This window comes from Amycolatopsis echigonensis, from assembly GCF_014174495.1.
Taxonomy (GTDB): domain Bacteria; phylum Actinomycetota; class Actinomycetes; order Mycobacteriales; family Pseudonocardiaceae; genus Amycolatopsis; species Amycolatopsis echigonensis.
Genome location: NZ_JACJHR010000008.1, coordinates 1 through 55,042, shown reverse-complemented (window position 1 = coordinate 55,042; position 55,042 = coordinate 1). Strand labels below are relative to the sequence as shown.

63 protein-coding genes (1 of these 63 cut by a window edge) are annotated in these 55,042 nt (G+C 69.0%); 38 read left to right on the top strand and 25 right to left on the bottom strand.

What is annotated here, in order from left to right; genetic code table 11:
- From purD to H5411_RS07815, 9 genes are all read left to right on the top strand, one after another.
- Positions 1–730, top strand: the 3' portion of a protein-coding gene (gene purD, locus H5411_RS07855; protein WP_101436928.1) for a phosphoribosylamine--glycine ligase. Its footprint begins 530 nt before the window's first position; the window shows 730 of its 1,260 coding nt (coding positions 531–1,260); the start codon falls outside the window, past its left edge; its stop codon occupies positions 728–730.
- Between the two features lie 99 nt (positions 731–829).
- A complete protein-coding gene (locus H5411_RS07850; protein WP_037354127.1) occupies positions 830–1,219 on the top strand; it encodes a PE domain-containing protein in 390 nt (129 codons plus the stop codon).
- Positions 1,200–1,802: a DUF3558 domain-containing protein gene (locus H5411_RS07845; protein ID WP_183123399.1), complete on the top strand. Its 603-nt coding sequence runs from the start codon at positions 1,200–1,202 to the stop codon at positions 1,800–1,802. Before H5411_RS07850 ends, H5411_RS07845 begins: the two co-directional genes overlap by 20 nt.
- A 9-nt stretch (positions 1,803–1,811) precedes the next feature.
- Positions 1,812–3,446, top strand: a complete 1,635-nt coding sequence (locus tag H5411_RS07840) for a hypothetical protein (protein ID WP_183123398.1) — start codon at positions 1,812–1,814, stop codon at positions 3,444–3,446.
- Positions 3,443–4,201, top strand: a complete 759-nt coding sequence (locus H5411_RS07835) for an ESX secretion-associated protein EspG (protein ID WP_183123397.1) — start codon at positions 3,443–3,445, stop codon at positions 4,199–4,201. Before H5411_RS07840 ends, H5411_RS07835 begins: the two co-directional genes overlap by 4 nt.
- Positions 4,202–4,390: 189 nt before the next feature.
- On the top strand, positions 4,391–4,702 hold the full coding sequence (locus H5411_RS07830) for a hypothetical protein (RefSeq protein WP_101436932.1): 312 nt from the start codon (positions 4,391–4,393) through the stop codon (positions 4,700–4,702).
- A 22-nt stretch (positions 4,703–4,724) separates the two neighbouring features.
- Positions 4,725–5,873 (top strand): transglycosylase SLT domain-containing protein, encoded by a 1,149-nt coding sequence (locus H5411_RS07825; protein WP_183123396.1) that lies wholly within the window; start codon positions 4,725–4,727, stop codon positions 5,871–5,873.
- A gap of 46 nt (positions 5,874–5,919) precedes the next feature.
- On the top strand, positions 5,920–7,086 hold the full coding sequence (locus H5411_RS07820; protein ID WP_183123395.1) for a pyridoxal phosphate-dependent aminotransferase: 1,167 nt from the start codon (positions 5,920–5,922) through the stop codon (positions 7,084–7,086).
- Between the two features lie 124 nt (positions 7,087–7,210).
- Positions 7,211–7,396 (top strand): hypothetical protein, encoded by a 186-nt coding sequence (locus tag H5411_RS07815; RefSeq protein ID WP_101436935.1) that lies wholly within the window; start codon positions 7,211–7,213, stop codon positions 7,394–7,396.
- A 68-nt stretch (positions 7,397–7,464) separates the two neighbouring features.
- Here H5411_RS07815 and H5411_RS07810 read toward each other — a convergent pair whose 3' ends face one another.
- Positions 7,465–8,046, bottom strand: coding sequence for an HAD family hydrolase (locus H5411_RS07810; RefSeq protein WP_101436936.1), 582 nt, complete (start codon positions 8,044–8,046; stop codon positions 7,465–7,467).
- A 16-nt stretch (positions 8,047–8,062) separates the two neighbouring features.
- Complete coding sequence (locus H5411_RS07805) at positions 8,063–9,079, bottom strand: threonine aldolase family protein (protein ID WP_183123394.1); 1,017 nt, start codon at positions 9,077–9,079, stop codon at positions 8,063–8,065.
- 141 nt (positions 9,080–9,220) lie between these two features.
- Between H5411_RS07805 and H5411_RS07800 the strand changes: the two genes are divergently transcribed.
- Genes H5411_RS07800 through H5411_RS07790 form a run of 3 tightly spaced genes read left to right on the top strand, consistent with a single transcriptional unit; the run spans position 9,221 to position 11,061 of the window.
- Entirely contained in the window at positions 9,221–9,730 is a 510-nt protein-coding gene (locus H5411_RS07800; RefSeq protein ID WP_183123393.1) for a SigE family RNA polymerase sigma factor, read from the top strand.
- Positions 9,723–10,412: a hypothetical protein gene (locus tag H5411_RS07795; RefSeq protein WP_101436939.1), complete on the top strand. Its 690-nt coding sequence runs from the start codon at positions 9,723–9,725 to the stop codon at positions 10,410–10,412. Before H5411_RS07800 ends, H5411_RS07795 begins: the two co-directional genes overlap by 8 nt.
- Before the next feature lie 37 nt (positions 10,413–10,449).
- On the top strand, positions 10,450–11,061 hold the full coding sequence (locus H5411_RS07790; RefSeq protein WP_101436940.1) for a TetR/AcrR family transcriptional regulator: 612 nt from the start codon (positions 10,450–10,452) through the stop codon (positions 11,059–11,061).
- Positions 11,062–11,067: 6 nt separating this feature from the next.
- Here the strand turns inward: H5411_RS07790 and H5411_RS07785 are convergent, their stop codons facing one another.
- Together H5411_RS07785 and H5411_RS07780 are read right to left on the bottom strand one after the other, a co-directional pair.
- Entirely contained in the window at positions 11,068–11,481 is a 414-nt protein-coding gene (locus H5411_RS07785) for a RidA family protein (protein WP_101436941.1), read from the bottom strand.
- Positions 11,482–11,493: 12 nt separating this feature from the next.
- Complete coding sequence (locus H5411_RS07780; protein WP_167441958.1) at positions 11,494–12,150, bottom strand: HD domain-containing protein; 657 nt, start codon at positions 12,148–12,150, stop codon at positions 11,494–11,496.
- Positions 12,151–12,222: 72 nt separating this feature from the next.
- Here H5411_RS07780 and H5411_RS07775 point away from each other — a divergent pair, with 72 nt between their 5' ends.
- The gene (locus tag H5411_RS07775; RefSeq protein ID WP_101436943.1) at positions 12,223–13,155 is read left to right on the top strand and encodes a GlxA family transcriptional regulator; all 933 of its coding nucleotides are present in this window, start codon (positions 12,223–12,225) and stop codon (positions 13,153–13,155) included.
- Here H5411_RS07775 and H5411_RS07770 read toward each other — a convergent pair.
- Genes H5411_RS07770 through H5411_RS07760 form a run of 3 tightly spaced genes read right to left on the bottom strand, consistent with a single transcriptional unit; the run spans position 13,145 to position 15,431 of the window.
- Complete coding sequence (locus H5411_RS07770; protein WP_101440951.1) at positions 13,145–13,837, bottom strand: FadR/GntR family transcriptional regulator; 693 nt, start codon at positions 13,835–13,837, stop codon at positions 13,145–13,147. The genes H5411_RS07775 and H5411_RS07770 overlap by 11 nt on opposite strands.
- Positions 13,834–14,820: a lactonase family protein gene (locus H5411_RS07765; RefSeq protein ID WP_101436944.1), complete on the bottom strand. Its 987-nt coding sequence runs from the start codon at positions 14,818–14,820 to the stop codon at positions 13,834–13,836. The genes H5411_RS07770 and H5411_RS07765 overlap by 4 nt, the downstream gene beginning before the upstream one ends.
- On the bottom strand, positions 14,817–15,431 hold the full coding sequence (locus H5411_RS07760; RefSeq protein WP_101436945.1) for a bifunctional 4-hydroxy-2-oxoglutarate aldolase/2-dehydro-3-deoxy-phosphogluconate aldolase: 615 nt from the start codon (positions 15,429–15,431) through the stop codon (positions 14,817–14,819). Before H5411_RS07760 ends, H5411_RS07765 begins: the two co-directional genes overlap by 4 nt.
- Positions 15,432–15,511: 80 nt before the next feature.
- On the opposite strand from H5411_RS07760, the gene H5411_RS07755 reads away from it, so the two are divergent.
- From H5411_RS07755 to H5411_RS07725, 7 genes are all read left to right on the top strand, one after another.
- Positions 15,512–16,192, top strand: coding sequence for an SDR family NAD(P)-dependent oxidoreductase (locus H5411_RS07755; protein WP_101436946.1), 681 nt, complete (start codon positions 15,512–15,514; stop codon positions 16,190–16,192).
- 17 nt (positions 16,193–16,209) lie between these two features.
- Complete coding sequence (gene dgoD / locus H5411_RS07750; protein WP_101436947.1) at positions 16,210–17,358, top strand: galactonate dehydratase; 1,149 nt, start codon at positions 16,210–16,212, stop codon at positions 17,356–17,358.
- A 34-nt stretch (positions 17,359–17,392) separates the two neighbouring features.
- Complete coding sequence (gene purB / locus H5411_RS07745) at positions 17,393–18,820, top strand: adenylosuccinate lyase (RefSeq protein WP_101436948.1); 1,428 nt, start codon at positions 17,393–17,395, stop codon at positions 18,818–18,820.
- Positions 18,821–18,965: 145 nt separating this feature from the next.
- Complete coding sequence (locus H5411_RS07740) at positions 18,966–19,769, top strand: substrate-binding periplasmic protein (protein WP_101436949.1); 804 nt, start codon at positions 18,966–18,968, stop codon at positions 19,767–19,769.
- 20 nt (positions 19,770–19,789) lie between these two features.
- On the top strand, positions 19,790–20,551 hold the full coding sequence (locus H5411_RS07735) for an ABC transporter substrate-binding protein (protein ID WP_101436950.1): 762 nt from the start codon (positions 19,790–19,792) through the stop codon (positions 20,549–20,551).
- Between the two features lie 4 nt (positions 20,552–20,555).
- Positions 20,556–21,299 carry an amino acid ABC transporter permease gene (locus H5411_RS07730; RefSeq protein WP_101436951.1) on the top strand — a complete coding sequence of 248 codons (744 nt, stop codon included), beginning with the start codon at positions 20,556–20,558 and terminating at the stop codon, positions 21,297–21,299.
- Entirely contained in the window at positions 21,296–22,036 is a 741-nt protein-coding gene (locus tag H5411_RS07725) for an amino acid ABC transporter ATP-binding protein (protein ID WP_101436952.1), read from the top strand. Before H5411_RS07730 ends, H5411_RS07725 begins: the two co-directional genes overlap by 4 nt.
- Here the strand turns inward: H5411_RS07725 and H5411_RS07720 are convergent.
- On the bottom strand, positions 21,996–22,517 hold the full coding sequence (locus H5411_RS07720; protein ID WP_183123392.1) for an NUDIX domain-containing protein: 522 nt from the start codon (positions 22,515–22,517) through the stop codon (positions 21,996–21,998). The genes H5411_RS07725 and H5411_RS07720 overlap by 41 nt on opposite strands.
- A gap of 83 nt (positions 22,518–22,600) precedes the next feature.
- On the opposite strand from H5411_RS07720, the gene H5411_RS07715 reads away from it, so the two are divergent.
- Positions 22,601–23,488 (top strand): MOSC domain-containing protein, encoded by an 888-nt coding sequence (locus H5411_RS07715; RefSeq protein ID WP_167441959.1) that lies wholly within the window; start codon positions 22,601–22,603, stop codon positions 23,486–23,488.
- On the opposite strand, the gene H5411_RS07710 is transcribed toward H5411_RS07715, so the two are convergent.
- Positions 23,371–24,165 (bottom strand): SAM hydrolase/SAM-dependent halogenase family protein, encoded by a 795-nt coding sequence (locus H5411_RS07710; RefSeq protein WP_220816643.1) that lies wholly within the window; start codon positions 24,163–24,165, stop codon positions 23,371–23,373. The two genes, H5411_RS07715 and H5411_RS07710, sit on opposite strands and share 118 nt — an antisense overlap.
- A gap of 47 nt (positions 24,166–24,212) precedes the next feature.
- Here H5411_RS07710 and H5411_RS07705 point away from each other — a divergent pair, with 47 nt between their 5' ends.
- From H5411_RS07705 to H5411_RS07690, 4 genes are all read left to right on the top strand, one after another.
- On the top strand, positions 24,213–25,094 hold the full coding sequence (locus H5411_RS07705; RefSeq protein ID WP_101436954.1) for a phosphoribosylaminoimidazolesuccinocarboxamide synthase: 882 nt from the start codon (positions 24,213–24,215) through the stop codon (positions 25,092–25,094).
- A 70-nt stretch (positions 25,095–25,164) separates the two neighbouring features.
- Positions 25,165–25,986 (top strand): helix-turn-helix domain-containing protein, encoded by an 822-nt coding sequence (locus tag H5411_RS07700; protein WP_101436955.1) that lies wholly within the window; start codon positions 25,165–25,167, stop codon positions 25,984–25,986.
- A gap of 30 nt (positions 25,987–26,016) precedes the next feature.
- Entirely contained in the window at positions 26,017–26,853 is an 837-nt protein-coding gene (locus H5411_RS07695) for a patatin-like phospholipase family protein (RefSeq protein ID WP_101436956.1), read from the top strand.
- Between the two features lie 1,235 nt (positions 26,854–28,088).
- A complete protein-coding gene (locus H5411_RS07690; protein WP_376772107.1) occupies positions 28,089–28,565 on the top strand; it encodes an NADPH-dependent FMN reductase in 477 nt (158 codons plus the stop codon).
- Here H5411_RS07690 and H5411_RS47450 read toward each other — a convergent pair.
- On the bottom strand, positions 28,555–28,767 hold the full coding sequence (locus H5411_RS47450) for a hypothetical protein (protein ID WP_246368847.1): 213 nt from the start codon (positions 28,765–28,767) through the stop codon (positions 28,555–28,557). The two genes, H5411_RS07690 and H5411_RS47450, sit on opposite strands and share 11 nt — an antisense overlap.
- A complete protein-coding gene (locus H5411_RS48390) occupies positions 28,764–28,886 on the bottom strand; it encodes a hypothetical protein (RefSeq protein ID WP_281377174.1) in 123 nt (40 codons plus the stop codon). Before H5411_RS48390 ends, H5411_RS47450 begins: the two co-directional genes overlap by 4 nt.
- 164 nt (positions 28,887–29,050) lie before the next feature.
- Between H5411_RS48390 and H5411_RS07680 the strand changes: the two genes are divergently transcribed.
- Both H5411_RS07680 and H5411_RS07675 read left to right on the top strand, forming a co-directional pair.
- Complete coding sequence (locus H5411_RS07680; RefSeq protein WP_183123389.1) at positions 29,051–29,911, top strand: class I SAM-dependent methyltransferase; 861 nt, start codon at positions 29,051–29,053, stop codon at positions 29,909–29,911.
- Between the two features lie 100 nt (positions 29,912–30,011).
- On the top strand, positions 30,012–30,710 hold the full coding sequence (locus H5411_RS07675) for a DUF2334 domain-containing protein (RefSeq protein WP_183123388.1): 699 nt from the start codon (positions 30,012–30,014) through the stop codon (positions 30,708–30,710).
- Here H5411_RS07675 and H5411_RS07670 read toward each other — a convergent pair.
- Positions 30,707–31,342, bottom strand: a complete 636-nt coding sequence (locus tag H5411_RS07670; RefSeq protein WP_183123387.1) for an MBL fold metallo-hydrolase — start codon at positions 31,340–31,342, stop codon at positions 30,707–30,709. The genes H5411_RS07675 and H5411_RS07670 overlap by 4 nt on opposite strands.
- Positions 31,343–31,541: 199 nt before the next feature.
- Between H5411_RS07670 and H5411_RS07665 the strand changes: the two genes are divergently transcribed.
- Together H5411_RS07665 and H5411_RS07660 are read left to right on the top strand one after the other, a co-directional pair.
- Complete coding sequence (locus H5411_RS07665; protein WP_101436959.1) at positions 31,542–33,038, top strand: aldehyde dehydrogenase family protein; 1,497 nt, start codon at positions 31,542–31,544, stop codon at positions 33,036–33,038.
- 9 nt (positions 33,039–33,047) lie between these two features.
- On the top strand, positions 33,048–34,211 hold the full coding sequence (locus H5411_RS07660; RefSeq protein WP_183123386.1) for a lactate 2-monooxygenase: 1,164 nt from the start codon (positions 33,048–33,050) through the stop codon (positions 34,209–34,211).
- A gap of 4 nt (positions 34,212–34,215) precedes the next feature.
- Here H5411_RS07660 and H5411_RS48385 read toward each other — a convergent pair whose 3' ends face one another.
- A complete protein-coding gene (locus H5411_RS48385; protein WP_281377173.1) occupies positions 34,216–34,350 on the bottom strand; it encodes a hypothetical protein in 135 nt (44 codons plus the stop codon).
- Between the two features lie 287 nt (positions 34,351–34,637).
- Between H5411_RS48385 and H5411_RS07655 the strand changes: the two genes are divergently transcribed.
- On the top strand, positions 34,638–35,753 hold the full coding sequence (locus H5411_RS07655) for a glycosyltransferase 87 family protein (RefSeq protein ID WP_312877877.1): 1,116 nt from the start codon (positions 34,638–34,640) through the stop codon (positions 35,751–35,753).
- On the opposite strand, the gene H5411_RS07650 is transcribed toward H5411_RS07655, so the two are convergent.
- The 3 genes from H5411_RS07650 to H5411_RS07640 all read right to left on the bottom strand — a co-directional run bounded on the left by H5411_RS07650 (position 35,750) and on the right by H5411_RS07640 (position 38,368).
- Positions 35,750–36,562, bottom strand: a complete 813-nt coding sequence (locus tag H5411_RS07650) for a class I SAM-dependent methyltransferase (protein WP_183123384.1) — start codon at positions 36,560–36,562, stop codon at positions 35,750–35,752. The genes H5411_RS07655 and H5411_RS07650 overlap by 4 nt on opposite strands.
- Positions 36,559–38,139 carry a GMC family oxidoreductase gene (locus H5411_RS07645; RefSeq protein ID WP_183123383.1) on the bottom strand — a complete coding sequence of 527 codons (1,581 nt, stop codon included), beginning with the start codon at positions 38,137–38,139 and terminating at the stop codon, positions 36,559–36,561. The genes H5411_RS07650 and H5411_RS07645 overlap by 4 nt, the downstream gene beginning before the upstream one ends.
- A gap of 82 nt (positions 38,140–38,221) precedes the next feature.
- Complete coding sequence (locus H5411_RS07640; protein ID WP_183123382.1) at positions 38,222–38,368, bottom strand: hypothetical protein; 147 nt, start codon at positions 38,366–38,368, stop codon at positions 38,222–38,224.
- A 93-nt stretch (positions 38,369–38,461) separates the two neighbouring features.
- Here H5411_RS07640 and purS point away from each other — a divergent pair, with 93 nt between their 5' ends.
- Positions 38,462–38,701, top strand: a complete 240-nt coding sequence (gene purS / locus H5411_RS07635) for a phosphoribosylformylglycinamidine synthase subunit PurS (RefSeq protein ID WP_037808692.1) — start codon at positions 38,462–38,464, stop codon at positions 38,699–38,701.
- Positions 38,698–39,375 (top strand): phosphoribosylformylglycinamidine synthase subunit PurQ, encoded by a 678-nt coding sequence (gene purQ, locus H5411_RS07630; RefSeq protein ID WP_101436964.1) that lies wholly within the window; start codon positions 38,698–38,700, stop codon positions 39,373–39,375. Before purS ends, purQ begins: the two co-directional genes overlap by 4 nt.
- Before the next feature lie 84 nt (positions 39,376–39,459).
- On the opposite strand, the gene H5411_RS07625 is transcribed toward purQ, so the two are convergent.
- From H5411_RS07625 to H5411_RS07615, 3 genes are all read right to left on the bottom strand, one after another.
- Positions 39,460–40,809, bottom strand: a complete 1,350-nt coding sequence (locus H5411_RS07625; protein ID WP_183123381.1) for an outer membrane protein assembly factor BamB family protein — start codon at positions 40,807–40,809, stop codon at positions 39,460–39,462.
- 107 nt (positions 40,810–40,916) lie between these two features.
- On the bottom strand, positions 40,917–42,659 hold the full coding sequence (locus tag H5411_RS07620) for an ABC transporter ATP-binding protein (RefSeq protein ID WP_183123380.1): 1,743 nt from the start codon (positions 42,657–42,659) through the stop codon (positions 40,917–40,919).
- Positions 42,656–44,290 carry an ABC transporter ATP-binding protein gene (locus H5411_RS07615; RefSeq protein ID WP_183123379.1) on the bottom strand — a complete coding sequence of 545 codons (1,635 nt, stop codon included), beginning with the start codon at positions 44,288–44,290 and terminating at the stop codon, positions 42,656–42,658. The genes H5411_RS07620 and H5411_RS07615 overlap by 4 nt, the downstream gene beginning before the upstream one ends.
- 145 nt (positions 44,291–44,435) lie before the next feature.
- Between H5411_RS07615 and purL the strand changes: the two genes are divergently transcribed.
- On the top strand, positions 44,436–46,727 hold the full coding sequence (purL, locus tag H5411_RS07610) for a phosphoribosylformylglycinamidine synthase subunit PurL (protein ID WP_183123378.1): 2,292 nt from the start codon (positions 44,436–44,438) through the stop codon (positions 46,725–46,727).
- A 36-nt stretch (positions 46,728–46,763) separates the two neighbouring features.
- On the opposite strand, the gene H5411_RS07605 is transcribed toward purL, so the two are convergent.
- The 4 genes from H5411_RS07605 to H5411_RS07590 all read right to left on the bottom strand — a co-directional run bounded on the left by H5411_RS07605 (position 46,764) and on the right by H5411_RS07590 (position 50,295).
- Positions 46,764–47,426: a nitroreductase gene (locus tag H5411_RS07605; RefSeq protein WP_183123377.1), complete on the bottom strand. Its 663-nt coding sequence runs from the start codon at positions 47,424–47,426 to the stop codon at positions 46,764–46,766.
- A 16-nt stretch (positions 47,427–47,442) separates the two neighbouring features.
- Complete coding sequence (locus tag H5411_RS07600; protein WP_183123376.1) at positions 47,443–48,378, bottom strand: pentapeptide repeat-containing protein; 936 nt, start codon at positions 48,376–48,378, stop codon at positions 47,443–47,445.
- A gap of 4 nt (positions 48,379–48,382) precedes the next feature.
- Positions 48,383–49,219 (bottom strand): hypothetical protein, encoded by an 837-nt coding sequence (locus H5411_RS07595; protein WP_183123375.1) that lies wholly within the window; start codon positions 49,217–49,219, stop codon positions 48,383–48,385.
- Between the two features lie 185 nt (positions 49,220–49,404).
- Positions 49,405–50,295: a lysozyme gene (locus H5411_RS07590; protein WP_183123374.1), complete on the bottom strand. Its 891-nt coding sequence runs from the start codon at positions 50,293–50,295 to the stop codon at positions 49,405–49,407.
- Here H5411_RS07590 and H5411_RS48380 point away from each other — a divergent pair.
- Positions 50,288–50,422, top strand: coding sequence for a hypothetical protein (locus tag H5411_RS48380; protein WP_255409789.1), 135 nt, complete (start codon positions 50,288–50,290; stop codon positions 50,420–50,422). The genes H5411_RS07590 and H5411_RS48380 overlap by 8 nt on opposite strands.
- Positions 50,423–50,468: 46 nt before the next feature.
- On the opposite strand, the gene H5411_RS07585 is transcribed toward H5411_RS48380, so the two are convergent.
- Complete coding sequence (locus H5411_RS07585; protein WP_220816651.1) at positions 50,469–51,260, bottom strand: lysozyme; 792 nt, start codon at positions 51,258–51,260, stop codon at positions 50,469–50,471.
- A 116-nt stretch (positions 51,261–51,376) separates the two neighbouring features.
- The gene (locus H5411_RS07580; RefSeq protein WP_183123372.1) at positions 51,377–52,030 is read right to left on the bottom strand and encodes a type VII secretion system-associated protein; all 654 of its coding nucleotides are present in this window, start codon (positions 52,028–52,030) and stop codon (positions 51,377–51,379) included.
- A gap of 59 nt (positions 52,031–52,089) precedes the next feature.
- Here H5411_RS07580 and H5411_RS07575 point away from each other — a divergent pair, with 59 nt between their 5' ends.
- The 4 genes from H5411_RS07575 (at position 52,090) to H5411_RS07560 (ending at position 54,610) form a co-directional block, all read left to right on the top strand.
- Positions 52,090–52,470: a sterol carrier family protein gene (locus H5411_RS07575; protein WP_183123371.1), complete on the top strand. Its 381-nt coding sequence runs from the start codon at positions 52,090–52,092 to the stop codon at positions 52,468–52,470.
- Between the two features lie 168 nt (positions 52,471–52,638).
- Positions 52,639–53,517, top strand: a complete 879-nt coding sequence (locus H5411_RS07570) for a helix-turn-helix domain-containing protein (RefSeq protein ID WP_037354011.1) — start codon at positions 52,639–52,641, stop codon at positions 53,515–53,517.
- 477 nt (positions 53,518–53,994) lie between these two features.
- Complete coding sequence (locus tag H5411_RS07565; protein WP_020664000.1) at positions 53,995–54,234, top strand: DUF397 domain-containing protein; 240 nt, start codon at positions 53,995–53,997, stop codon at positions 54,232–54,234.
- Positions 54,221–54,610: a hypothetical protein gene (locus H5411_RS07560; protein ID WP_183123370.1), complete on the top strand. Its 390-nt coding sequence runs from the start codon at positions 54,221–54,223 to the stop codon at positions 54,608–54,610. The genes H5411_RS07565 and H5411_RS07560 overlap by 14 nt, the downstream gene beginning before the upstream one ends.
- Positions 54,611–55,042: the final 432 nt, after the last annotated feature.

The following is a 55,042-nucleotide window of genomic DNA, read 5'->3' as shown; positions in this document are numbered from 1 at the left end:
CTTGGAGTCCTTTTTGGACGGTCCGGAGGCGTCGCTGTTCTGCTTCGTCGACGGCCGCACCGTGGTGCCGATGCTGCCCGCGCAGGACTTCAAGCGCGTCGGAGACGGCGACACCGGCCCGAACACCGGCGGCATGGGTGCCTACGCGCCGCTGCCGTGGGCGCCCGCCGACCTGGTGGACGACGTCGTCGCGCGAGTCGTGCAGCCGGTGGTGGACGAACTCGCCGACCGGGGCTGCCCGTTCTCCGGCCTGCTGTACGCCGGCCTCGCGCTCACCTCGGAAGGCCCGCAGGTGATCGAGTTCAACTGCCGCTTCGGCGACCCCGAGACGCAGGTTGTGCTGGCGCTGCTGCGTACGCCGCTGCTGTCCGTGCTGAACGCGACGGCCACTGGGAAGCTCGCTGAGCTGCCGCCGCTGGAGTGGTCGGGCGGGGCTGCGGTCACCGTCGTGATCGCCGCGGACGGGTACCCGGGCAAGCCGCGCACTGGTGACGTCATCACCGGCGGAGAGATCGAAGGCGTGCTTCACGCGGGTACGCGGCGTCGCGACGACGGTGCGGTGATCTCGGCCGGCGGACGCGTGCTGTCGGTTGTCGGCACTGGTAAGACGCTTAAGGCGGCGCGTAAGCACGCGTACGAGACTGTTGAGCGCGTACACCTCGCTGGCTCGCACCATCGCACCGACATCGCACTGCGCGCGGCCAACGGGGAAGTAACCGCACCCGCCTGAGCGGCTTCTCCACGAAGTTCGCCACGGGTTCACGCGCCGGTTGGTAGCCTCGAAACGGGTCCGTACGGTCACCGTCCGTATCACGGGAGGGGTTAGCGCATGCCGGGAAGCACACCGCTCACCGACCTGGCTTCGTCGGTACCGGCAGCGCCGGGCGTGGCGGACATCGTCGTTGAGCCGGCGAAGCTGCTCGAGGTCGCGCGGGTGGTCGACGAGCAGGTCAGTGCGCTCGAAGACAAGCTCCTCACGCGGCTGGGCGAGCTGCGCGTCGACACTCCTTCGTCGGACACGGTGAGCGTGAACGCCATGGCCGCGTGGAACACCGTTGTCGCGGAAGGCGATCAGTCGTACGCCGCGCAGGTGCGCGCGTACGTCGCCAATCTGCACAAGCTTGTCGGACAGTTGCGCGAAGCAGCGAAGACGTACGAGGCCAGCGACGCGGACAAGGCCGCGGCGTTCGGGGACCGCGGTGCGCACGGCATCCACTAAGCCAGTTCTCGCCGTCGTCGCGGTGCTCGGCGTCGCGGGCTGCTCGTCGGGCGAGCAAGGCACCGCGTACCCCGTAGAGCCCGCGATGAGCTCCCTGGCGCAGCAGACGAAAGCGGCCGCATTGCCGCCGCGGCCGTCGGACTTGCCGGTCGCCGGGACCGATCCGTGCGATCTGCTCGGGCAGGCGCAGCTCGACCTGCTGAAGGTCACGAGCGTGCCGCGCAAGGCCGCCGAGGCGAAGGACGGGCCCACCTGCGTGTTCGACTCGGACAAGACCGAGCCGTTCCACGCGCTGCACCTGCGGATCGTCAGCGCGGACGTGCAGGAGTGGCTCACCGGATCGCGGCGCAAGAACAGCATGACCACCGCGCCGACCAGCGTCGAGGGCTATCCGGCGATCACGAACTACCGCGCGGCGGGCACGCCTGCCGACTGCGAGGTGCTCGTCGGCGTCGCCGCGGGACAGACCATCGCGGCACAGGAGTTCGCGGTCACCGCGGGCGCGTTCAGCCAGCCGCAGTTGTGCGACATCGCCACCCAGGCCGCCGGCCTGGCCGTGCAGGGCCTGAAGAACCGGACCTAGGGAGGGCGCGTGGAGATCTCCGAACTCGCGGGCAGGATCCGCGACCACCGTTTCGACGGGTGGACCGACACCGCCATCGCCGACGAGATCGAGAAGTTCGGCACCGGCGACGGAATCGCCAGCATCGCCACCGCGGTCGAGGCGTTGCGGGAAATCGCGACCGCGCTCGCGAGCACCGACCACACGTTGCGCGATCAGCTGGCGAAGCTGGGTGTCGAATGGCAGAGCCAGGCGGGCGGACAGGCCGGGCAGGTGCTGTCCGACCAGGCGGGCTTCTCGCAGGACGCGATGCAGAAGGTCGCGCACACCGCGGAAATGCTTTTCGCGCAAGGGGAAGCGTTCAACCGCACCAAGTACAAGCTGCCCGATCCGGCCGCGGTGCGCAAAGGCGCGGAGAGCCTCACTCTCGTCGATTCGGTGGCGAGCTTCCTCGGATTCGAGACTGATCACGCGGCTCAGGTGCAGGCCGCGGACAACGCGCGCGGCCAAGCGGTCGAGGCGTTGAACGCCTATGCCCAGCAGAGCGGGGAAAACCTGCTGTCCACCGAACCGCTGAGCCAGCCGCAGTCGCTGACGATGGTCCAGCCCGGCAGCGGGCCGAGCCCGGTCGACCGCGCGGCCGCGGCGGTCGACGTGACACCGGACGGCCAGGTGCGGCCGGCCGCGGCGTCGGTGAAGTCGGAGTACGTTCCCCCGCCGCCGCCTCCTGCTCCGGTTGCGGATCCGCCGACGCCTGCTTACGGCACGCCCTCGCCAGCACCGGCGGCTCGGCCAGCTGCGCCGGTGGTCGCGGCCAGTTACGTGCCGCCGTCTTCGCCTCCTCCGCCGTCGGGTTGGGAGAAGGCACCGGGGAGCACGCCTCGGGTCAGCGAGCCGGGATTGCCTGGTGCGCCTCGGTCGGTCGGTTCCACCGGCGGGCCGGGAAGTTCTGGTGTGCCAAGCACTTCGGGTGGTTCGCGGGTTCCTGGCGGAATGCGGCCCGGGGAGTCCGGGTCGTTTCTGCCGACTGGTCCGCGTGGGACTGGCAGCGGATCCGAAAGCGGTCCGGCTAACCGCGGAACCGTGGGCAGTTCGGAAAGTTTCGGTGGGACCAGCGGATCCGGGCGTTCCGCGGTCGGCGGTGGCTCGGCGGGAAATCCCGGCGGTGCCGCGGGCGGCAGCGGTGGCGGTCACGAAAACCAAGCGCTGCAACGAGGTCGACTGGTCGGCAGTGTCCCGCAGACGCCGCCGGCCCCCGCCGCCGAAACCCCCGGCAATGCCCCGGTCCTGCGCGGAGGAGGAGCGTCGCCCGGAGAAATCGGGGCAGGCGCTGCCGCTTTGGGCGCGGGAGTGGCCGGTGGCGCGCTTTCCGGAGACCGCGAACGGCAAGGCCGCGCACCGGAAGGTCAGCAGAAAGGTCTGGTCCGGCCGTTGCCGGTCGACGAGCTTCCCGAGGAAGAAGCCGTCGCACTGCGGAAAGCCGAGCAGATCGCGCCGAAATCGGGCGGCGGTGACGCCAAATTCCTCTCCGAAGCCGCTCCGCAGGAAAGCGACGACGAGCACGTGCGCCGATTCGGCGTTGACGACAAGGATCTGTTCGCCGACGGCCGGATGGTGACGCGCGACGTCCTCGGCGACGGCACGGGAGACGTGCGCCGGCCGTGAACCTGGTACTGACCGCCCTCGAATTCGATGTGCTGTGGGAATCGCTGGACCTGGGCGGGCGTCCGGCCGCGCTCGCGGTTCCGTCGCCGGGGCGCACGCACACCGAACGGGCCGAACTGATCGAGTCCGTCTGGGATTCGCTGGCGCAGCGACGGCTGGCGCGCGGCCGCCGTCCTTCTGGGACGGTGCTCGACCAGCTGCATTTGCTGGCGCGCCCGAGGGAAGCGGTGGACGTCTGGGTGTGGGCGGACCGCGAGATCCACGGCCGGGCGGTGAGCCGGGGCAGCCAAGCCGTGCTCGCCGTGGTCGACCGGGACGAGGTGTGGCTGATTCCCGCCGACGCCAGCGCGCTCGCCGACGCCGTGGTGTCGGTCGCCGGATCGCTCGACCCGGGCGTCGGCCAGTCGGTCTCGGTACCGCACAGCACGCTCGTCGCCGCCGACGCGGCTGCTGCTGGTGATCCGAAAGCGCTGGTCACGGCCTTGGAGGACCGGGGCGTGGCGTTGTGGGAAGCGCAGGAGCTGGCGGGCATGCTGATGGGTCAGGCCGCCCGCGGCCAGTTCTGCGCGGAACGCGTGCTGCGGGACGGAACGGTGCGCCGGTCACCGCACGTGGCGGCGTTTTACGACACCGATTCCGGGCGGTATCTGTTCCAACTCACCGACGATTCGGACGGCCACACCTGGGCGACGGTAAGCCCGGCGGACAACGCGGTGCTGGCGGAGCGGGTGCGGGAGTTGCAGGCCGCGATTTGACGCCTTGAGGCAGACCGTTTTCTCCCGTTTTGACCTTGCTCTAACCCGGTTCGGGGGTTCGCGGCCGGAAGTCGCGAAGAACTGCACACGGCACGCGTCCGAAGTCTTAGAGTAAACACGGGAACCGACCTGGGGAGCGGAACGTCCGAACTGGTCGGGAAGCGAGTGTCGCGAAGGGGATGACGAACGGTGCCTGTCTACGACCCGGATTCCATGGCCATTGCCGCCAGGAACGTGGAGAAGCTGAAGGACGAGTTCGAAAAGTCCAAGAAGCACCTCACCGGCGTTGACGACGAGCCGGAGAGCCCGTTCGGCACGATGGGCGGCTCGAAGGACGTGCACAGTGCGGTCGGCACGTTCAAACAGGGCGTGCACAGCGAGTTCGACGCGGCCGGGAAGCTGATGGAGGCGACCGGCTTCATCCTTCGCAAGGCCGCGGGGCTGATCCAGGAGACCGATCAGGTCCACAAGACCGACCTGACTGTGCACGAAGACCGCTGAGCAGGCACGAGGGGGCAAGAGCATGGCGCTGATCGACTATCCGCCGAACTGGCAGGGCGTTGTCGACAAGGCCCAGAAGGTCGACAAGATCAACCCGGACGCGATCAGCAAAGCCGGGCAGCAGTTCAGCGAGGCTGCGAAGCGAGCAGGCGACCACAGCGCCGCGCTGAACAATTCCGCGAAGTCGTTGTCAGGCGGAGTGTGGGAAGGTCCGGCGGCAGACGCCTTCGTCGACTACGTCACGCAGATCACCAAAGCGGGCGACAAGGTGCAGGGGCACCTCGACGACGTCGGCAAGGACCTGACCCAGCTGTCGAGCGACCTCGGCGGGATCAAGAGCAAGGTCACCGAGGCCTTCAACACCGCCAAGGGGAAGATCGACAACCGCATCAAGGTCGAGTCGGAGAAAGCGCAGAAGGCGCAGGCGGCCGAGGCGGCGTATGCCAACGACAAGTCGGACAAGAAGGGCCCGCCGCCCAGCCCGACGTCGCAGTCGATCATCGACGCCGCGAACAGGGACAACCAAGCGGACGCCACGAACGCCGAGCAGACCATCGACCCGCTGCTGAACCAAGCCGACGACATGGTCAAGAAGTCGCAGCAGTTGATGCAGACCCAGATCACCGGCGGCTACTCGGAGGTCCCGCTCCCCAACTCGGACGGCACCGTGCCGCAGAGCACCGGCGGCCTGCACACCGGACACGGCGGCGGTGGCGGCGGCGGGGGCGGTCACCACGGCGGCGGTGGCGGGGGCGCCAGCGGTGGCGGCGGCGGTCTCGGCCCCAGCGGCGGTCCGCCCTCCTCTCCTCCGCCCGGCAACGTCCAGCAGTGGATCCAGGAAGCGATCAAGGAGCTGCAGGCCGCGGGCGTGAACGTGACCGACGCGGACATCAAGAACATCTGGGCGATCATCCAGCACGAGTCCGGCGGCAATCCGAACGCGATCAACAACTGGGATTCGAACGCCGCGGCCGGGCATCCTTCCAAGGGCCTGATGCAGTGCATCGACTCGACGTTCAACGCGCACAAGCTGCCCGGGCACGACAACATCTACAACCCGGTCGACAACATCATCGCTGGCGTGCGGTACTCGATCGACCGGTACGGCTCGCTCGGCAACGTGCCGGGCATCCAGTCGATGGCCCACGGCGGCGCGTACCAAGGCTACTGACGCCACGCCACGCCCCGCGCGCGGGCTCGCCGGTTAGCCTGGCCGCATGGTCGACATCGGTGCTTTCGGCGAGCCCGCGTTGCGGGCAGGCGTGCCTCCTTTCCACGTGATGGACGTGCTGTCCGCGGCGCAGGCGCGGCAGCGCAGCCACGGCGACCTGATTTCGCTGGCCGCCGGGCAACCCTCCGTGCCCGCTCCGGCGGCGGTGCTCAGAGCAGCTCAGGAAGCGCTCCAACAGCACACCCTCGGCTACACCGAACAGCTCGGCATCCCTGAGCTGCGCGAAGCCGTCGCGGGGCATTACCGGCGCACCTACGACATCGACGTGACCGCGTCCGACGTCGTGATGACCACCGGCTCGTCCGGCGGGTTCCTGCTGTCGTTCCTCAGCGCGTTCGACCCCGGCGCGCGGGTCGCGATGGCCCGGCCCGGTTACCCGGCGTACCGGAATCTGCTGAGCGTCCTCGGCTGCGAGGTCGTCGAGTTCGCGACCACCGCCGAGACCAATTTCCAGCCGACCGTCGAGCAGCTCGACCAGCTCGGGCCGATCGACGGGCTCATCGTCGCGAGTCCCAGCAACCCCACCGGGACCGTGCTGCCGCCGGGCGAGCTGGCCGCGATCTCCGGCTGGTGCGCCTCGCACGGCGTGCAGCTGATCAGCGACGAGATCTACCACGGCATCTCGTACGGCGAGCAGCTCGATTGCGCCTGGCAGTACGGCCGGGAAGCGTTGGTGCTCGGGTCGTTCTCGAAGTACTTCGCGATGACCGGCTGGCGGCTCGGCTGGATGCTGGTGCCGCAACGGCTGCACCGCGCGGTCGACGTCCTCACCGGCAACTTCACCATCTGCCCGCCGGCGGTTTCGCAGTACGCGGCGGTTGCGGCGTTCACGCCGGAGTCGTACGCCGAAGCGGACGCGCACGTCGAGCATTACCGGCGCAACCGCGACCTGCTCTTCGCCGGCCTGCGCGAGATCGGCCTCGACAAGCTCGCTCCGGCCGACGGCGCGTTCTACGCCTACGCCGACGTCTCCGACCACACCACCGACAGCCTGAGCTGGTGCCAGCGGCTGCTCGCCGACACCGGCCTCGCGATCACCCCGGGAATCGACTTCGACCCGGTCGACGGCGGCCGTTACGTGCGGTTTTCCTTCGCGGGCGCGAGCGAGGACGTGACCGAGGGGCTGCGCCGGCTGGGCGGCTGGCTGGGGTGAATCCGGTCAGGGGGAACCCGGAGATACCCCTGAACGTTGGCCTGAACGAGAGAGTTTCCGTCGTACGGATGGCACGCTGGAGGGCACCGGGCCGACGTGGCGCGGAAACGGCATCGGAGGAGCCATGTTCTGGAAGATCGTCGGAGCGCTCATCGTCGCCTGGATCGCCTTCATGGTGCTCGGGTCAGTGATCGGCTTCGTGTTCAAGGCCGTGCTGTGGATCGGCATCATCGGCGGGGTGCTGTTCCTGGGCACCGCGGCCTACGGGGCGATCACCGGGAAGAAGCAGTCGAAGCGGATCACCCGCTGACCGGCGCCGAGCCATACTGAGCACACCGCGGCTCCCGCACCGAGGAAGTGCGGGAGCCGTTTCGATGCTCAGGCCAGTGCCGCGAGGGCGGCCTCGGCTCCGTCCCACAGGTGCGCGCGGATTCCGACCGCTCGGGCACCGTCGACGTTGACCTGGCGGTCGTCGAAGAACAGGCACTCGTCCGGTTTCGCGCCCAGTTTGTCCAGCAGCAGCTGGAAAATCTCGGCGTCCGGCTTCGCGACCTTCACGTCGCCGGAGAACAGCGTGTGCTTGAACAGCTTCGACCACTCCTGCTCGCGAACCCAGACACCGAAGGCCGACGGCGCGTTCGACAGCAACGCGAGCGAGGCTCCGGCTTCGGACAGCGACTGCAGCAGGTCCAGCGAGCCAGGCGCGAGCTGCCCCCAGCCCGCGACGTCGAGCGCGGTCAGCTCGGCCGACAGCGCGTCGTCCACCTTCGCGCCCACTTGGTCGCCGATCGACGTCCAGTACTCCAGATCGGTGCAGCCGCGGTCGTACGGGTCTCGCACGCTCCAGTACACCGGTTCGAACGTCTCGAGCGAGACGCCCATCGCGGCGGCCAGCTTCGGCACCGCGGCGGTGCGCAGACTGAGCACCTCGCCGTAGTCGAACACGATCCAGTTGGTCACCCGAGTCCCCCAGGGTTCAGGCGCCGGATTTGATCCGGCGCAGTGCTTCGTCGATGTCCGCGGACGACAGGTCGCGGTGCGTCACGAACCGGACCTTGCCCGCCATGGGCAGGGCTTGAATGCCGAGCGAGTCGAGCCAGTTCAGCGCGGTCGGCACGTCGGGCACCCCGGCGAGCACGATATTGGTGTCCGGGGTCGGCACGTCCCAGCCGTGTTCGGAGAGACCGTTGGCCAGCCGTTTCGCGAAGTCGTGCGCCTCGGCCAGCTCGTCGACGCGGTCCAGCGCGACCAGGCAGGCCGCGGCGAGGACCCCGCCCTGACGCACGCCGCCGCCGAGCATCTGCCGCATCCGGCGGGCCTGCTCGACGAACTCGACGCTGCCCGCGACGACCGAGCCGACCGGCGCGCCGAGGCCCTTGCTGAAACACGCCGACACGGAGTCCACGCCGACCGTCAGCGCGGCGGGCGGCACCTGGAGCGCGACGGCCGCGTGCCAGATCCGCGCGCCGTCGAGGTGCACGGTGAGCCCGGCCTGCTTCGCGACGGACAGCAGTTGCGCGTGCTCGTCCGGCGGAGTGACCGCGCCGCCGGCCGCGTTGTGCGTGTTCTCCAGGCACAGCAGCGTGGTGCGGAGCGCGAAGTACGGGCCGGGGTTGCCGATCGCCGCTTCGAGCGTTTCCGGCAGGCATCGGCCTGGGCCCGCGTCGTGTTCGAGGATGTCCGGCATGCCGCCGGCCAGCCAGGCCGCCGAGCCGAGTTCGTTGGCGAGCACGTGCGCGTTGCGGGTGGCGAGGAACCGGTCGCCGCGCCGCAGGTGGACGCTCAGCGCGATGAGATTCGCCATCGTCCCGCTCGGCGTCCACAGCGCGGCGGGCATTCCGAGCGTCTGAGCGGCCCGGCGCTCGAGTTCGGCGATGGTCGGGTCGGTGCCGATGACGTTGTCGTCGACCTCGGCCTCGGCCATGGCCGCGCGCATGATCGCGTCCGGGCGGGTGACGGTGTCGGAACGGAAGTCGATCAGCTGCCCAGTCATGGTCACAGTCCGATCACATCACACAGGTGGGCTCGGCATCAATGCGGCGGGGGGTGGAACGTTTCCGGCCGGACGTGCAACCGTGGACGCCCCCGGATCCGTCCCTTCACCGGACATGGCCAGAGCGGAGCTGCGAAGCGCGTGGACCAGCGCGACGAACAAGAGTTCGCGGAGTACTTCGCCGCGAAGCGGGACGCCGTGCGCCGGACTGCCTATCTCCTGTGCGGGGATTGGCACAAGGCCGACGATCTCGCGCAGACGGCGTTCGTCGCGTTGCACCGGAGGTGGAAGAAGATCAGAGACCGCGCGGCGACCGACGCGTACGTGCGCAAGACGCTGGTGCGCGCGGTCATCGACGAGTCCCGGCGTCCGTGGCGGCGGGAGCGGCAGACCGAGGTGCTGCCGGAGCCCGTGGACGACAGTCCCGGGCTCGCCGAACGCGTCGCGACTCGCGAGGACCTGCTCGCGGCGTTGAAGGAAGTGCCGCCCAAGCAGCGGGCGGTGCTGGTGCTGCGGTTCTTCGACGGCCTGGACGTCGGAGCCGCGGCTGCCGCGCTGGGCTGCAGCGAAGGCAATGTGAAGAGCCAGACCGCGCGCGGGCTGGCGAATCTGCGTCAGGTGCTGGAACGGGAGGTGGAGACCAATGGATGAGCGGGAGGCCGAGACGTTGTTCTCCGCCGTTCCGGGCGAGGTGCCGCCTCCGACCTTCTCGGTGGACGACGTGGTGCGCCGTTCGAAGCGGGAGACGCTGCGCAGGCGCAACCGGATCACCGTCGGCGCGGCGGCATTGGTCGTGGCCGCCGGGTTCGGCACCTGGGGAATCGTGGGTGTTTCGAGCGATAAGTCTGGTTCTGCCTCGAATTCCGCGGCCGCACCGGCGCAACCCGGCGGGCCGGCGGCACGTCCTTTCAGCAATGGGGATGACTTCCCGGATCAGCCGTCTCGGCAGGGAGCCGGCGAAACCGGGAGGACCGGCCCTCGGGCCGAAGGCACCTCCGGGTGCGGACGGGTGGACTGGGAGCTCGCCACTGCCCTCGCTGGCGAGCTCCCAGGCCACTTCACCGCCGCGCAGGCTTCCCCAGGCAGCGTCTGTACGACGTCCTCGCGCGGCGCGGGGTTCCCGCTTCCGGACGGGACGATCGGCGCGGCGGTGTTCGCTCGCGGCACCGCGGTGAACGTGCCCACGCAACCGGCCGGATCCGTCACCGTGCGTCAGCAAACCGGCAGTGGCGGAACTCTCGTGCTGGTCAGCGTGCCGGGAACTTCCGGGCATCCGGCACCGTACGCGACCGACCTGACGCGCTTCGCTGCGTCGCTGGCCCCCCGGTTCTGATCGGCGGCCTCCGGCGCGGCTGGCAGAATGTCCGGGCATGACGGCAGCAGCCACCACCCCCAAGGGCGAGCGACGACGGGCAGCGCTCGTCGAAGCCGCTGCTGAGCTGCTGGCCGAGGGCGGTTTCGACGCGGTCCGGCACCGCGCGGTCGCCGAGCGGGCCGGTCTGCCGCTGGCGTCCACGACGTACTACTTCGATTCGCTGGAAGAGCTCGTCACCGCCGCGGTGGAACACCACGGGCAGACCGAGCTGGCCAACGGGCGACGGCAGCTGGAGGACCTGACGACCCGGAACCGGGGCGTGCAGGCGACCGTGGAACTCGTGCTGGACATGCTGCTCGGCCCGCAGAGCGGCGACCCGGAAGCCGACGCCGAGGCGGTCCTGCTGCGCTACGAACGCCTGGTCGCGACCGGACGTCGGCCGTACCTGCGTCCGTTGATGCGGACGCTGTCCCAGCAGCTCAACGAACTGCTGACGGAGATCTTCGCCCGTTCCGGGACGCCCGTGGCCCCCGACGAGCTGGACCGGCTGGTCGCGCTCGTGGACGGAGCCGTGGTGAACGCGCTGATCGCGGTCGACCCGGCCCCGCGCGCCGCGGCCGGGCGGATGCTGCGGACCGCGCTCGCGGACTCCACCAGCGTCCATTGAGGACAGTTATTCCGGGTACGCCGCGGTGGCGCGGATTTCGATCAGCAGTCCCGGACTGGCGAGCCCGCTGACGCCGATCATCGTCCATGCCGGATAGGGCTCGGCGGTCACGAGGCGGTTCTTGGCTTCCAGGAAACCGGGCAGGTGCTGGTGGATGTCGACGTGGTAGCTCGTGATGTCGACCAGCGCGGAGAGATCGAGGCCTTCTACGCGAAGGATTTCCTCGATCCGGCGGAGCGCGATCTCGGTCTGCTCCTCGATGGTTTCCGCGATCTCTCCGTCCGGACGGCGGCCGATCGTCCCAGCGATAAAGAGAAGGCTGCCCGCGCGGACGGCCGCGGAGTAACCGAAGCGGGCGAAGGCGGACGCGCCAGACGGTCCGAAGACCTTGGAGTCCTCGGGGATTGTGACGGAGTACATGGGCTTCCCTTCTCAGTTGCCCCAGCGGGACGTGCGGGCGGCACGCTCCAGCCGGGTTTCGCCGTCGGCCGCGCGTTCGCGCAGGAAATCAGCGGGCGTCGAGGGTACGGGCGCGTTCTTCGGGTTTTTCGCCGCCTGCGCGACGATCGCGTCGGTGAGCGAGCGGACCATCTCCAGCCGGGGGTAAGCGGCGTGGATCGTTTCGGCCTGGTCGTCGGTGACGGCGTCGAGGTGCTCGGTGCCGATCGGTCCGCCGAAGTCGACGGCGACCCCGGCGCGGACGAGTACGCACAGCGGACCGCGGTGTTCCGCGACGCCCGAGGTGGTGTGCAGGGCGATCGCCTGCCACACCTGATCGGCGTCTGCGGTGGAAATCCCTTGGTTGACGAGGAAACCGGCTGCCCGCTCGGCGCCTTCGACCTCGAAGCGTTCCACGTGCGGGCCGTCCGGTGCCACGCCGATGTCGTGCATCACGCAGGCGGCGAACAGCAGGTCGTCGTCATAGCCGGACATCGCTCGCCGCTCGGCGACCAGCCGGGCGAACAGATAGGTGCGGACGCTGTGGTTGAACACCGACGGCGATTCCACCGGGCGGACGACGTCGAGGACGGCGTCCGCCAGCGGAGTCGCGGGCAGCGCGACCACGGGGTCCGGAAGGAGTTCGATCATGCCTTCAAGACTGGCCCGCACCGCTCTGACCTGGCGAGTGGCAAGATTGCCGTACTTCGATAGAATCTTGCCATGACGGTGCATCGGGTCGCGGTCCTCGCGCTCGACGGCGTTCTCCCGCTGGACCTGGCGATCCCGGCGCAGGTGTTCCACGTCCGGCCGCAAACGCATTACGAGATGACGCTGTGCGCGCTCGGCCCGAAGGTCGCCACCAGCGCCGGGTTCGAGCTGGCTGCCGAAGGCGGGATCGAGGAGCTGCGCGCGGCGGACACGGTGATCGTGCCGGGGTACGACCCGATCCACGAGACGCCGGAGGCGGCGGTCGAGCTGCTGGCCGAGGCGCGCGAGCGGGGGCGTCGGGTGGTGTCCATCTGCACGGGTGCGTTCGCGCTGGCCGCGGCGGGAGTGCTGGACGGCCTGCACGCCACGACGCATTGGGAATATATTGACGAATTCGAGCGGGAATACCCGTCGGTGCGGGTCGATCGGGATGTGCTTTACGTCGACGAGGGCGACGTGCTCACGTCAGCTGGCGTGTGCTGCGGCATCGACCTGTGCCTGCACATCGTCCGTCGCGATCTGGGCGCAGCGGTCGCCAATCGGATCGCGCGCGGTCTGGTTGCCGCCCCGCACCGGGAAGGCGGCCAGGCACAGTACGTACCCGCTCCACTAGCAGAAGCTGGCGACGCTTCCCTGTCGGCCACGCGAGAATGGGCGTTGCAGCGACTGGACGAATCGCTCAGCATCCGGCTGCTTGCTCGGCACGCCGAGATGTCGCAGCGGACCTTCCTGCGCCGGTTCGCCGAGGAAACCGGGACGACTCCGTTGCAGTGGCTGCTCAACGCCCGGCTCAGCAAAGCGCGGGAATTGCTGGAAACCACGGACCATTCGGTGGACCGGGTGGCGCGGGACTGCGGACTCGGCACCCCGGCCAACCTGCGGCTGCACTTCCGGCGGGCCCTCGGGACCACGCCGACGGCCTACCGGCGAGCCTTCACTTCCTGACGCGACCGGCGTCGGCGGCGGATTTCACCAGCAGATCCAGCATCGCGGTCTCCGCGGCGGACGGGTCGTGCGCGGCGATGGCGTCCAGCACTCGGCGGTGGCTCGGTGCCGGATCGTCGGTGGGGCCGGCGCTGTGGACGAGTTTGTCCCGCTCCGCCAACCCGATCGCGATGACGCGTTCGATCTGGAGCAGGAAGTTGTTGTGCGCGGCGGCCAACAGGCTGCGGTGGAACGCCAGATCCGCCTCCACGCTCGCTTCCAGATCCGGTGCGGCGACCATCGCGTCGAGCGCGGATTCCAGCGCGGCGAGGTCTTCGGCGGTCGCGCGTTCTGCGGCCATCCGCGCGGCCGCGGGTTCGACCACGGCGCGTACCTCGGCCAATTCGTCCAGCAGGCCAGCGTTTCCGCGCGCGGTGGTCTGCCAGCGCATGACGTCGGCGTCGAGAAGCTGCCAGTTCTCGCGCGGTTGCACGAACGTGCCGTGCTTCTGCCGCGCGCCGATCATTCCCTTGGCTGCCAGTACCTTCAACGCCTCCCGCAGCGCGGTGAGACTGATGTCCAGCTCCTCGCGCAGCGCGGGCAGATCCAGCACCATGCCCTCGCGCCATTCGCCGGACAGAATGCGTGCGGCGAGCGTTTCCACGGTCTGTCCGTGCAGGCCGCGAGGGCGATGGTCGGTCACCGGAGCGGGAGCACGCACGTCGGCGAGCCGGTCGGGTATTTGCGGACCTCCGCGTTTCCGAGGTCCTTCAACGGGAAAACGGAAATGACGTCGTCTTTGAAGGCTGCGGTGAAGCACAACCCGTCCGTCACGGCGAAGTTCCACGGGTAAGAGCCGCAGGGCTGGTCGGCCACTGCCCGCAGCGGCGAGCCCGCGAACGACGTGATGCATTCCGGCCCGCGGTTCGACAGGTAGATTCCCGATTCGAGCACTTCCAGGTGTGCCACCAGGGATTCGCCGCCAGCTGCCGTCGAAGGAGTCGCCGCGACGAACTCGAACTCGCCCGGCGAAGTCTCCCGCATGGTAATGAGCTCGCCGGACAATTCTCCGGCCACGTAAGCGATTCCGTTCGCGCCACGCATGAGCTGCCGCGGTCCCGTGCCCGGCGGAAGCGGCGAAACGGCCAGCGGAGTCAGTTTTCCTTGGGGAGACAGCGTGTAGCTGCGGATTTCGTCAGTGCCGAGATCGACGGCGCTCACCACCGAACTGTCCGCCGACGGCACCGCCATGTGGACGTGCGGGCCTTCCTGCCGGTCGGCGCGCGGCCCGCTCCCGGTGTGCTGCACCAGGTCCGTGCGACCGTCGATCCGGCCGTCCGAGTGCAGGGCGAACACGGCGAGACTGCCGCCGCCGTAGTTGGCGCACAACAGAAACCGGCCGTCCGGCGTCACCGCGAGGTGGCACGGGCTGGCCCCGCCCGACTCGACCACGTCGAGCGGAGTCAGGCCGTCGTCGACCGAAACGGACGTGATCTCGCCGTAGCTCGTCTCGTTGACCGCGTACACCATCGGCAGCGCGGGATGCTGCGTCAGCCAGGTCGGCGACACCATCGGCACCGTCGAATCCGCGGTCAGCTCGCCGCCGGAGCGCCGGAAAACCGCGATCCCGGTACCGTTCCCGCCGGTTTCGGCGGTACGGCAGCCGACGAGTACGACGTCGCTCACGAGCTCTCCCTCACCATTGCGGCCACTCGGGCCCGGATGTCCTCGGCGGAGCCACGGGTCAGCGCCGACCCGATCCCGCAGGCGACGGCGCCCGCTTCGAGCCAGCGTGGCACGTCCTCGGGAGCGATTCCACCCGTCGGCACGAGCGGGGCTTGCGGAAGCGCGGCGCGCACGTCCTTGATCCACTGCGGGCCGAGCGCGGACGCCGGGAAAACCTTTACGGCATCAGCACCTTCCTCCATCGCCCGCACGATTTCGGTCACCGAACCGGTGCCCGGCAGCGCGGCGACGCCGTACCGATGAGCGGTACGCAAGACCTCGGTGTGCAGCGACGGCGACACGAGAAACTGGGCCCCTGCCCGGATCGCGGCCGTCGCGGACGACTCGTCGAGCACTGTGCCGGCCCCGATCGTGGCGTCCGGATACGCGGAGCTCAACTCCTCGATCGCGACGAGCGCGCCCGCGTTGGTGAGCGGGACTTCGACCGACTTCAGCCCAGCGTCGAGCACTGCCCGCGCGGCGGCGACGGCCGAGGCGGCGTCCGCCGTCCGCACGATTCCGACGACGCCCTGCCGGACCGCTTCGCGCGTGATCTCCCACCGGTATCCCATGGCGGTCAGCCTAGCAGGGAGATTATAAATTACTAATTATTCTTGACGGCTGCTCCAGCGCCCCGGCATGCTTGCGAACCATGCGCACTGCCGTGGTGACCGGCGCGGCGTCCGGGATCGGAGCCGCGACCACCCTCCAGCTCAACGCCGACGGCTACCGGGTGATCGGAGTCGATCTGGCCCCGGTGCCCGGTGGCGTGCAGGGTGACGTGACTGAAGACGAGACGTGGCAACGCGTTCTCGACCTGGCTGGCGAAGTCGACGCAGTGGTCAGCAACGCGTACCTGCCGACTTCGGGGCCGTTGCACGAAACCGACCGCGCGCAATGGCAACGGCAGCTCGACGTGAACCTCACCGCGTCGTACCTCGCCATGCGGGCCTGCCTGTCCGCGCTGCGATCTCGGCGCGGCTCGGTGGTGCTGGTTTCCTCAGTACACGCGCGTTTCGGGCTGCCCGGCCACCCGGCGTACGCGGCCAGCAAAGGCGCGTTGGTGTCTCTGGCCCGGCAATTGGCCGTGGAGTACGCGCCGGAAGTTCGGGTGAATTCCGTGCTTCCCGGCCCGGTCGAGACCGAGGCATGGGATCGGATCAGCGCGGAGGACCGCGAACGCAGCGTCCGCGCGACGCCCGCCGGACGGCTCGGTAATCCAGCCGAAGTCGCCGCGGTGATCGCGTTCCTGCTTTCACCCGCGGCGTCGTTCGTCACGGGCGCCGAGCTGACCGTCGACGGCGGCTGGTCGGCCGCGAAGGATTCCGCTTAGTCCGTTGTGGAGGCAGGGTGCAGATCACCGGGATCGAGACGTTCCTCGTCGCGCCGCGCTGGTTGTTCCTCAAGGTCAGCACCGACGAGGGCATCACCGGCTGGGGCGAACCGGTCGTGGAAGGACGTGCCGGGACCGTTCGCGCGGCCGTGCACGAGCTGGCCGAGCTGGTCGTCGGGAAGGATCCGCTGCGCATCGAGGACCACTGGCAGGTGCTGCGGCGCGGCGGTTTCTACCGTGGCGGTCCGGTGCTTTCCAGCGCGCTCGCCGGGTTCGACCAGGCGCTGTGGGACATCGCGGGGAAGGCCCGGAACGCTCCGGTGCACGAGCTGCTCGGCGGCCCGGTGCGCGATCGCGTGCGGGTGTATTCATGGGTCGGCGGCGACCGTCCTTCGGGCATCTTCGACGCGGTATCCGCGCAGGTCGAGCTCGGTTTTACCGCGGTGAAGATGAACGTCGCCGGTCCGCTCGGGCCGATCGCGACGCCCGCGGAGGCGGCGGCTGCGCTGGCCCGCGCCCGGGAGGCTCGGGAAGCTCTCGGACCCGATCGGGACCTGGCGATCGACTTCCACGGCCGTGTCTCGCCCGCGATGGCGCGACGGCTGGTGAAGATGCTCGAAGAAGTACAGCCGATGTTCGTCGAGGAACCGGTGCTGCCGGAACTGCCCGCCGACGTGGTCAAATCGGTGGTCGAGGCCTCGACGGTCCCGATCGCGCTCGGGGAACGGCTGTTCTCGCGCTGGGAGTTCAAACCCGTGCTGGACGCGGGCGTCGCCGTGGTGCAGCCGGATCCGTCGCACGCGGGCGGCATTTCGGAGCTGCGCCGGATCGCCGCGCTGGCCGAGGTGTACGGCGCGAACCTTGCCCCGCATTGTCCGCTCGGCCCGATCTCGCTGGCCGCCGCGCTGCAGGTGGCGTTCGCGACGCCGAACTTCCTGATCCAAGAGCAAAGCCTCGGCATGCACTACCACGACGGCCGCGAGCCGGTCGCCTATCTCGCCGACGACGCGCTGTTCCGGTTCACCGACGGCTACGCCGCGCGCCCGACCGCGCCCGGGCTCGGCATCGAGGTGGACGAGGAAGCCGTCCGCCGCGCCGACGAGACCGGGCACACGTGGCGGTCGCCGGTGTGGCGGCTGCCCGACGGCGGCTTCACGGAGTGGTGACCGCCTCGCTGACCTGCGCAGGTATCGTGGCCGCGTGACGGACAAGCCCCGCATTCCGAACGTGCTCGCCGCCCGCTACGCCTCGCCTGAGCTGGTGGCGCTCTGGTCGCCCGAACGCAAGGTCGTGCTCGAGCGGCGGCTGTGGCTCGCCGTGCTGCGGGCTCAGGCCGAGCTGGGCGTCGAGGTGCCCGAAGGCGTCCTCGCCGACTACGAGCGCGTGGTCGAGCAGGTCGACCTCGACTCGATCGCCGCCCGCGAACGCGTCACCCGGCACGACGTGAAGGCCCGGATCGAGGAGTTCAACGCCCTCGCCGGGCACGAGCACGTGCACAAGGGCATGACCTCGCGCGACCTCACCGAGAACGTCGAGCAGCTGCAGCAGCTGCGGTCGCTGGAACTGGTCCGCGCCCGCGTCGCGACGGTGCTGTCCCGGCTGGCGGCGCTCGCCGTCGAGCACTCCGACCTGGTGATGGCCGGCCGCTCGCACAACGTCGCCGCGCAGGCGACGACGCTCGGCAAGCGGTTCGCGACCGCCGCCGACGAACTGCTCGTCGCGTTCTCCCGGCTGGACAACCTGATCGAGCGCTACCCGTTGCGCGGCATCAAGGGCCCGGTCGGCACCGCGCAGGACATGCTCGACCTGCTCGGCGACGAGTCCACTTTGGACCAGCTGGAGTCGCGGATCGCCGAGCACCTCGGCTTCGGCAACCGGTTCGTCAGCGTCGGCCAGGTGTACCCGCGTTCGCTCGACTTCGACGTGCTGTCCACTGTGGTCCAGCTCGCCGCCGCTCCGTCCAGCCTCGCCAAGACGATCCGGCTGATGGCCGGCCACGAGCTCGTCACCGAGGGCTTCAAACCGGGCCAGGTCGGGTCGTCGGCCATGCCGCACAAGATGAACACCCGCTCCTGCGAGCGCGTGAACGGCCTCGCGGTGGTGCTGCGCGGGTACCTGTCGATGATCGGCGAACTGGCCGGCGACCAGTGGAACGAGGGCGACGTCTCGGATTCCGTGGTGCGCCGCGTCGCGCTGCCGGACGCGTTCTTCGCGCTCGACGGCCTGCTCGAGACCTTCCTCACCGTGCTCGGCGAATTCGGCGCGTTCCCGGCGGTGGTCGAGCGTGAGCTTGATCGCTATCTTCCGTTCCTCGCCACCACCAAGGTGCTCATGGCGTCGGTGCGCCGGGGCGTCGGGCGTGAGACGGCTCACGAGGCGATCAAGGAGAACGCCGTCGGAGTCGCCCTCGCGATGCGCGAACGCGGCGCGGAGAACGACCTCCTCGACCGGCTCGCGGCCGACGAGCGGCTCCCGCTCGACCGCGCTGACCTGGACGAACTGCTCGCCGACCGGATCTCGTTCACCGGTGTGGCCCCGCGTCAGGTCGAAGAAGTCGCGGCGCGTGTCGAGGACGTGCTCAAGCGATTCCCGGACGCCGCGGCGTACGCGCCGCAGCCGATTCTGTGAGTGCGCGCACGTCGTCCACGTGCTGAGACGGCATTACTCGATCGGGCGAAGCTTTTAGTCTTCGTGCCGAACCCGGAAGCGCCAGGCCGCCACCCCGCGGCTTGGCGCTTCTTGTCTGCGCACCCCGGATATTCAGGAAGAAGTCATGAGAAAGATCCTCAGCACGCTCGCCGTCGTAGCCGCCGCCACCGCGGGTCTTACGGCGTGCGGATCCTCGGACGCTTCTGGGGAAACCCTGCGCGTCGGCACCCTGACCGACGCCCCGCCCAGCATCTACCTGGAAAACGGCCAGTTCACCGGGTACGACAACGAACTGCTGCGGGACATCGCCAAGCGCGAGGGCTTCAAGGTCGACTTCGTCGGCACCGAGTTCTCCGGGCTGCTCGCGAAGGTGGCCGGCGGCCAGCTCGACATCGGCAGCTCGACGATCTCCGCGACCGCCGCGCGCAAGAAGACCGTGGCGTTCAGCAACGGCTACGACACCAGCTACACCACCGTCGTCAGCAAGAAGGGCGCCGCGCTGCCCGCCGCGAACTCGTTCGCCGGCAAGCGGGTCGGCGTCGTGCAGGGATCGGTGCAGGACGAGTTCGCCGCCAAGCTCGCCGGGGCCCAGGTCGTGCGGTTCCCGGACTACAACGCCGGTTTCGCGCAGTTGAAGACCGGCGGTCTCGACGGCTGGGTCGTGCCGAAGGACATCGGCCAGAAGTACCTCGACCAGAACCCGGCGGTGCCGCTCGAATTCGGCTACACCGTCGCGGACAAGGACACGCCGTCGGCGTTCGCGGTCGCCAAGTCGAACACCGAGCTGCTGAAGAAGATCAACGACGGCCTGGCCAAGGCGATCGCCGACGGCACCGCGGCCCGGCTGCACGCGCAGTTCTTCAAGGAGGCTCCGATCGCGAAGGAGCTGGAGAAGGGCGGACCGGGCCTCCCGGTGGCGAACTCCTGATGCGCGGGCACACTGGTGGCATGAAGAAACTGATCGTCACCGCCCTCGCGGCGGCACTGGTCGCCGGTCTCACCGCGTGCGGTGGCGACGCCGGCGAGACCTTGCGAGTCGGCACGCTGAGCGACTCCCGGCCCAACGCGTACCAGGAGAACGGCCAATTCACCGGCTTCGACAACGAGCTGCTGAAGGATATCGCCGCGAAAGAAGGCCTGAAGCTGGAATTCGTGTCGACCGATTTCTCGGCACTGCTCGGCAGCGTCGCGAACGGCCGGTTCGACATCGGCAGCTCGGCGATCGCGCAGACCGAGGCGCGCAAGAAGACGGTCGCGTTCAGCGATCCGTACAATTACCAGTCGCTCGGCATCGAGGCGAAGTCGACTGCGGGCATCTCCGACGAGAATTCGTTGGCAGGCAAGCGGATCGGCGTGGTGCAGGGAACGGTGTCGGACACTTGGCTGGGCGCGAACGCGCCGAAGGCCCAGGCGGTCCGGTTCCCGAGCGACGCGGCGGCGCTGAGCGCACTGAGCTCTGGAGCGGTCGACGGTGCGGTGTTCGACCAGGTGTCCGCGGAGGACTACGCGGCCAAGAACCCCGCGCTGAAGGTCACGAAGGCGATCACCACGAGCATTCCGCACGGGTATGCGGTGCGCAAGGGCAACACCGAGCTGCTGGCCAAGCTGAACGACGGCATCAAGAAGGCCGTCGCGGACGGCACCTGGCAGAAGGTGCACCAGCAGTTCGAGCCGAACATTCCGGTCCCCGCTGATTTCAAGACGAAGTAGCCTGATGGATCAGTTCCTCGACACTTTCCTCAACTGGACCTACATCTGGGAAGTTTTCCCGGACCTGCTCAAAACCGGCCTGCTGAACACCCTGATCCTGTCGGTGTCGGCGGCGGTCATCGGGACCCTGCTCGGCATGGTGCTCGCGGTGATGGGCCTGTCCACCAAGCGCTGGCTGCGCTGGCCGGCGCGGGTGTACACGGACATTTTCCGCGGCCTGCCCGCGATTCTGACGATCCTGGTGATCGGGCAGGGCGTCGGCCTGCTCGCCCGCGGTCTGGTGGGGAACAACCCGTACCCGCTGGGCATCGCCGCGCTCAGCCTGATCGCCGCCGCGTACATCGGCGAGATCTTCCGGGCCGGCATCCAGAGCGTCGACAAAGGACAGCTGGAGGCGAGCCGCGCGCTCGGCATGAGCTACTCCAAGGCGATGCTGCTGGTAGTGATCCCGCAGGGCGTGCGGCGGGTGCTGCCCGCGCTGGTGAACCAGTTCATCGCGCTGGTGAAGGACTCGACCCTGGTGTACTTCCTCGGTTTCCTTACCTCGCAACGGGAACTGTTCCGGATCGGCCAGGACCTCGCGGCCAACACGGGCAACCTGTCGCCGCTGGTGGCCGCCGGGGCGGTCTACCTGGTGATCACCGTGCCGCTGACGCACCTGGTGAACTACATCGACAAGCGGCTGCAGACCGGTCGCAAGGTGACCGCGGAAAGCACCGAAATGCTCGCGGGCGGGGCGGCGATATGAGTACGGCGATTCGTTCTTCCTCGGTGGAACTGCGCGACATCCACGTTCGTTTCGGCACGTTGGAGGTCCTGCGCGGGGTGAACCTGAAGGTGCCGAGCGGCAGCACCACGTGTGTCATCGGCCCATCCGGTTCGGGCAAGTCGACCTTGCTGCGCTGCGTGAACCGCCTGCAGGAACCGGACAGCGGCGATTTGCTGCTGGACGGCGAGAGTGTCATCGCCTCGGATCCGGACGCGTTGCGCCAGCGCGTGGGAATGGTGTTCCAGCACTTCAACCTGTTCGGGCATCGGTCGGTTTTGGACAACATCGTGCTGCCGCTGCGCAGCGTGCGCGGTATGTCCAAAGAGGACGCCGCAGAGGTCGCCCGGGCCCGGCTGGCGGAAGTCGGCCTCGCGGACAAGGCCCCGTACCGCCCCGCGGCGCTGTCCGGTGGCCAGCAACAGCGAGTGGCGATCGCTCGTGCGCTGGCGATGGAACCGGAAGTGATGCTCTTCGACGAGGCGACGAGCGCGCTGGACCCGGAGCTGGTGAAAGGCGTCCTGGACCTGATGGCGGGGCTGGCTTCGCGTGGTCTCACCTTGATCGTGGTGACGCACGAGATGGGCTTCGCCCGGAGCGTTGCCGACGAGGTCGCGTTCATGGACGCTGGGCGGATCGTGGAGCAGGGGACGCCGGAGCAGGTGTTCGAGGCACCGGCTAGTCCTCGGTTGCAGCAGTTCTTGTCGCAGGTGCTGTGATCGGCTGGCCGTTCTCGCAGAGGATGAAGCTGTCACCGGTCTGGGCGGCGTCCCAGGCCACTCGGAGCCGCCGGGCCAGTGACGGTGCTACTCGCTGAGTTGCTTCGTCGATCGACAAGAGGTGCACGGCCAGGATCTCCGGGTCGGTGAGAGCGAGGCGGGTGGTTTCTGCCGCGGAGATTCGCCCGCCGTCGAAGATGAACGCGAGGCCTTCCGGAATCCGGCCGTCGTCCGGTGCGTAGTCGAAGACCAGCAGCGGGCCGAGCGGGCGGTCGATCCCGATTTCCTCGGCTTGCTCCCGGCGCGCCGTGCGCCACGGCGGCTCGCCCGCGTCGCATACCCCGCCAGGTATGTCCCAGCTGTCCTTGTAGGACGGCTCAACGAGCAGGACGCGTCCGGTTTCGTCGCGGAGCAGAGTGCCAGCCGACATCCGCTTCCGCGGCAGCGAGCGCATGTACTCGTCGAACGGCAGCAGCTCCACGAGTCCGCAGGGTACCGGCGCGGCGGCGGTTCATGCGGAATCGTGCACCCCGTCCGCTTCGGACCACCAGGTACCGTGATGCCATGGGGACGATCTCTCGGCTCACGTACTACCCGGTCAAAGGCTGCGCCGGCACGACAGTCCAGTCCGCCGACGTAACCCCGGCCGGTCTCGCGCATGACCGTGAGTTCATCGTCACCGCCCACGACGGAGATTTCCGCAGCCAGCGCCGCTTCCCGGTCATGGCCACGGTCCGGCCCCGCATCCTGGACGGCGGCACCCGCCTGGCCCTGTCCGCGCCCGGGATCGAAGACCTGACCATCGAAGTCCAGAAGGACGGTCACCGGCACCCCGCGGCCACCTTCAGCTGGACCGGCGAGGGCATCCACCAGGGTGCCGACGCCGCTGAGTGGTTCTCCACCGTGGTGGGTCAGCCATCCGTGCTGCTCGGCGTCACACCGGAGCATGAGCGCGTCACCAGCGGTGAGACCCCCGGTACCGCGTGGTTCGCCGACGGGCACGCGATCCTCGTCGTCTCCGAGTCCTCTTTGGACCACCTGAACGAACGGATCGCCGAGCGCGGCGGCGAACCGGTGCCGATGGACCGGTTCCGGCCCAACCTCGTGATCCGCGGCTGGGCGGAACCGCACGCCGAGGACTCGGTCCGGCGGATGGAAGCCGGCGGGGTCGAGTTCGCCTACGCGAAGCTGTGCGTCCGTTGCGCGGTGCCGATGGTGGATCAGGAAACCGGCAAGCGCTCCGGCCCGGAGCCGATCCGGTCGCTCGCCGCGTACCACCGCGACCCGGAGGGCGGCGTCCTCTTCGGCATGAAGGCGGCGGTGACCCGGCCCGGTCAGCTGGCAGTCGGCGACGCGGTGATGGTGCATTCCTCGGTCGGCCCGATTCGCAGCACCGAAGCCGCCGAGCCGCCGTTGACCGCGACGGCCAGCTTCCCCGCCGAATCGGTGTAGACGAGGTTCGCGCCGCGCGGCACGTCGGCGAAGGTCCGGCCGATCGCCGCGGACACCGCGACGTGCTCGCTGTGCACCGTCACCTCACCGGTCAAGCCGGTTAGTTCGAGGTCGGCGGGGGTGGCGGCGAGTTGGACGTTGCCGAAGTGGTCGACCGTCAGCACGTCCGAAACGAGCTTGCCCGGGAAAGCCGCGACCAGCGGTTCCGGCAGCCGCACCGGGTCGTCGATAGCAGGCCCGAAGGAACCGGGGTGCGCGCCGAGAGCGAGCTTCGCGGCAACCGGGGCGAAGACGTCACGGCCGTGAAAGGTCGCCGACGTCGGCGTGCGCACATCGATCACGTACGACGCGTACACGCCGCCTAGCGCCTCTGCGGCAGGCAGCAGCAGGCCGTTGTCCGGGCCGACCAAGATGCCGTGCGTCGCGACCACCACGATGCCATGGCGCTCTGTCCCGACGCCTGGGTCGACGACAGCGAGGTGTACGGCCTTAGGCAGCGACGGCACGGTCTGAGCGAGCACTGCCGCGCCTGAGCGCACCTGGTGCGGTGGGACGAGGTGAGTCACGTCGAGAACGCGTACGTCGGGCGCGATGCCGGCGATGACCCCGTGGCAGGCGGCCACGAAGCCGTCGCGCAGCCCGTAGTCGGAGGTGAACGAAATCCAGCGGTAGGCCATGACCTGCATCATCCTCGATGGAGCGGCGCTCGGGTTAGGGTGCAGCGGTGACGACGCTCGCCGATTACCCGAAGATCGCCGCCGGAAAAGTCCGGGACCTGTACGCGGTCGGGGACGACCACCTGCTGCTGGTCGCCTCGGACCGCATCTCCGCCTACGACTTCATCCTGGACACCCCTATCCCGGACAAGGGCCGCGTGCTCACGGCGATGAGCGTGTTCTGGTTCGAGCAGCTGTCGGACCTGGTCCCGAACCACCTTGTCGCGTACGACGACCCGCGCATCCCTGCCGAGGTACGCGGGCGCGCGCTGCTCGTACGCCGTCTCGACATGCTGCCGGTGGAAGCTGTCGCGCGCGGGTACCTCACGGGGTCCGGGTACTCGGACTATCAGCGTACGGGCGCAGTGTGCGGCGTAGAGCTGCCCGAGGGTCTCGTGGAGGCCTCGAAGCTGCCGTCGCCGATCTTCACGCCCGCGACGAAGGCGGCGTTCGGCGAGCACGACGAGAACGTTTCGTTCGACGCAGTGGTCGCGACTATCGGCGCGAAGCGCGCGGAGGAGCTACGCGAGGCGACGCTCGCGGTGTACCGCCGTGGCGCGGAAGTGGCGGCGAAGCGCGGGATCCTGCTGGCGGACACGAAGTTCGAGTTCGGCGTGGACGAGACGGGCGCGCTGGTGCTGGCGGACGAAGTGCTGACGCCGGATTCGTCGCGGTACTGGCCGGCGGAGGGGTACGAGCCGGGAAGGGTGCAGCCGTCGTTCGACAAGCAGTACGTGCGCAATTGGCTGACGGGGCCGGAGTCGGGCTGGGACAGGGAGTCGAACGTACAGCCGCCGCCGTTGCCGAGTGAAGTGGTGGAGGCGACGAGGGCAAGGTACGTGGAGGCGTACGAGAGGATGACGGGGTTGTCGCTGGAGGACTGGCTGTAGGGAAGAGAGAGCGAAGGCCCCAGGGGAGAGAACCCCGAAAACTGTCGGCACCCCCTGACACACTGCAACCATGACCACACCGTACGCAACACCGCGCGCGAGGGCATTGGGCCTGGAGTTACGCGCGGCGCGGGAGAGAAGAAGACTGGGTGTAAGAGAGTTGGCCCGGTTGCTGGGGATGACGCCTGGTTTCGTGACGAACTGGGAACGAGGACTGCGGCTGCCGAAGCCGGAGGACATCGGAGCGGTCCTGGCGCACTGCAGGGTGATCGGGCCGGACCGCAGGCGAATAGTGGAGATGGCGCGAGGAGCGCGAGAGCAGGACTGGATAGACAGCGGCGGAGAAGAGCCGTACCTGGAGTGGGAGCGCACGGCGGACGCGGTGTTCGGCTGGGAGCCGGAAGTCGTGCCGCCGTTGTTGCAGACGAGCGGGTACGCGCGAGCGCTGCTGTCGAGTGCTGCGGGCGTTGTCGCGGACGAGGTGGACGCGCGGGTAGCCGAGCGGCTGTCGCGGCGAGCAGTGCTCGATTCGGGCACGCGGTGTGTGCTGGTGCTGGGGGAAACGGCGCTGCACAAGAGGATCGGCGGCGCGGAGGCGATGGCGGAACAGCTGCGGCACCTGCGCGAGCGGTTGGCGGAAGGCAAGGTCGAGGTGCGGGTGGTCCCGGCGGACCGGCACCCGGATCTGGGCAGGGGATTCACGATTTTCGATTTCGCGGACCTGCCCTCGATCGTGCACGAGCGGTTGCTGCGGGAAAGCGCGAGCAGTTCGAGCCCGGCGCGAGTGGCGAAATACCGTGAGGTGGCGGAGACGTTGCTGAAGTTGTCGCTGCCGAAGCCAGAGACGGACGCCCTGCTGGAGTCGGCGCTGCGGAAATTGTCGGTGCCCTAGGGCAGAGTGGGTGCCGGGGAAAGGAGCGGCATGAGCCGAGCTTTGGTGTTGGGCGGCGGTGGCGTCGCCGGGATCGCGTGGGCGACCGGATTGCTGACCGGTCTCGCGGAAGCGGGCCAGGACGTGACCGGAGCCGACGTGCTGATCGGCACGTCGGCGGGCGCGGCGGTGGCGGCGCAGGTGGGCAGCGGATTGCCGCTGCCGCAGCTCTACGCGCGGCAGACCGATCCGTCCTTGCAAGCGGCGGAGATCGCGGCCGAGTTCGACCCGGAAAAGTTCGGCGAGGAGTTCGCCGCGGTGCTGGCCGAGGTCGGCACCGCGGCGGAAACCCGCCAGGCGATGGGAAAATATGCCCTGGCCGCGGAAACCGTACCGGAACCGCGGCGGCGCGCGGTGATCGAATCCCGCCTGCCGTCTCATGAGTGGCCCGAGCGTGCCGTGAAAATCGTTGCGGTGGACGCGGAAACCGGTGAACCGGCGGTGTTCGACCGCACGTCCGGCGTCCCGCTGGTCGACGCGGTCGAGGCAAGCTGCGCGGTGCCCGGCGTCTGGCCAGTGGTGCCGATCAACGGAAAGCAGTACGTGGACGGTGGCGTCCGTTCCTCCGCGAATGCGGACTATGCAACAGGTTTCGCCCAGGTGACAGTGGTCGTCCCGATGGGCGCGGCAGAGGTGTTCCCGACGGAGCGGTCGTTCGACCAGGTGCTGGCGGATCTGCGCTCGGCAGGCGCGAAGGTGGCGGTACTGGAGCCAGACGAGGCCTCGGTCGCGGCGATCGGCCCGAACCCCCTGGACCCAGGCACCCGCGCGGCAGCCGCGGCGGCTGGCTTGGCACAGGGTCAACGGGGAGGGGTGGTGTGGGAGTGAGGTCGGCGCGCCGCCTGGTGACTTGCCGCTGACCCTCGGCGAGCCATTCGCGGGTTCCGGCGCCACGGTTTTGAGCTGGCCGCGGATGGTTGTCGCGAGATCGTCGTCGGACAATCGTGCCTGCGCTTGGTCGAACTGCCGGTTGCCGGCCGAACGACTTGCGCGCAGTCTGCTCGCCGTCGGTTCCTGGTTGCTGCGGAACTTATGTTCGGCTGGTTGTTGGCGGGTTGTGCCTGCCTGGTAGCCGACGACGTGGTTGCTGTGTGACCTGCGCTCGGGTGGCGGGTTGAGCCTGCCTGGGCGTCGACGACGTGGTTGCTATGGAGTCTGCGCTTGGCTGGTTGCTGGAGGGTTGTGCCTGGTTGGTCGCTGATGGCGTGGTTGCCGTGGAGCCTGTGCTCGGTTGGCGGTTGGCGGGTCGTGCCAGGTCGGCCGCCCACCGCGCGGCTGCTGTGGAACCTGCGCTCGGCCGAGTATCGGCGAGCTGGGTCGGCTCCGGCGCGGCCTGGTCGCAGGCGGTCGATGTTGACGTAGGGCCTGCGCTCGGCACGCGGAGTCAGCCTCGGTGGGGCTCGTTGCCGTTGCTTCCCCAGTGGCCGCGGAACCGGCATTCGGCTGAGTGTCTGTAGGCCGCGCCAGTCCGGCGCAGGCCTGCCTCGTCGATTCCAGGGTGCTGCCGAACTTGAGTTCGGGCTGTCTGCCAAAGCAGTGCCGGTTCCGGATCGAGCGGGCTGCTGTCGGTTCCGGGCTGCTGTGCAAGTTGCGCTCGGCGGGTCGTGCCGGTTCTGGCGCGGGCTCGTCGCTGTTGGTTTCGGCTTGCTGCCGAGCCTGCATTCGCCTGGGTGTCGGCGGGCCGCGTCAGCTTCGGTGTAGGTCCGCCCCGCCGACTCCGCGCTACTGGTTTCAGGTTGCTGCCGAGCCCGCATTCGGCTGAGTGTCGACGGGCCGTGTCAGCCTTGGCGCAGGCCCGCGCCGCTGGTTCCGGGCCGTTGCGGTCTGCGCTCCGTTGATTCATCCAATCTCCACTGAGAGTTCACCGCCAAGCTCGCGTGGTCTCGAAGTGGATGGCGGTGCTGGCGTGTCGTGTGGCGATTGCGTTCGTGCGGTAGCAGTGGGTGAAACTCAGCACCTCCGGAAAAAGCCGACCCCGCAACGACTCCCGTGCTGGCACACTGGGCTTCGTGCTTCTGCTCATCAGCGGCAGTCTGCGGGCCGGCTCGGTCAATGCGGCTGTCATCGCGACCGCGGCCGGCTTTACGTCGTCCACTGTGTACGGTGGGCTCGCTGGGCTGCCGCACTTCAATCCGGACTGTGATCGGGATCCGTTGCCCGTCGAGGTCGTGGCGTTGCGGGAGGCGATCGGGGCGGCGGACGGCGTCCTGTTCTGCACCCCGGAGTACGCAGGCGGCCTGCCGGGTTCCTTCAAGAACCTGCTCGACTGGACCATCGGCGGCGGTGAGATGTACGGCAAGCCCGTCGCGTGGATCAACGCGTCTTCGGTCGCTGCGCCGACCGGGGGTGCGGACGCGCACGAGTCTCTTCGCAAAACGCTCACCTACGCGGGCACCCGCATCGTCGACGAAGCTTGTGCGCGGATTCCCATTCCCCGCCAGGCCGTCGAGAACGGGGCCCTCATCGACCCCGACCTGCGCGGGCGGGTCGCGGTCGCGGTGCGGCGACTGGTCGAGGCGGCCAAACCGGTCAATCCGTGAGCTGCTGAGCCCAATCGAGAAAACCGGTTAGCAACGGCGGTGGGCGGAAGTGCCGCGGCATCCTGCGGCAGGTCGCGAACCGGGCAACGGCGGTCGGTGCTGCCGCAAGCACCCGGAACAAGAAGCCAGTGGTCCGGAGCCGGAAGATTTCGCCGCTGCCGCGGGCGTCCACCACGGCTTCGCGACGGCCGGGCTCGATCACGGATACCGGTCGACCTTGCCGCCGATCTGCGCGGTCGCCGCACCGATGGCGTTGGCCAGCGAGTAGTGGTCCGGTCGGCGGACCTCGCCGGAACCGTCCAGCTCGTTGGGCAGCAGCACCGAAATCCCGTCGTGGTCTTCTCCGAGATGGAAGCACGTAATCCGCCGCCCTTATCGCGGCGTCACCGGACCAGCGGGCCTGGAGTTCCGTCGCCATTCGGAGAGCGCAGGCTCGCCCGAAAATAGGTGGCCCTGCGGTATTTGCCCGAATAGCCTGCGCAAGAGTGAGTTACGAGCATCCCCTCGCCTACCTCATCGGCATCGAAGGAGCCGCGTTGCTCCGCGCGTTCACCGGCGAGCACGACCGCGAGTTCGTTGAAGCGCGTCTAGCTGACATCCGTGCGTTGCTAGCCGACGATAAGCTGGCCAACGGGGTCCAGGTAACTCAGCTCGCCCCGCGAGAAGGGTACGCGCGTTGGGCCGCTGCGTATGACTCCGGCGAGAACGCGGCGTTCGCCGACGAGCCGCACCTCGCGACCATCCTCGACACCATCCCGCCCGGCCGCGCGCTCGACGCCGCCTGCGGCACTGGACGACTCACCCGCCTCCTGGTCGAACGCGGTCACCAGGTCATCGCCGTCGATGGTTCGCCCGAGATGCTCAGCCACGCCAGAGCCGATGAGACTCTCGTCGCCGACCTGCGGGAACTCCCGGTCGACGACGGTTCGCAGGACGTCGTGCTCTGCGGCCTCGCGCTGGCGCACGTGCCGGACCTGGCTCCGGTGATCGCGGAGTTCGCCCGCGTCCTCGTCCCAGGCGGGCACCTCGTCCTCTCCGACGTGCATCCCGAGCAGGTCCAGCGCGGATCGATCCCCTCCGTGCGCACGGCCGACGGCGCTCCGGCTCGGGTGCGAACGAACCACCATCGCGTTGGCGACTACGTGCGTGCATTCCTCAACTCGGGTCTCCCGCCGGTGAGCTGTCAGGAGCCGACGCCGGCACCGGTCGAACCGCGGCATGTCCCGGGAGGCGGGCCGTGGGATCTCTGGCCGTGGTCGCTTAACGGCCTGATCCCGGACGCGCTCGCCGCAGCGGCGAAGGACGTGCCGTCGATGCTCATCTGGCACTGCCGCAAAGCCGCATAACCGCCGAGCCCATCCGGCTGTGACTGTCCGCCGCGTAAGTCTCACTCGCAGTTCACGGAGCGGTCAGGCGGTCGCCACACGGCTGCGGCGCAATGGTGGCGTGGATGCTCGCCTGCTGGTCTCGCTGTCCGGGGTCACCACACGCACGCTGCACCGGTGTGCGCATCTGGCGGCCGAACTCGAACGTCGGCACGTCCCGCTGTCGATTCTGCACGTCGCGCGCACCGGGGACGGGCCTGTCACGGCCTGGGTCCGTACGCGCGCCGCAGCGGGTGATTCCGTGCTGCTCAACGGCTACGACCACCGCATCCCGCCGACGCATCGCGCCGTGCACCTGGGGCGTAAGGCGGAGTTCGCGGCGCTCCCCGCGCACGAAGCGCGGCTTCGGCTCATCGCCGCGAAGGCCGCTCTCGACGCGACTGGCGTAGCTGTCGACGGCTTCGCACCGCCGCGTTGGCTCGCGTCTCCTGGCACTGTGCAGGCGTTGCGGGAGCACGGCTTCACGCTGTGCGCCGACCAAAACGCCGTCCGGGACCTGGTGACCGGCGAGATCCGGCGCGCGCGGGTACAGGACTTCACGAGTCAGTCGCACCGTACGGAGACTGTCCGCTGCTTCGCGCTGGTACTGGCCTCCGCCCGGGCCGCGCGCCGAGGCGGGCTGGTGCGGCTCGGCATTGACGCCGCTGACCTCAGCCGCCCCGGCTTGCGGCAGGCGTTGCTGGACGCGGTGGACGTCGCCCTCGAAAACCGGGCGTTCGGGAGCACCTACGGCTCCCTGCGCCACACCGCTCCCGCCTAGACCTCCGTCGCGACGCCTCGTTCCAGCACCTTCACGTCGGTGCCCTCCGGGGCGAGGTTCTGGAACAGCCCGTAGTGCATCGCCGGGTTGGCCAGCACCGCCTCGTGGATCGGCACCGACCGGCGCGGCGCGACCGCGCGCAGGAAGTCGACCGCTTCGCCCGCCTTCAGCCACGGTGCCCCGGTGGGCAGGCCGAGCACGTCGACCTTCTGCTCGGGCACGAAGAACGAGTCGCCCGGGTGGTAGAACGCCCCGTGGTCGACGAGGTAGCCGATGTTCGGGATCACCGGGATGTCGGCGTGGATCACCGCGTGCTCGCCGCCGACGACCGACACCGACGTGCCGCCGAACTCGAACGCGTCCCCGGGCCGAGCGATCTCGAACTCCAAGTGCAGCTTCTCGATCGCCTCGGCCGAACCGGGGTCGACGATCAGCTTCGCGTCCGGATTCGCCTTGAGCAGGCCGGGCAGCCGTTCGACGTCGAGGTGGTCGAAATGCTGGTGGGTGATCAGCACCGCGGACAGTTCGCGCTCGGCCTCGAAGCCGGTGGAGAACGTGCCCGGGTCGAGCAGAATCCGCTCCGCGGCGGTCTCGAGCAGTACGCAGGAATGTCCGAAATGGACGATCCGCATCAGGTTTTCTCCTTACCAGATTGGTCGCCTCAACTTTACGCTTGAGGCCCGGCCGGACGCTGGTGTCCAGCGCGGGCTCCCGGTCGGAGGACTTTCCGCGCTCGCTCCCGGATGCCATGCTGGCGGGAAGCCCGGGCAACTGTTGGCAGAGTGTCAGCAACCTCGTAGCCTGGGGGTCCACCGAGACGGGGAGACGCCGATGACCGCGGTCCAGCCGAAGCCGACGCCCGTCGGCGAGACGTTCGATTCGCTCAGCCCGGCCACCGACGAGGTCGTCGGCACCTATCCGGTGCACACGGCCGAGGAAGTCGGCTCCGCTGTCGAGCGGGCGAGGGCGGCCGCGCGCTGGTGGGACGGGCTTGGCTTCGCCGGTCGCGCGGAGCGGCTCCAGCGCTGGAAGGGCGTGCTGACCCGGCGGCTCCCGCAGCTGTGCCAGGTCGTGCGCGACGAAACGGGCAAGCCGATCGCGGACGCCCAGCTCGAGAGCGTGCTGGCGATCGAGCACATCGCGTGGGCGGCGAAGAACGCCCGCAAGGTGCTCGGCAAGCACCGCCGCTCGTCCGGCCTCCTGATGGCCAACCAGGCCGCGACCGTCGAGTACCTCCCGCTCGGCGTCGTCGGCGTGATCGGGCCTTGGAACTACCCGGTGTTCACTCCGCTCGGTTCCATCGCGTACGCGCTGGCCGCGGGCAACGCCGTCGTCTTCAAGCCGAGCGAGTACACCCCGGGCGTCGGGAAATGGCTGGTCGACGCCTTCGCGGAGATCGTGCCCGAGCAGCCGGTGCTGCAGCTGGTCACCGGTTTCGGCGAGACCGGGGCCGCGCTGGTCGGCTCCGGCGTGGACAAGATCGCGTTCACCGGCTCCGCGGCCACCGGCAAGAAGATCATGGCCGCCGCCGCGAACACCCTGACCCCGGTCGTGATCGAGGCCGGCGGCAAAGACGCGCTGCTGGTCGACACGGACGCGGACCTGGAAGCGGCGGCCGACGCCACCGTCTGGGGCGCGTTCTCGAACTCCGGCCAGACCTGCATCGGCGTCGAGCGGGTCTACGTGCACGAACGCGTGGCCGACGAGTTCGTCGCGCGGGTCGTCGAGAAGGCGAAGAACGTGCGCGCCGGCTCCGACGAGGACGCGCAGTACGGCCCGATCACCATGCCGTCTCAGCTGTCGGTGATCCGTCGGCACATCGAGGACGCCCTGAAACGCGGCGGGAAGGCGGTGGTCGGCGGCGTGGAGAGCGTCGGCGACCGCTATGTCCAGCCGACCGTGCTGGTGGACGTCCCCGAGGACTCCGAGGCGGTGCGCGAGGAGACCTTCGGGCCGACGGTCACCATCGCCAAGGTCCGCGACATGGACGAAGCGATCGAGAAGGCCAACGCCACCAAGTACGGCCTCGGATCCACGGTGTTCTCCCGGGCGCGCGGTGCCGAGCTGGCATCGCGGCTGCGCGCGGGCATGACCTCGGTGAACGCGCCGCTTTCGTTCGCCGGCATCGCGTCGCTGCCCTTCGGCGGCGTCGGCGATTCCGGATTCGGCCGAATCCACGGTCCCGAGGGGCTGCGCGAGTTCGCCCGGCCGAAGGCGGTGGCCCGGCAGCGGTTCACCGCGCCGATCACGCTCACTTCCTTCTCCCGCAAGGAATCCACGGACGCGCTGGTCGCCAAGCTGATCACCGTCCTGCACGGCAAGCGCTGAGGAGAACTGTTGCCCGCCTTCGGCGATTTCCAGCACGAGATCTACTTCGCCGGATTGTCCGGCCGCGTTCCGGACCTGCCGATGGCGTACGCGGAACTGGAAGCGCGTGCGGCACAAGCGCTTCCGCCGTCCGTACTGTCCTATGTGGCCGGTGGTGCGGGTGACGAGCGGACCCAGCGCGCGAACGTCGAGGCGTTCGAGCGCTGGGGCCTGGTCCCGCGGATGTTCGTCGGCGCGAAGGAACGCGACCTGTCGGTGGATCTGTTCGGAATGCGGCTGCCGTCGCCGCTGTTCCTCGCGCCGGTCGGGGTGATCGGCCTGTGCGCGCAGGACGGCCACGGCGACCTCGCGACCGCGCGGGCCAGCGCTCGGACGGGCGTGCCGATGGTCGCTTCGACGCTGAGCGTCGACCCGATGGAAACGCTCGTCCCGGAACTGGGCGACACCCCAGGGTTCTTCCAGCTCTACACGCCCACCGACCGGGACGTCGCCGCTTCGCTCGTGGAACGCGCCGAGGCAGCGGGCTTCCGCGGCATCGTCGTCACGCTCGACACCTGGGTCACCGGATGGCGGCCGCGCGACCTGTCGACGGCGAACTTCCCGCAGCTGCGCGGGCACTGCCTGGCCAACTACTTCACCGACCCGGTTTTCCGGAAACGGCTCGACAAGGCCCCCGAGGACGACCCGGCGGCCGCCGTCGGACTGTGGGCTCAGCTTTTCGGCAACCCGCTGACCTGGGAAGACCTGCCCTGGCTGCGGTCGCTGACGAAGCTTCCGCTGCTGGTCAAAGGCATCCAGCACCCCGAGGACGCCCGCCGCGCCATCGACGGCGGGGTCGACGGGATCTACTGCTCGAACCACGGCGGACGGCAGGCCAACGGCGGCCTCCCGGCGCTGGACTGCCTGGCCGAGGTGGTCGACGCCGCGGACGGCACCCCGGTGCTGTTCGACTCCGGCGTTCGCTCCGGAGCCGACGTGGTCAAGGCGCTGGCTTTGGGCGCGACCGCGGTGGGCGTCGGCCGCCCGTACGCGTGGGGCTTGTCGCTGGCTGGTGAGGACGGCGTTGTCCATGTTCTGCGTACCTTGCTCGCTGAAGCTGACTTGATCATGGCTGTCGACGGCTATCCGACCCTGGCGGACCTCACCAGGGATGCGCTGCGGAACGTCGGCTAGCCGCTTACCCGGGCACGAAGTACCCCTCGCTCTCGTTCCACGGGAGATCGAAATCGTGCAGGTGCACGCGCCACTGCGCGTCCGGAACGGCGCGGCGCAACTCGGTTACCGAGCCCCGCACCTGTTCGAGCACGGGCATCACCCGGTCCGGGGTCGAACGGCATCGGCAACGACCGAGCCTGGTTCGATGCTGTCCTCATCCAGGGAGAGGCTTTCCTTGTCCGGATAAGGGAAAGCTGGCTCGCGTGGCAGCGGAGGGAAGTGCTCATGGCGCGAGCGTAGCGACGGGGTCCGACAAAACAGCCAAATATCGACAAACCGTCTGGCGTCCGGCTGGCCGTTACAATCGCCGCCCATATGTGGTTGCAGGGAAAGGTCAGGCGGACGCCCGCCGTGTTGTCCGTCGTCGCCGCGATAGTGCTTGTCGTGGGCGCAGCGGCTGCCCTCAGCAGCTTCACGCCGGTTGACCTGCAGGTCTACCGCTTCGGCGCGGACGCTGTTCTCCACGGCGGCGACCTTTACGGCGCTCTCCCCACCACCACGGCAGGTTCCATGCTGCCGTTCATCTACCCGCCGTTCGCCGCGATTCTCTTCTCCGCCTTGGCGCTTCCGCCGCTCTCCGTCGCGTCCGTGCTGATTGACCTCGTCTCGGCGGCGTCGCTTTGGGCCGTCCTGTACGTGACCGTCCGCCGTCTGTGGCAGGGCTGGAACCGCAGCACCGCGGCAGTGGCCGCGTCCGCACTCACCGTTGCGGCGCTTGCCTTCGAACCGGTGCGTTCGACGCTCTCCTTCGGGCAGATCAACCTGGTCCTGATGGCCCTGGTCTCGGTCGACTGCCTCACGCCCAACCCCCGCTGGCCGCGCGGCGTGCTCGTCGGCCTGGCCGCCGCGATCAAGGTGACGCCCGCCGGTTTCCTGCTGTTCTTCTTGCTCGCCAAGGACTTCCGCGCCGCCCGAAACGCCCTTCTCGTCGGTGCCGCAGCCACGTTGGCCGGTTTTCTGGTCGCCCCGCGCGCTTCCGCCGAGTACTTCTTCGGTGGCGGCCTCACCAATGCCGACGGTTTCAGCGGCTCTCCCTACGCGACCAACCAGACCATCGAAGGCGCTCTCAACCGTCTCGCCCTGCTGCCGCACGCCCACGATCTGCTGTGGCTGACCCTGTCCGCGTTCGTCCTCATCGCCACCGTGCTCGTCATGCGGCGCGTCGACGGACCACTGGCCTTCGTCGTCAACGCGACAGCCGTGCTCGTCCTGTCCCCGATTTCCTGGTCACACCACTGGGTTTGGGCAGTGCCCGCGACGCTCGTCCTCGCCGCCCGGGTACGCACGCCCCGCGCGGCCGCCGCCTTGGTCGCGAGTGTCGCGGTCTTCGTCGCCGCGCCGCACACCCTCGTGCCGTCCAGCGGAATGAAAGAACTCGCCTGGACCCCGTGGCAGCACCTCGTCGGCGACTCCTACCTCATTCTCGCCCTAGGTTTCCTCGCGTGGCAGCTCTTCGCGTTGCAGCCTGCCCGCGTTCCTGCTTTCGAACGCGCCCGTTAAGCCGAACCGGGCCACACCAGGGTCACGAGATCCCGCCCGGAAGACCCGAGGTCTGGCGGCATTTCCGGGTCGACCCCCATCTCCAGCAACGCCCGCTCGACCTCCCCGGTCGCGTCGGCAGGCAAGCACAATCGCCGCCGGACGACGTCCACCGTGGTCGCGAACTCCGCGTATTCCGGCTCCGGCGGCCGTCGCCATTCCACGACTTCCGGCTCGATCCCCACTTCCGCGAGCGCCGCGAGACAGTCCTCGACAGTCGGACCAGTCGGTCGCTCGATGCCGTGAAACCGTTGCCACAACGGGTTGAGCTCGGTCAACGGATGCCGCGCGGCCGTCTCGACCACCACCCGCCGCCGCGCCGCCGCAGTGAGCGCCGCGGCGAACGGGGCCAGGTCAGGGACGTTGTAGACCACGTTTCCGCATACCACGACGTCTGCCTGGCCAGCTTTCTTGGCGAGATCGGGCCATCGGCCGGACAGCAGCCGATGCTCCACGCCCGCGGCTCGCTCGGCGAAGGCCGCGAGCAACTCGTCGTCGGTGTCCAGCGCGGTCACGGCGGTGACGTTCGACCGGCCGACCAGGGGCAGGCTCGCCGCCCCGGCCGCCGCGCCGACGTCGAGGACTGTGCCGGGTTCCTGCAGTGCCTCGGCGGCCAGCCGGTGCGTCGCCCCGATCGGCGCGGCGATCTGCCGGTCGGCCCGTCGCAGGAACACCTCGCGCGGAAGGACCCACGGCGATTCCGGAGGACGCACGGTGTCCGGAATCGCCCAGGAGGCAAGGAGGTCCCGCCAGGTGGACAGAGCGGTCATCGAGAACGAATCAGATCGGCCGCCTTCTCCGCCACCATGATCGTCGGCGCGTTGGTGTTCCCTCGCGGCACCACCGGCATCACCGAGGCGTCTACCACTCGCAGCCCCGAAACCCCACGCACCTTCAAATCCGGGTCCACCACCGCATGTTCGCCGCTGCCCATCGCGCACGTGCCGACCGGGTGGTACAGCGTCTGCGTGTTCTGCCGGACGTGCTCAGTCAACGCCTCGTCCGACAGATCATGCGTCGCAGGCAGGAACGGCCGGTCCAAGAACTTCGCCAACGGACCCGACCGTCCGATCTCGATCAGCGACCGCAACGCCGACTTCACCGTCTCCAGGTCGATCGATTCCGCGTAATACGCCGGATCGATTTCCGGCTTCCACAACGGATTCGCCGACTTCAGCCGCAGCCGGCCACGGCTCGCGACGTCGACCAGCGTGGCTGCCGACGTGAACCCGGGGCACGTCGGTTCGCGCAGTCCGTTGTCATAGAACAACGTCGGGGCCACGTGGATCTGCATGTCCGGCGCGGCCAGTCCGTCGCGGGTCGAGTAGAACGCCCCCGCCTCGCCGATGTTCGACGCGAGCGGGCCGCGTTTGGTGAGCTGGTAGCGCATCAGCCCGGCCGGCGTCGCGGAGTCCGCGATGTCCGTAGTGCCCTTCGTCGACCAGATCACGCCGACCGCCGGGTGGTCGTGCAGGTTGTCGCCGACGCCGGGCAGCGCGGCGACCACGTCGATGCCCAGCTCGCGCAGGTGCTCGGCCGGTCCGACGCCGGACAGCATCAGCAACTGCGGCGAGTTGATCGCGCCGCCGGACAACAGGACCTCAGCGTCCGCGCGGACCGTCGTCGGCACTCCCTTGTCCAAATAGGACACACCGACCGCTCGCGTGCCCTCGAAAACCACCTGGGTGACCTGCGCGTTCGTCCGCACCGTCAGGTTCGGCCGCGACAAAGCGGGCCGCAGGTAAGCGTCCGCGGTGGACCAGCGTCGACCACGCTTGCACGTGACCTGGTAGAGCCCGGCGCCCTCCTGCGATTCGCCGTTGAAGTCGTCCGTGTGCTTGAGCCCCCACGCGACCGCGCTGTCCACCCACGCGTGCGACAGCTCGTGCGTGAACCGCCGGTCCTCGACGTGCAGCGGGCCGTCCGTGCCGTGCAGCGGACCGCCGAAGCGCTGATTGCCCTCGGCGCGCTTGAAGTACGGCAGCACGTCGTCCCAGCCCCAGCCGGTTGCTCCGTGCGCATCGCGCCAGCCGTCGTAGTCGGCGCGGTTGCCGCGGATGTAGATCATCGCGTTGATCGACGAGCAGCCGCCGAGCATCCGGCCGCGCGGCCAGTACTCCCTCTTGCCGGTGTGCTTCTGCTCGACGGTCTCGTAGTTCCAGTCCCATTTCGTCTTGAACAGCGACGCGAACGCCGCCGGGATCCGGACCTCGTCCGCGGTGTCCTCGCCGCCCGCCTCGAGCAGCAGCACCCGCGCGGACGGGTCCTCGCTCAGCCGGTTCGCCAGGACGCAGCCCGCACTGCCCGCGCCGACGATCACGTAGTCGAAGGAGTCCTGCTCTGGCACGCTGCCTCCCGGTCGTGTTGACGCCCTGTCAACGACACATCATGGCGCAGGTCACGCTACGCGCAAGTCCCCGGAAAACCGATCAGTCAGAAGTGGGGTCGAAGGAGGTGGTCCACGCGCCGTCCACCGCGCCGCCCTGGCTGGCCGACCCGTCGAGTTCGGCGTCGACGTGCACGATCATCCTTCCGGCGGTCCGCGGCGGGAACTGCCCCTGCGGCAGGTGGTTCACGTCTCCCCCTCGATACCGGTCTGTCTGCCGGTCAGGCTGGTGAAGTACGCTTCAACCGCACCCACGACCTGCAGAAATAAGGAGCAGCCAGCCGTGGCTCGAGTCGTTGTCGACGTCATGCCCAAACCCGAGATCCTCGACCCGCAGGGCCAGGCGGTGGCGCGCGCGCTGCCGCGGCTGGGCTTTTCCGGGGTCGCCGACGTGCGCCAGGGGCGGCATTTCGAACTCGAGGTCGACGACGACGTCGATGACGAGACGCTGGCCAAGATGGCCGAGGGGTTCCTCGCCAACCCGGTGATCGAGCAGTGGACGATCCGGCGGGTGGAGGCGTGAGCGCCCGCATCGGCGTCATCACCTTCCCCGGCACGCTCGACGACGGCGACGCCGCCCGCGCGGTCCGCTACGCCGAGGCCGAGGCGGTTTCGCTCTGGCACGCCGACGACGACCTGAAGGGCGTCGACGCGGTCGTCGTCCCCGGCGGCTTCTCCTACGGCGACTACCTGCGCGCCGGCGTGATCGCCCGCTACGCGCCGGTGATGTCCTCGGTCATCGACGCGGCCCGCAAGGGCATGCCGGTGCTCGGCATCTGCAACGGCTTCCAGATCCTGTGCGAGGCCGGTCTGCTGCCCGGCGCCATGATCCGCAACGTCGGCCTGCACTTCGTGTGCCGCGACCAGTGGCTGCGCGTGGACAACAACACCACCGCGTGGACCACGCGTTTCGAGGCGGGCGCGGAAATCCTGGTGCCGGTCAAGAACAACGACGGCTGCTACGTCGCCGAACAGTCCACTGTGGACATGCTGGAGGCGGAAGGCCGCGTGGTGTTCCGCTACGTCGGCGGCAACCCGAACGGCTCCCGCAACGACATCGCGGGCGTCACCAGCGAGAACGGCCGCGTGGTCGGTCTCATGCCGCATCCGGAGCACGCGATCGACGCGCTCACCGGCCCGTCCGACGACGGCCTCGGCCTGTTCTACAGCGCGGTCGACGCGCTCGTGAAAGCCTAAGGTGCCCGCATCCGTGAAGGGAACCAGCCGGGACTCTGAGTCCCGCACAGTTCCCTTCACGGACTGGGGCTGGGATGACCGTGTTCAGCCGAGCCGGAAGACCAGCGCCGCGGACTGCCCGCTGTAGATCCCGCGGACTCCGAAAACGGCCCCGTCCGCCCAGAACAAGCGGCAGAACCACGGTGCCAAGCGGCGATCGCCGGAACCCGTGAGCGAGACCGTGCGCACGGGTGTCACAGCTCCGGTGTCCAGTGAGAACTTGACGATGTGCTGGTCAGGACTGTCCTGGCCAGCGGAGACCACGGCGATCACCTGCCCGTGGTCCACCGCGAGCGGTGCCGCCACAATGCCGCCGCCGGGTGCCGGAGCTCCCCAGCGTTTGGCACCGGTGTGGAGGTCGAACGCGGCGAGGCGATTGGGCTTCTGCGGGCTTGTCAGCGCGATCATCGTGGTGCCCGTGACGAGTGATCGCGAACGTCGATGCGACGTGCCGTTGGAGATCCCGCTCAGGCTGTAGCCGAATCCGTCGTCGCCCATGAAGCCGTTCAACGCGTCTCCGGCCTCGATGGTGGAAACCGGTTCGAGCGAGTCGTCGAGAGTTTCGTACACCCCTTTCGATGCATCGCTGAGGTAGGCGACCAGTGGCGACGCGCTCACCCACGCCATCGTGAGGTAGGACTTGCTCTTCACAAACTCGTTGTGCTGCTTGGTTTTTCCGGTCGTGGGATCGACGGAAACGGCGACGTACAAGTCCTCGCCAGAGTCCTTGGCGCTGCAGTGGGACAGCAGCACGAAGTCCGCGGTCCGCGGCACCCCGTCCGACGGGATGCAGTTCGAGTACACCTTCTCGTCGGTCGGTGGCGAGACCTCGGACCAGCGGACGGCGCCGGTGGCCGCGTCCAGCCCGAGCAGCTGTTGGTAGTGCACGACCACGACCGAACCGCCGACGATCTCCAGCACTGCGTGCTCGTCGAGTTTCGCCTCCGACGGGCTTCCCGACGAGGTGATGGGCATCGCCCGCTGCCACAGCAGCTTTCCCGCGTTGACATCCAGCACGGCCGCGCTCGAGCAGAGATCCCCATAGCCGACGGCGATGTGGTTATCGACGACAGAGGTGCTCGCCCCGCAGAAATGGCCGGAGGGGGAGGGGATTCTCCAGCGTTCCTTGCCGTCGCTCCGCGCGTACGCGACCGCATAGGTGTCGTTCACCAGCACCAGCTCGTCGCCCACGACCCAGGAATCGATGCCGTTCTCGTACGGCGGGATCCGGTCCGATCCCAGCTGCCATGAGCCTGGCTGGGACACCGCGATCGCGTGGCCGGGCACCTTGCCGCTGTTGAGCGCGAGCGGTACCACGATCGCCGCGATCACCACGGCTGCCAGAAATGCCGAGCTTACGAGAAGGACCCGCCGGCCCCCCATTTTCTCAGTCACTACCCGCTCCCCCTTTCGATGCGGGTAGTGTATTTGGGGAAATCTGATTCCTCCAAAGTTCCGCCGCAGCTTTCACCGCGCCAGATTTGCCGTCCGGGAATCGCCCTTCAGCTCGCCGCCTCCACGAGCCGCGAGTAGGGACCGCCCGCCGCGATCAGGTCCTGATGGGGGCCGAGTTCGGTGATCTTGCCGCCCTCGACCACCGCGACCCGGTCCGCCGCCGCGGCCGTGTGCAGCCGGTGCGCGATGGCGATCACCGTGCGGCCTTCGAGCACCGCGTTCAGCGACCGTTCCAGCTCCCGCGCCGAACCGGTGTCCAGCAGCGACGTCGCCTCGTCCAGCACCAGCGTGTGCGGATCGGCCAGGACGACCCGGGCCAGCGCCAGTTGCTGCGCGAGACCGGCCGGGACCGCGTACGCGCCCGAGCCGAGCTTCGTGTCCAGCCCGTCCGGCAGCCCGGCCGCCCACTCCGCCGCGCCGGCGGACGCGAGCGCGGCCATCAGTTCCTCGTCGGTCCAGTCTCCGCCGCCGCGCCGGGCAGGCAGCGCCAGGTTGTCCCGCAGCGTCCCGGAAAACGTGTGGTGTTCCTGCGTCAGCAGCAGAACCTCGCCGCGCAGCACGTCGTCCGCGAGCGTCGACACCTCGGTGCCGCCGACCCGGATCGACCCCTGCGTTGGTGCCGAGATCCCGGCCAGCAGCCTGCCCAGCGTCGACTTGCCCGCGCCGGACGGCCCGACGATCGCCAGCCGTTCTCCTCGCGGCACGCTCAGCGTGATGCCGTGCAGCACCTCGCGGTCGGAGGTGTAGCCGAACCGGACGTCGCGCACCTCGATGTCGCGCCCGCGCGGCACGTCGGTGACCTTGTCCGCCGCTTCGGTCGGCTGCACGCCGAGGATCCGGCGCGTCGCGGCCACCGCGACCTGCAGGTCCTCCAGCCAGAACATCGCCTCGCTGAGCGGAGCGGTCATCGCCTGCGCGTACGCGAGCATCGTCGTGATCGTGCCGAGCCCGGCCCAGCCCTGGCGGTAGGCGAACAAACCCAGCAGCAGGAGAGCGGCGATCGGCAGCACGTAGCTGATCTCGAGCGACGGAAGCCAGCGCATCTGCAGCGCTCGCATCCGGCGTTCCCCGAGCGTCGCCTGGTCGAGCGCGTGGTGCCCGGTGCGCATGCGCCGCTGGGTGAGGTTGAGCGCCTCCGTGGTCCGCGCGCCCTCCACGGTCTCGTGGGTGATCGACTGCAGGTCGCCCCAGCGGTCGAGCATCCACGCGAACGCGGTCGGGATCTTCCGCTGGTACCAGATGTTCACCGGCACCAGCAGCGGTATCGCCACCAGCAGGGCCAAGGCGAGCAGCGGCGACGTCACGATCATCGCGATGGTCGTGAACAGCACCGTCACCGCGGCGATCAGGATTTCCGGCGCGGCGAACCGCACCGCGACGTCCAGCCGGTTGATGTCGCTGGTCGCCCGGCTGAGCAGGTCGCCGGTACCGGCCGCCTCGACGGTGCCGAGCGGCAGGTCGAGCGCGTTCGTGACGAACCGTTCGCGGGTCTCCGCCAGCACACGCTCGCCGAACATCCGGCCGCGCAGCCGCGCCGCCTTCCTCGCCCACGCCTGCAGCACGAGCACCACCACGAACGCCACGGCCAGCAGGTCGACCTGGAGCGTCGTGCCGTGCTCGACCACGCCGTCCACGAGCCTGCCGAGCAGCTGCGGCCCGGCCAGCCCGACCACCGTGGCCAGGCAGAAGAGGCCGAGCACCATGGAAAACTCGCGCCGGTGTTCGACCGCTACGCGTTTCGCCCAGCGTCGCACTTCGCGTTTCGACGCCAGCGGGAGCCGCGTCGTCATACCGTCACTGCCTTTCCGTGCACGACCTCGTCGGCCACGTTCCTCCACAGTGGACTCTGACTGAACACCACCGTGGTCCGCCCGGCCCGCAATTCCTTGACGCGCTGGGTGATCCGGGCTTCGGTGTGCGCGTCGACCGCCGACGTCGGCTCGTCGAGCAGCAGCACGTCGGAGTCCATCGCGAGCGCGCGGGCCAGGCTCAATCGCTGCCGCTGCCCGCCGGACACCTCGCGGCCGCGCTCGCCGATCAGCTCGTCGACGCCGCGCGGGAGGGCCTCGATGATGTCCTCGGCGTCCGCCGCGTGCAGGGCCGAGAAGATGTCGACCTCGCGCGGATGCTCCGGAGTCAGCTGAGCACGCAGCACGCCGGAAAACCACAGGTCCTGGTTGTGCGCGTACACCACCCGCCGGCGCAGTTCGGCGAGCGCGACCTGATCCGCGGGCACCCCGCCGATCAGCACCTGCTCGCCCGCGTCCGCGTCGGCGAACCGGCTCATCCGGGCGGCGATCGCCTCCGCCTCGGCGCCGAGGTCGACGACCGTCAGCTTGCCCGGCTCGATCCGGATGCCGCTGGCGGTGTCCACCAGCTCCAGCGGACCGTCCGGCAGCGGCCGCGGCGACACCGGGTCGGCGAGCTTCGGTCGCAGGGCCAGCAGCGTGCACACCTTGCGCGCCGCGACCAGGCCCGAGCTGAGCGAGCTGACCTGTTCGGTCGCCGTGCTGACCGGCACCACGAGGAACGCCGAAAGACCGTAGAACGCCACCAGTTCGCCGACGCCGATCGTGCCGTCGAGCGCGAGCCGCGCGCCCAGCCAGGTGATCGCCACCGTGACCAGCCCGGGCAGCAGCACCTCCGCGCCGGCGAGCCAGGATTCGCTGCGCCCGACCTCGACGCCGGAGCGCCGCACCAGCTGGCTGGCTTCGCGGAACCGGCGCAGGAACCGCCGTTCGCCGCCGACGCCGCGCAGGATGCGCAACCCGGACACGATGTCCGCGCCGAGTGCGTTCACGTCGCTCAGATTCTCCCGCTGCGTGGTTTTCCGCTTCTGCAGCGGCGCGAGCAGCGGACCGATGCCGAGCACCGCGAGCGGGACGCCGACCAGCGCGACCGTGCCCAGCACCGGCGACGTGCCGAGCATCGCGATCCCGATCACCACGAACGCCACGATCGAACCGAACGTGCGGCCGACGACCTCGAACGCGTTGCCGACCCAGTTCATGTCCGACGACGTGACCGCGACGACGTTGCCCGTGCTGGTCGCGTCGCGCAGGGACGCGCCGAGCCGGGTCGTATGGTCGGTGACCAGGCGTTGGGTGGATCCCGCGCCGTGCATCCACAGGCCGTACGAAGCGAAGTGCAGTCCGGTGCCGAGCAGCGCCTGCGCCACGCCGAGCACGCCCGCGATCAGCGCCCAGCGCACGAGGGCGGACGAGTCGCTCGCGGCGATCGCCCCGACGCCCCGGCCGATCACGAGCGGCAGCAGGGCGCTCGGCAGCGACCAGCCGGCCCCGGTGACGATCGCGGCGAGGATGAGCCCCGGCCGCGCGCGCAGGACCGCCAGCAGATACCGGACCGGCGTCGGGTGCTCCGGAAGCCGGATGGCGGGAAAGCGGTACGTGGCGGAAAGCACGATCACTGACGCTAAGCCGCCGGGACTGTCCGGCGCGACTGATTTATCCCCGGCGGACCCAGGCCGGGCGGCTGCGGGTGTGACCCGGCCTACACGTAGTCTTGGCCTTGTGGCGAACCCTGACACGGACAGTCGGACAAACACTGTGACCAGCGCTGTTGTTAACACAGACACCACCGCAGTGGCCGCGGCGACCCCGGAAACGAGCCAGCCGTACGTCGAACTCGGCCTCGCCGAAGACGAGTACGCGCGGATCCGGGAGATCCTCGGCCGCCGGCCCACCGACGCCGAGCTCGCGATGTACTCGGTGATGTGGAGCGAGCACTGCTCCTACAAGTCTTCGAAGAAGCATCTGCGCTACTTCGGCGAGACCGCCACCGACGAGATGAAGGCCAAGATGCTGGCCGGCATCGGCGAGAACGCGGGCGTCGTCGACATCGGCGACGGCTGGGCGGTCACCTTCAAGGTGGAAAGCCACAACCATCCGTCCTATGTGGAGCCGTACCAGGGCGCGGCCACCGGTGTCGGCGGCATCGTCCGCGACATCATGGCGATGGGCGCGCGGCCGCTCGCGGTGCAGGACGCGCTGCGCTTCGGCCCGGCCGACGCGCCGGACACCAAGCGCGTGCTGCCCGGCGTGGTCGCGGGCGTCGGCGGCTACGGCAACTGCCTCGGCCTGCCGAACATCGGCGGCGAGCTGGTCTTCGACCCGTCCTACGCGGGCAACCCGCTGGTCAACGCGCTGTGCGTGGGCGCGATGCGCACCGAGGACCTGCACCTGGCGTTCGCGTCCGGTTCCGGCAACAAGATCATCCTGTTCGGCGCGCGCACCGGTCTCGACGGCATCGGCGGCGTGTCCGTGCTCGCCAGCGACACCTTCTCCGGCGACGAATCCGCGTCCGGGCGGCGCAAGCTGCCCAGCGTGCAGGTCGGCGACCCGTTCACCGAGAAGGTGCTCATCGAGTGCTGTCTCGACCTGTTCAAGGAAAACCTGGTCGTCGGCATCCAGGATCTCGGCGGGGCAGGGCTGTCCTGCGCGACGTCGGAGCTGGCCGCGGCCGGTGACGGCGGCATGCACATCTACCTCGACCGGGTTCCGTTGCGCGCCACCGGAATGACGCCCGCCGAGGTGCTCTCCAGCGAATCGCAGGAGCGCATGTGCGCGGTCGTCGCGCCGGAGAACGTCGACGCGTTCATGGCGGTCTGCGCCAAATGGGACGTCATCGCCACCGACATCGGCGAGGTCACCGACGGCGAGCACCTGGTCATCACGTGGAACGACGAGGTCGTCGTCGACGTGCCCGCGCACACCGTCGCGCACCAGGGCCCGGTGTACGACCGCCCGATCGAGCGCCCCGCGTTCCAGGACGGCCTGATCGCCGACACCTCCGCGAAGCTGCCGCGTCCGTCGACGCCCGAAGAACTGCGCGCGGACTTCCTGAAGCTCATCGCGTCGCCGAACCAGGCGTCGAAGGAATGGGTGACCTCGCAGTACGACCGCTACGTGCGCGGCAATTCGGTGCTGGCCCAGCCGTCCGACTCGGGCATGATCCGGATCGACGAGGAGAGCAACCGCGGCGTGTCGGTCTCCACCGACTGCAACGCGAAGTTCGTCTACCTCGACCCGTACCGCGGCGCGCAGCTCGCGCTGGCCGAGGCGTACCGGAACGTCGCCACCGGCGGCGCCACCCCGGTCGCGGTGTCCGACTGCCTCAACTTCGGCGCCCCGACCGACCCGGGCGTGATGTGGCAGTTCGAGCAGGCCGTGCACGGTCTCGCCGACGCGTGCGTCGAGCTGGGCATTCCGGTCACCGGCGGCAACGTCAGCTTCTTCAACCAGACCGGTGACACGGCGATCCTGCCGACCCCGGTGATCGCGGTGCTCGGCGTGATCGACGACGTCACCCGCCGCATCCCGACCGGCATCGGCGCGGAAGCGGGCGAGACGCTGCTGCTGCTCGGCGAAACCCACGACGAACTGGACGGTTCGGCCTGGGCGCGCGAGCTGCACGGGCACCTCGGCGGCGTCCCGCCCCGCGTGGACCTGGCCCGCGAAAAGCTGCTGGCCGACATCCTGGTGGCCGGTTCGCGCGACGGCATGATCTCCGCCGCGCACGACCTCGCCGACGGCGGGCTGGCCCAGGCCCTCACCGAAACCGTCCTCATTGGACAGTGCGGGGCCCGGGTGTTCCTCGACCGCGACCAGGACCCGTTCGTGCAGCTCTTCTCGGAGTCTTCCGGCCGCGTGCTGGTGGCGGTCCCGCGCACGGAGGAGCTGCGGTTCACCGAGATGTGCACCGCCCGCGGCCTGCCGTGGCGCAAGACCGGCGTGGTCGACCCGGATTCCGGCACGCTGGAGATCCAGGGCATCACGGAGTTCACTCTCGAAGAACTGCGCGAGACCTGGGAGAAGACGCTTCCGGCGCTGTTCGACTGAGCCCTCGTGAGTGCCGGTGCTGACCGGCACCGGCACTCACGACCGGAAGGTGACCACTTCCGCCAGCGGCGCGCGCGGGATCGAGGGCCGGGGTTCGTCGGGATCGGCGTACCCGATCGACATGCCGCAGCCGAGGACATATCCGGCGGGCGGTTCCGCGATCTCCGTGACGCTGCGGTGGTACCGGCCCCACGCGATCTGGGCGCAGCTGTCGAGCCCCTCCGCGCGGAGCAGCAGCATCACGGTCTGCAGGAAAGCCCCCGCGTCCAGCCATTGCGGCGGCAGCATGTGCTCGTTCAGATAGCAGAACAGCGCGACCGGAGCGCCGAAGCAATCCCAATTCCGGACGCGGACCCGCTCCCGGCCGGCGTAGTCCTCCCGCGCGATCCCGACCGCGCCGTAGCGCAGCACGCCTAGTTCCTCGATCCGCCGCGCGTACCGCTCAGGCAGCGCTTGCGGATAGGGCAGAACCTGGGGCGGATCACCGGTATCGCCCTCGGCGATGCGCCGCTGGACCAGGCATTTCAGCTCGTCCAGCTTCGCGCCGGACAGGACATAAACCCGCCACGGCTGCAGGTTTCCCCCGGAGGGGGCGCGCAACGCCGTGGTGAGGACTCGGGTCAGGATTTCGTCGGGGACCGGCTTGCCGAGGAAGCCGCGGACAGACCGCCGGGAGCGCACCGCTTCGTAGACGTCCACGGTTTCTCGATGCTACTCAGATCGGCACCGCGACATAGCCGCCATTCTGTGGTTCTAACTTCCAGCCGTCGGGCAGCTGTACTTCAGCCGAATCCGAAAAAGTGGCCCCGTCGAACAGGACTTCCTTCGCGAAACTCGCGCCCTTGAAGGTAGTCCTGCCCTTGAACGCGGTGTCGGAGAAATTGGTCCGCTCCGAGAACGCGGTGCCGGAAAACCAAGCCCGGTCGAGAAAAGTCGCGTTGCGGCAACGGAAAAGACCCACCAGGCGGCCCGGTCCGGTGCCCGCCGCGGTGAAGTAGGCCTGCCCGGTGAAGACGCACCCGCTGAGGTTCGTGCTGCTGTACAGCGAAGCGTGCCGCAGCAGCAGGCCGCCGATCCGGCGACGGGAAAGGTCGAAATACTCCAGCACCGCGCCGGTCAGATCGAGGTCCGGACCCGGACCGTCCACATCGGACGGTGGCAGCAGATCCCGGACCAGCCGCTGTGCGGTGAGCCGCACCTGCAGTTCGCGCTCCTGCTCCGGAGTGCTGTCCTTACCGTCGTAGCGGCCATGCGTGAACGGCCGCCGGAGGTATGAACACAGCACATCCAGCACAGTCTGCCGATACTCCGGTCGCGTGCGCGCCAGCCCGGCCAGCGGGTGCAACGCCCCCACCCGCACCTGATCGGCCTCGTGCCCCAGCAATTCCACCGATTTCGCGAACCGCTCGTCGGAGATCCGCTCGCGGTCGACGTCGTGCCGCTGCTGTTCAATCACCTGTCGCGCTTCCTCGACGCGGCGACGGCGATCGTTGAGCCACAACGCATACAGCGCCACGACCGCGCCACCGGCGAGACCGCCGGTTTTCAGCGCTTCACTGCGGCTGGTCGCGGGGTCGGTGAGCAGCCAGCCACCGACCCCGCACAGCAGTACTACGGACGCGATCAACGTCCACGGCAGCGGCGAGCGCACCGGGTCAGAACGCCAGGATCAGGTACAGCCCCACGCAGTAACCGCCGCCGCGGTTCATCACGACCATCGTGCCGCTGGCGTCCTTGCCCGACAGCTTGCCGGTGAGCCGGGCGCTCGTCGTGGCACTGCCCTCGGTGACCTTGGTCAGCGTGAGCTGCGGGTCGCCGCTGGTGGTCTCGTCGATGCTCTTCTTCGACATGCTCTCGGTGCCCTGGCAGGCCATCGCGGTCGCACCGGCCGCGTCCTTGGCGTTGAGCTTGGCGATGAAGTCGTTGATGACCTGCTTCGCCTCGCCCGAACCGGACCCGCCGGTGCCGGGGTCGTCGCTCGAATCAGTGGACGGCGACGACGAGTCGCTCGGCAACGGAGCGTCCGACGACGGGGACGGTGCCGGGGCGGGCGGCTGCGCCTGCGAGCTGCTCTTGTCGTCCTTGCTCAGGAAGAAGCCGGGTGCGACGAATCCGGTGATGCCCAGCGCGACGAGCACGACGACCGCGACCGCGATGCCGATCCACAGGCCGGTCTTGTTGTTCTTCGGCGGTTCGCCGCCCGGCCCGCCGGGGTATTGCCCCTGGTCCCAGCCCTGCTGCGGGAACTGCTGGGTGCCGCCGTATGGCTGCTGCGGATATCCCGGGTACTGCTGCTGGGCGTTCGGGTCCCAGCCCTGCTGCGGGGCGCCGCCGTAAGGCTGCTGCTGGTGGGCGTTCGGGTCCCAGCCCGGCTGCGGCTGAGCCTGGTTGGGGTCCCACCCCGGCTGCTGCGGAACCCCGCCCGAGCCGGGCTGCTGCCAGCCCTGGCCATAGGGGTCCCCGCCCTGTCCGGGCTGCGGTGGGTAAGTCATGGTTCCGCCTTCCTGCTGCACCGACTCGCGCCGCGGTCTGACGCCCCGCCGGCCCAGGCGGTTCCGTCTCCGCCCCAGGCCCGCAATTGTGCAAGGCGGGCGACGCTCGCACAAAGGCGGCTCCCGGCCGCCCCGCCCGGCAGGAGGAGGGGAGAACCGGGAGCCGCGTCGGTCGCGCCGTCAGGTCAGCCGTTGGCGAGTGCCTGCAGCCGGTCGTAGGCGCCGTTGAACGTGTCCTGGTCCAGCGGGCTCGAGGTGTACTGCCACACGGTGTAGTAGCCCCAGTTGTACGGAAGCGTGCCGGCCGAGGACGCGTACCGCGCGACCCACAGCGGCGCGGTGCTCGAGAAATCGCCGCTGACGCACTGGTTCCACCAGTTCGTCGACGTGTAGATCACCGGCCAGCGCCCCGTTTTCGCGTGATAGGTGTCGTGGAAGTCCTTGATCCACGCCGTCATCGCGGATTTGCTCAAGCCGTAACAGGTCGCGCCGTAGGGGTTGTACTCCATGTCCAGCGCGCCGGGCAGCGTTTTGCCGTCCCCGGACCAGCCGCCGCCGTGCGCGACGAAGTAGGTCGCCTGTGCCGCGCCGCTGGAGGTGTTCGGAGTGGCGAAATGGTAGGCGCCGCGGATGAATCCCTGGTTGTAGGAACCGTTGTACTGCTGGGCGAAGTACGGGTTCGTGTAGTTCGTGCTCTCGGTCGCCTTGGTCCAGACGAATCGCTTGCCCTGGCCCCACCAGTTGCCCCAGTCGACGTTGCCTTGGTAGCTGGCGACATCGATGCCGGCGACGGTGGCCGCCACCTGGTTCGGCAGCGCGGTCGCGGGCTGCGGCTGCTGCGCGGCGGCTTTCGTGTCGGGGGTGGAGTGATCCCCCTCGACGCGCCGGATCTGCGATCCCATGGTGTGGTTGTTCGCCTGGATGTCGGCGTTGACGGCGTTGATCTCCCGCGGCGAAAGCGGGGAAGCCGCCGGGGCGGCCGTCGCCTCCGTCGAAGCGCCGAGCAGGAGCGCGACAACAGGGACGGTCAGAGCGGACAGCAGCGCGGTACGCCGTCCTCTTCGGGAAGTGGACATCGTCGATCCCTTCACAGATACCCTCGCGGAGGGCGGCTATGTGCAGGTAGCCGCCACGGGGGAGATTCTTGAGGACGAATCGTCGTTTGTCATCAAGTTCCGTGAAGATGAATGGGCGGGTGGGTGATTTTCATCGGGCGGTGATGACTAATTCGTGACGACGTCACGAATGTTCACCCGAATGCCAGATTGCGCAGCGCCGACTGGGTTCCGTTGAGCCAGTTCTGGTCCCCGGGCAGGGTCCCGCTGTCCGAGAACTGCCAGATGGCGTGCTGTCCCCAGCCCGCGGGCAGTTCGCCGATGAAGGAGTTGTAGCGCGCGATCCACAGCGGATTCCCTCCGAAAGAAGGGTTGTTTCCGGTGCAGCGTTTCCACCAGCTGGTCGAGGTATAGATCGTCGGCAGCCGTCCGGTGCGCGCGCGATAGGTGTCGGAGAACGCGCGGATCCACGCGACCATCCCGTTCGCGTCCTTGCCGTAACACGTTTCGCCGTAGGGGTTGTATTCCATGTCGAGTGCGCCCGGAAGCGTCCTGCCGTCGGCCGACCAGCCGCCGCCGTGCGCGAGGAAGTAGTTGGCCTGCGCAGCTCCGTCGGACACGTCCGGCCGCGCGAAGTGGTAGGCGCCGCGGACGATCCCGACTTGGTAGGAACCGTTGTACTGCTGGGCGAATTGCCCGCTGACGAACCCGGTGCCCTCGGTCGCTTTCACGTACACGAACTTCGCGCCCGCTGCCGCCGCGGCCGGCCAGTCGACCGCTCCCTGGTGTCCGCTGACGTCGTGCCCGAGGTACTGGTCTTCCGTCGTGTACGAGATGTTCGGCGCTCCCAGCACGCCTTCGTGTTTCGCGATTTGCGAACCGGCGTAGTTGTCGGCGGCCCCGGCGTAGCTCGGGGCGGCCAGCGCCGTTTCGCACAAGGACGTGCCGGTGATCCCGGCGAAGAGAACCGCGCTCCAGCGCAGCAGCAGATGACGCTTCACCCAAGGCTCCTCACCGGACACGTGTACTTCTACTGCGTCACGATGCCCGGGTGAGCGGATTTCGGCGAATCATGATCACTCGGCAGAGTGGTCTGCCCAGGTCAGCGCCGTTCTTCGGCCAGCGCCTTCATCAGGTGCTCGGCCGGGACGACGGCGGTGATCAGGTCGTGCGGGTTGATCGCGAGCGGATGTCCGGCGAGCAGCCCGACGATGTCGCGGCCGAGCACCGCGCGGGCGTGCGGCCATTCGCGCGGCACCAGCGACTTCGACGTGTACGCCGGCACCATGACCCGGCCGTCGGTGTTGTGGAAGCCGATGACCGTGCGCTGCACCGGGGACAGGGCGTAGACCAGCAGCGTCGAATCGAGGATGACGCGCGGCAGGTCCTCGGGGGGCCGGTGTTCGGTCCGGACCATCTGCAGCAGTTGCTCGAGTTCGTTGCGCGGCTCGGGAAAACCGAGCGCCTTCGGGGAGGGGCGGTACCGGTCGTTGGGGTGGAAGTCCTCGACGACCTCTCCCGTCCCGTTCACCGGGTACGCGCCGACGACCGCCCACGACGGCACCGGACCGCGCGCGTCGAAGGCCTCGTCGATGACATACAGCCAGCTGTTCGGGTTCGTCCGCGCGTTGGCGCGCATCTCGGGAGTGATCTCGGGTTTGCCTTGCGGGCCGCGGCGGGGGTACGCGTTCCGGCGCGCGCGTTTGCCCGCCGGGGTCCGGGAAACCATCCGATCTGCCTCGTCCCGCTGCGCCATCGCCGTCCCTCGGTGCCGGGTGCCTGAAAGTCCGTCCGCGGTCACTCTACTGTTGTCGCATGGCCTCTTCGCGTTCGGTCGATCCCGCACAGTTACGGGCGGCGGTGCTGGCCGTTTCGGACTGGTTGCGTGGTGACGGGCCCGATCCGGCCCGCACTGAGCTGGCCGCCGCGGTGCGCGCGACGCTGCGGACGCTCGCCCAGGACGCGCCCGGGCACACCGTCGAGGTCCGGGTGCCTCCGTACGCCGCGGTGCAGTGCATCGAGGGCCCGCGCCACACCCGCGGCACGCCCCCCAACGTCGTCGAGACCGATCCTCGGACGTGGCTCGAACTGGCGACCGGCCTCCTGGAATGGGACGACGCGCTCAGCGCCGCCCGCGTGACCGCCTCGGGCAGCCGCGCGGACCTTTCGCACTGGCTCCCGATCGTGCGGATCTGATTTTCCGCGCCAATTGTTCTCGCAGGTGTGTCTTCTGAGGCACACACTCCGTAGAATCCCCTGAGCAGAGGCTCGTGCCACGCTGTCCGGGGCAGGGCCTTGCGTGTACTTTGGGTGGTCGGAATTCGGTCCCCAGGACGAGCGAGCGGCGATGGAAGGGCCCTGGTCATGAACGCGGTAGGCGTGTCCGCCGGCGAGCAGAGCCTCGGCCCGACAGCGCGCCGGATGATTCTCGGCTCGCAGCTTCGCCGGTTGCGCGAGGAAGCCGGGATCACGCGCCAGCAGGCGGGCTACAACATCCGCGGTTCGGAATCCAAGATCTCCCGGCTGGAACTCGGCCGCGTCGGCTTCAAGGAACGCGACGTCGCCGACCTGCTCACCATGTACGGAGTCTCCGACGAGGAAGAGCGCAAAGCGTTCCTCGACATGGTCAAGCAGTCGAACGAAGCCGGCTGGTGGCGGAAGTTCGGCGAGACGGTGCCCGGGTGGTTCACCGATCTTGTCGGCCTGGAGGAAGCGGCGTCCCGCATCCAGATCTGGGAGCCGCTGTTCGTGTCGGGCCTGCTGCAGATCGAGCCGTACGCGCGGGCGATCTTCAGCCACGGCCGCCCGGAAATGGCCGACGAACGCGTGGACCAGCTGGTAGCCCTGCGCATGCGGCGGCAGAAGATGCTGGCCCGCCCGGACGCGCCGCGCATCTGGGCGGTGCTCGACGAATCGGTGCTGTACCGGCCGATCGGCGGACCGAAGGTGTTCCGGCAGCAGCTGGAGTACCTGCTCGAGGTCACCACGCTGCCGCACGTGTCGGTGCAGATCCTGCCGTACTGCCGCAGCGGTCTGTCGGCCGAGCACGCGTTCTCGCTGCTGCGCTTCGCGGAGGCGGAACTGCCGAACATCGTCTACGTCGAGTACCTGACCGGCGCGCACTATCTGGACAAGCGCGACGAGATCGAGAAGTACGGCCGGGCGCTCGACCTGCTGGCCGTCGACGCGGAGACTCCCGAGCGCAGCCGCGCCCGCATCGCCAAGCGCAAGGCCGAGATCTAAGCGCGCCTCTCTCTGCGCCAAGGTCGCAGTGAAATTCTCCCGGCCGAGAATTCCGGCCCGACCATCCGGGCGACGAGCAGCCAATAGAGAACGCCCGCCTCCATTCTCATCACCGGCTGTGCATAAGTCCGGAAACCCGTTACCCCTAACCCGGTTCGACCTCTTCCCGCGACGACCCTCGTTGTCACAGTGAGTGTTCCCGATTCGCCCGCCGCACTCAGCGGCGGCGAGTCACGAACGCACTGCGTTAACCGGCCGCCCATATCGTGACCCAAGGTGATAATTAACCCGTTCGGGTAGTGCTCTAATCACCTGTCCGGGAACTTCTACTGAACCGTGTCGTCACGCAGTGAGAAATTTGCAGGAAATTCTGCACGTGCATTTACCGCTGCATGCGCGCGTGCTAGCGTCGAAGTCACAGGCAGATGCACATGCAGATTCCTGAGCTTTTCATCGTCCTTCCCGGAAGGTGGCATCATGGCTGAGCGGTTCGAGAACGGTATTCCGGCCGACCGTCTGACCGGCGCACAGTGGCGCAAGGCGAGCTACAGCGGCGCGGTGGGCAACTGCGTCGAAGTGGCTCCGCTGACCTCGGGCGAGATCGCGATGCGGAACTCCCGTTTCCCGGAGGGCCCGGCGCTCGTCTACACGCGTGCGGAGATGGCCGCCTTCCTCGCCGGCGCGAAGGACGGCGAATTCGACGATGTCCTCGGCTGAGGCCGCCGTCGTAGGCTCCACCTTCGACATCGAACGAGGCCTGCAGCAACTGATCGCCCGCGGCTATCGGTTCGTCCACCAGACGGACGGAAGCGGCGAGATGCAGGCCGTGGTCGGAGTACGAGTCCACGACAACGTGGTGGACGTCGTCCGGTTGAACGCCGAGGACGACGTCGAGGCCGCCCGCCTCCCTGGCAATGAGCAGAACATCTTCGCCCCGACGTCCACGCTGTGGCGTTCGCGCGGCGAGGCAAGCCAGGTGCTGGGCGAGGTCCTCGCCCTCCCCGAGCGCCCCCCGGTCACCGCAGCCGCCTCCGCGAACGGCTGCTGGATCCCCGGCCGAGGCGGCCGCTCGAAGTGGCTCGCCGCTAGCTGATCCACCTTCCGCGGTGTCCCCACCGGCGCCCCTGATTTCAGGCCCCGTACGAAGTGGCCCAATCCACTTCGTGCGGGGCCTGGCTCATTTCTGCCCGAGGCCCGCGCCCCTGCCGCCCTCCGTGAGGGCCGCCCTCGCGGACTCTGATTCCCTCAGACTTCCCCTGGCATGCCTGTCCGTGAGCGGCCCCCTCACAGAATTGGATTCCCTCAAGGGCCCCTTCACGGACCGCCCGCCGTCGCCGCGCCGCTGCTACCGCCAAGCACCCAACTCGGCTTTCGTTGCATCAGACGCACCCAACCCCACATCGAGCCGCAAACCCAGCACCCAACCGGCAGCCGCGAACCCCACGCAACCAGCCGCCAACCCGCGCACACCCACCACCAAACCGCCACCGACCCACCCAACTCACCAGCGCACCCACACCACCCC

What these genes read in the sequence shown, in the direction of transcription:
- H5411_RS07590 (WP_183123374.1), bottom strand. Translation starts at nt 50,295, where the DNA reads ATGTCCACTTCCCGAAGAGGACGGCGTACCGCGCTGCTGTCCGCTCTG.
- H5411_RS07755 (WP_101436946.1), top strand. Translation starts at nt 15,512, where the DNA reads ATGCGCACTGCCGTGGTGACCGGCGCGGCGTCCGGGATCGGAGCCGCG.
- H5411_RS07665 (WP_101436959.1), top strand. Translation starts at nt 31,542, where the DNA reads ATGACCGCGGTCCAGCCGAAGCCGACGCCCGTCGGCGAGACGTTCGAT.
- H5411_RS07580 (WP_183123372.1), bottom strand. Translation starts at nt 52,030, where the DNA reads ATGGCGCAGCGGGACGAGGCAGATCGGATGGTTTCCCGGACCCCGGCG.
- H5411_RS48385 (WP_281377173.1), bottom strand. Translation starts at nt 34,350, where the DNA reads ATGCCCGTGCTCGAACAGGTGCGGGGCTCGGTAACCGAGTTGCGCCGC.
- H5411_RS07670 (WP_183123387.1), bottom strand. Translation starts at nt 31,342, where the DNA reads ATGCGGATCGTCCATTTCGGACATTCCTGCGTACTGCTCGAGACCGCC.
- H5411_RS07740 (WP_101436949.1), top strand. Translation starts at nt 18,966, where the DNA reads ATGAGAAAGATCCTCAGCACGCTCGCCGTCGTAGCCGCCGCCACCGCG.
- H5411_RS07775 (WP_101436943.1), top strand. Translation starts at nt 12,223, where the DNA reads ATGACGGTGCATCGGGTCGCGGTCCTCGCGCTCGACGGCGTTCTCCCG.
- H5411_RS07815 (WP_101436935.1), top strand. Translation starts at nt 7,211, where the DNA reads ATGTTCTGGAAGATCGTCGGAGCGCTCATCGTCGCCTGGATCGCCTTC.
- H5411_RS07790 (WP_101436940.1), top strand. Translation starts at nt 10,450, where the DNA reads ATGACGGCAGCAGCCACCACCCCCAAGGGCGAGCGACGACGGGCAGCG.
- H5411_RS07850 (WP_037354127.1), top strand. Translation starts at nt 830, where the DNA reads ATGCCGGGAAGCACACCGCTCACCGACCTGGCTTCGTCGGTACCGGCA.
- H5411_RS07620 (WP_183123380.1), bottom strand. Translation starts at nt 42,659, where the DNA reads ATGACGACGCGGCTCCCGCTGGCGTCGAAACGCGAAGTGCGACGCTGG.
- H5411_RS07565 (WP_020664000.1), top strand. Translation starts at nt 53,995, where the DNA reads ATGGCTGAGCGGTTCGAGAACGGTATTCCGGCCGACCGTCTGACCGGC.
- H5411_RS07780 (WP_167441958.1), bottom strand. Translation starts at nt 12,150, where the DNA reads ATGATCGAACTCCTTCCGGACCCCGTGGTCGCGCTGCCCGCGACTCCG.
- H5411_RS07595 (WP_183123375.1), bottom strand. Translation starts at nt 49,219, where the DNA reads ATGACTTACCCACCGCAGCCCGGACAGGGCGGGGACCCCTATGGCCAG.
- H5411_RS07570 (WP_037354011.1), top strand. Translation starts at nt 52,639, where the DNA reads ATGAACGCGGTAGGCGTGTCCGCCGGCGAGCAGAGCCTCGGCCCGACA.
- H5411_RS07760 (WP_101436945.1), bottom strand. Translation starts at nt 15,431, where the DNA reads ATGGGATACCGGTGGGAGATCACGCGCGAAGCGGTCCGGCAGGGCGTC.
- H5411_RS07650 (WP_183123384.1), bottom strand. Translation starts at nt 36,562, where the DNA reads ATGACCGCTCTGTCCACCTGGCGGGACCTCCTTGCCTCCTGGGCGATT.
- H5411_RS07785 (WP_101436941.1), bottom strand. Translation starts at nt 11,481, where the DNA reads ATGTACTCCGTCACAATCCCCGAGGACTCCAAGGTCTTCGGACCGTCT.
- H5411_RS07820 (WP_183123395.1), top strand. Translation starts at nt 5,920, where the DNA reads ATGGTCGACATCGGTGCTTTCGGCGAGCCCGCGTTGCGGGCAGGCGTG.
- H5411_RS07715 (WP_167441959.1), top strand. Translation starts at nt 22,601, where the DNA reads ATGGGGACGATCTCTCGGCTCACGTACTACCCGGTCAAAGGCTGCGCC.
- H5411_RS07710 (WP_220816643.1), bottom strand. Translation starts at nt 24,165, where the DNA reads ATGGCCTACCGCTGGATTTCGTTCACCTCCGACTACGGGCTGCGCGAC.
- H5411_RS07805 (WP_183123394.1), bottom strand. Translation starts at nt 9,079, where the DNA reads ATGACTGGGCAGCTGATCGACTTCCGTTCCGACACCGTCACCCGCCCG.
- H5411_RS07730 (WP_101436951.1), top strand. Translation starts at nt 20,556, where the DNA reads ATGGATCAGTTCCTCGACACTTTCCTCAACTGGACCTACATCTGGGAA.
- H5411_RS07735 (WP_101436950.1), top strand. Translation starts at nt 19,790, where the DNA reads ATGAAGAAACTGATCGTCACCGCCCTCGCGGCGGCACTGGTCGCCGGT.
- H5411_RS07795 (WP_101436939.1), top strand. Translation starts at nt 9,723, where the DNA reads ATGGATGAGCGGGAGGCCGAGACGTTGTTCTCCGCCGTTCCGGGCGAG.
- H5411_RS07575 (WP_183123371.1), top strand. Translation starts at nt 52,090, where the DNA reads ATGGCCTCTTCGCGTTCGGTCGATCCCGCACAGTTACGGGCGGCGGTG.
- H5411_RS07825 (WP_183123396.1), top strand. Translation starts at nt 4,725, where the DNA reads ATGGCGCTGATCGACTATCCGCCGAACTGGCAGGGCGTTGTCGACAAG.
- H5411_RS07695 (WP_101436956.1), top strand. Translation starts at nt 26,017, where the DNA reads ATGAGCCGAGCTTTGGTGTTGGGCGGCGGTGGCGTCGCCGGGATCGCG.
- H5411_RS07725 (WP_101436952.1), top strand. Translation starts at nt 21,296, where the DNA reads ATGAGTACGGCGATTCGTTCTTCCTCGGTGGAACTGCGCGACATCCAC.
- H5411_RS07700 (WP_101436955.1), top strand. Translation starts at nt 25,165, where the DNA reads ATGACCACACCGTACGCAACACCGCGCGCGAGGGCATTGGGCCTGGAG.
- H5411_RS07560 (WP_183123370.1), top strand. Translation starts at nt 54,221, where the DNA reads ATGTCCTCGGCTGAGGCCGCCGTCGTAGGCTCCACCTTCGACATCGAA.